This window comes from Cellulosimicrobium funkei, from assembly GCF_900155925.1.
Taxonomy (GTDB): Bacteria; Actinomycetota; Actinomycetes; order Actinomycetales; family Cellulomonadaceae; genus Cellulosimicrobium; species Cellulosimicrobium funkei.
Genome location: NZ_FTMI01000002.1, coordinates 55,720 through 113,390 on the forward strand (window position 1 = coordinate 55,720; position 57,671 = coordinate 113,390).

At 72.2% G+C, this 57,671-nt stretch carries 46 protein-coding genes, 2 tRNA genes and 1 pseudogene (2 of these 49 only partly in view); 19 read left to right on the forward strand and 30 right to left on the reverse strand.

Features of this window, described 5'->3' with window-relative positions:
- Together BXA05_RS20225 and pknB are read left to right on the forward strand one after the other, a co-directional pair.
- Positions 1–1,573, forward strand: the 3' portion of a protein-coding gene (locus BXA05_RS20225; RefSeq protein ID WP_211435823.1) for a serine/threonine-protein kinase. The gene continues 107 nt to the left of window position 1, outside the view; 1,573 of the gene's 1,680 nt are visible here — the last part of the coding sequence; its start codon lies off the left edge, out of view; its stop codon occupies positions 1,571–1,573.
- A 110-nt stretch (positions 1,574–1,683) separates the two neighbouring features.
- Positions 1,684–3,756, forward strand: a complete 2,073-nt coding sequence (gene pknB / locus BXA05_RS04575) for a Stk1 family PASTA domain-containing Ser/Thr kinase (RefSeq protein ID WP_076404156.1) — start codon at positions 1,684–1,686, stop codon at positions 3,754–3,756.
- Between the two features lie 119 nt (positions 3,757–3,875).
- Here pknB and BXA05_RS04580 read toward each other — a convergent pair whose 3' ends face one another.
- The 4 genes from BXA05_RS04580 to BXA05_RS19570 are packed head-to-tail and all read right to left on the reverse strand — an operon-like array spanning position 3,876 to position 6,302.
- A complete protein-coding gene (locus tag BXA05_RS04580) occupies positions 3,876–4,535 on the reverse strand; it encodes an aminodeoxychorismate/anthranilate synthase component II (protein WP_076404157.1) in 660 nt (219 codons plus the stop codon).
- A complete protein-coding gene (locus tag BXA05_RS04585) occupies positions 4,532–4,726 on the reverse strand; it encodes a hypothetical protein (RefSeq protein ID WP_034650515.1) in 195 nt (64 codons plus the stop codon). Before BXA05_RS04585 ends, BXA05_RS04580 begins: the two co-directional genes overlap by 4 nt.
- A complete protein-coding gene (locus tag BXA05_RS04590) occupies positions 4,726–5,505 on the reverse strand; it encodes a class E sortase (protein ID WP_061268265.1) in 780 nt (259 codons plus the stop codon). Before BXA05_RS04590 ends, BXA05_RS04585 begins: the two co-directional genes overlap by 1 nt.
- Positions 5,502–6,302 carry a DUF881 domain-containing protein gene (locus BXA05_RS19570; protein ID WP_244550381.1) on the reverse strand — a complete coding sequence of 267 codons (801 nt, stop codon included), beginning with the start codon at positions 6,300–6,302 and terminating at the stop codon, positions 5,502–5,504. The genes BXA05_RS04590 and BXA05_RS19570 overlap by 4 nt, the downstream gene beginning before the upstream one ends.
- Before the next feature lie 321 nt (positions 6,303–6,623).
- Between BXA05_RS19570 and BXA05_RS04600 the strand changes: the two genes are divergently transcribed.
- Positions 6,624–6,875: a cell division protein CrgA gene (locus tag BXA05_RS04600; protein ID WP_021483485.1), complete on the forward strand. Its 252-nt coding sequence runs from the start codon at positions 6,624–6,626 to the stop codon at positions 6,873–6,875.
- A 106-nt stretch (positions 6,876–6,981) separates the two neighbouring features.
- Here the strand turns inward: BXA05_RS04600 and BXA05_RS04605 are convergent, their stop codons facing one another.
- Positions 6,982–7,791, reverse strand: a complete 810-nt coding sequence (locus BXA05_RS04605; RefSeq protein ID WP_342065157.1) for a rhomboid family intramembrane serine protease — start codon at positions 7,789–7,791, stop codon at positions 6,982–6,984.
- A gap of 107 nt (positions 7,792–7,898) precedes the next feature.
- Positions 7,899–8,438 carry a peptidylprolyl isomerase gene (locus BXA05_RS04610; RefSeq protein ID WP_021483785.1) on the reverse strand — a complete coding sequence of 180 codons (540 nt, stop codon included), beginning with the start codon at positions 8,436–8,438 and terminating at the stop codon, positions 7,899–7,901.
- A gap of 140 nt (positions 8,439–8,578) precedes the next feature.
- On the opposite strand from BXA05_RS04610, the gene BXA05_RS04615 reads away from it, so the two are divergent.
- Positions 8,579–9,745 (forward strand): hypothetical protein, encoded by a 1,167-nt coding sequence (locus tag BXA05_RS04615; RefSeq protein WP_076404159.1) that lies wholly within the window; start codon positions 8,579–8,581, stop codon positions 9,743–9,745.
- A gap of 224 nt (positions 9,746–9,969) precedes the next feature.
- Here the strand turns inward: BXA05_RS04615 and BXA05_RS04620 are convergent.
- From BXA05_RS04620 to gyrB, 6 genes are all read right to left on the reverse strand, one after another.
- Positions 9,970–10,045, reverse strand: a tRNA-Ala gene (locus tag BXA05_RS04620).
- Positions 10,046–10,083: 38 nt separating this feature from the next.
- Positions 10,084–10,203, reverse strand: a complete 120-nt coding sequence (locus BXA05_RS20230) for a DLW-39 family protein (RefSeq protein ID WP_021483216.1) — start codon at positions 10,201–10,203, stop codon at positions 10,084–10,086.
- 27 nt (positions 10,204–10,230) lie between these two features.
- Positions 10,231–10,304 (reverse strand) — tRNA-Ile (locus tag BXA05_RS04625).
- A gap of 127 nt (positions 10,305–10,431) precedes the next feature.
- Positions 10,432–11,436: a DUF3566 domain-containing protein gene (locus BXA05_RS04630; protein WP_244550382.1), complete on the reverse strand. Its 1,005-nt coding sequence runs from the start codon at positions 11,434–11,436 to the stop codon at positions 10,432–10,434.
- Complete coding sequence (gyrA, locus tag BXA05_RS04635; protein ID WP_061268301.1) at positions 11,433–14,069, reverse strand: DNA gyrase subunit A; 2,637 nt, start codon at positions 14,067–14,069, stop codon at positions 11,433–11,435. The genes BXA05_RS04630 and gyrA overlap by 4 nt, the downstream gene beginning before the upstream one ends.
- Positions 14,070–14,255: 186 nt before the next feature.
- Entirely contained in the window at positions 14,256–16,319 is a 2,064-nt protein-coding gene (gene gyrB, locus BXA05_RS04640) for a DNA topoisomerase (ATP-hydrolyzing) subunit B (protein WP_061268302.1), read from the reverse strand.
- 561 nt (positions 16,320–16,880) lie between these two features.
- On the opposite strand from gyrB, the gene BXA05_RS04645 reads away from it, so the two are divergent.
- Positions 16,881–18,440, forward strand: coding sequence for a hypothetical protein (locus BXA05_RS04645; RefSeq protein WP_076404160.1), 1,560 nt, complete (start codon positions 16,881–16,883; stop codon positions 18,438–18,440).
- A 90-nt stretch (positions 18,441–18,530) separates the two neighbouring features.
- On the opposite strand, the gene BXA05_RS04650 is transcribed toward BXA05_RS04645, so the two are convergent.
- From BXA05_RS04650 to dnaA, 5 genes are all read right to left on the reverse strand, one after another.
- Entirely contained in the window at positions 18,531–19,031 is a 501-nt protein-coding gene (locus BXA05_RS04650) for a DciA family protein (RefSeq protein ID WP_061268303.1), read from the reverse strand.
- 106 nt (positions 19,032–19,137) lie between these two features.
- Complete coding sequence (gene recF / locus BXA05_RS04655) at positions 19,138–20,442, reverse strand: DNA replication/repair protein RecF (RefSeq protein WP_061268277.1); 1,305 nt, start codon at positions 20,440–20,442, stop codon at positions 19,138–19,140.
- Positions 20,443–20,479: 37 nt separating this feature from the next.
- A complete protein-coding gene (gnd, locus tag BXA05_RS04660; protein WP_034651935.1) occupies positions 20,480–21,418 on the reverse strand; it encodes a phosphogluconate dehydrogenase (NAD(+)-dependent, decarboxylating) in 939 nt (312 codons plus the stop codon).
- Positions 21,419–21,471: 53 nt separating this feature from the next.
- Positions 21,472–22,602, reverse strand: a complete 1,131-nt coding sequence (gene dnaN / locus BXA05_RS04665; RefSeq protein WP_034651929.1) for a DNA polymerase III subunit beta — start codon at positions 22,600–22,602, stop codon at positions 21,472–21,474.
- Positions 22,603–24,078: 1,476 nt separating this feature from the next.
- A complete protein-coding gene (gene dnaA / locus BXA05_RS04670) occupies positions 24,079–25,500 on the reverse strand; it encodes a chromosomal replication initiator protein DnaA (RefSeq protein WP_043651559.1) in 1,422 nt (473 codons plus the stop codon).
- Between the two features lie 543 nt (positions 25,501–26,043).
- Between dnaA and rpmH the strand changes: the two genes are divergently transcribed.
- The 8 genes from rpmH to BXA05_RS04710 all read left to right on the forward strand — a co-directional run bounded on the left by rpmH (position 26,044) and on the right by BXA05_RS04710 (position 32,356).
- Positions 26,044–26,181, forward strand: a complete 138-nt coding sequence (gene rpmH, locus BXA05_RS04675; RefSeq protein ID WP_034225701.1) for a 50S ribosomal protein L34 — start codon at positions 26,044–26,046, stop codon at positions 26,179–26,181.
- Positions 26,182–26,187: 6 nt separating this feature from the next.
- Entirely contained in the window at positions 26,188–26,556 is a 369-nt protein-coding gene (rnpA, locus tag BXA05_RS04680) for a ribonuclease P protein component (protein ID WP_061268278.1), read from the forward strand.
- The gene (gene yidD, locus BXA05_RS20740) at positions 26,553–26,888 is read left to right on the forward strand and encodes a membrane protein insertion efficiency factor YidD (RefSeq protein ID WP_082774590.1); all 336 of its coding nucleotides are present in this window, start codon (positions 26,553–26,555) and stop codon (positions 26,886–26,888) included. Before rnpA ends, yidD begins: the two co-directional genes overlap by 4 nt.
- A 60-nt stretch (positions 26,889–26,948) precedes the next feature.
- Complete coding sequence (gene yidC, locus BXA05_RS04690) at positions 26,949–28,034, forward strand: membrane protein insertase YidC (protein ID WP_076404161.1); 1,086 nt, start codon at positions 26,949–26,951, stop codon at positions 28,032–28,034.
- 39 nt (positions 28,035–28,073) lie between these two features.
- Positions 28,074–28,601 (forward strand): Jag family protein, encoded by a 528-nt coding sequence (locus tag BXA05_RS04695; RefSeq protein ID WP_061268280.1) that lies wholly within the window; start codon positions 28,074–28,076, stop codon positions 28,599–28,601.
- A gap of 410 nt (positions 28,602–29,011) precedes the next feature.
- The gene (gene rsmG / locus BXA05_RS04700) at positions 29,012–29,674 is read left to right on the forward strand and encodes a 16S rRNA (guanine(527)-N(7))-methyltransferase RsmG (RefSeq protein WP_061268281.1); all 663 of its coding nucleotides are present in this window, start codon (positions 29,012–29,014) and stop codon (positions 29,672–29,674) included.
- A gap of 193 nt (positions 29,675–29,867) precedes the next feature.
- Complete coding sequence (locus tag BXA05_RS04705; protein WP_143311092.1) at positions 29,868–30,962, forward strand: ParA family protein; 1,095 nt, start codon at positions 29,868–29,870, stop codon at positions 30,960–30,962.
- On the forward strand, positions 30,959–32,356 hold the full coding sequence (locus BXA05_RS04710) for a ParB/RepB/Spo0J family partition protein (protein ID WP_076404162.1): 1,398 nt from the start codon (positions 30,959–30,961) through the stop codon (positions 32,354–32,356). Before BXA05_RS04705 ends, BXA05_RS04710 begins: the two co-directional genes overlap by 4 nt.
- Positions 32,357–34,264: 1,908 nt before the next feature.
- On the opposite strand, the gene BXA05_RS04715 is transcribed toward BXA05_RS04710, so the two are convergent.
- The 8 genes and pseudogenes from BXA05_RS04715 to BXA05_RS04750 all read right to left on the reverse strand — a co-directional run.
- Positions 34,265–35,185, reverse strand: coding sequence for a D-alanine--D-alanine ligase family protein (locus BXA05_RS04715; RefSeq protein WP_076404571.1), 921 nt, complete (start codon positions 35,183–35,185; stop codon positions 34,265–34,267).
- 205 nt (positions 35,186–35,390) lie between these two features.
- Positions 35,391–36,626 carry an aminotransferase-like domain-containing protein gene (locus BXA05_RS04720; protein ID WP_108051338.1) on the reverse strand — a complete coding sequence of 412 codons (1,236 nt, stop codon included), beginning with the start codon at positions 36,624–36,626 and terminating at the stop codon, positions 35,391–35,393.
- A 241-nt stretch (positions 36,627–36,867) separates the two neighbouring features.
- Positions 36,868–37,200 carry a thioredoxin gene (trxA, locus tag BXA05_RS04725; RefSeq protein ID WP_021479912.1) on the reverse strand — a complete coding sequence of 111 codons (333 nt, stop codon included), beginning with the start codon at positions 37,198–37,200 and terminating at the stop codon, positions 36,868–36,870.
- A 39-nt stretch (positions 37,201–37,239) separates the two neighbouring features.
- Positions 37,240–38,268 carry a thioredoxin-disulfide reductase gene (trxB, locus tag BXA05_RS04730; RefSeq protein ID WP_076404163.1) on the reverse strand — a complete coding sequence of 343 codons (1,029 nt, stop codon included), beginning with the start codon at positions 38,266–38,268 and terminating at the stop codon, positions 37,240–37,242.
- Between the two features lie 354 nt (positions 38,269–38,622).
- Complete coding sequence (locus BXA05_RS04735; RefSeq protein WP_244550384.1) at positions 38,623–40,473, reverse strand: protein kinase family protein; 1,851 nt, start codon at positions 40,471–40,473, stop codon at positions 38,623–38,625.
- Between the two features lie 107 nt (positions 40,474–40,580).
- Positions 40,581–42,503, reverse strand: a complete 1,923-nt coding sequence (gene murJ / locus BXA05_RS04740) for a murein biosynthesis integral membrane protein MurJ (RefSeq protein WP_342065158.1) — start codon at positions 42,501–42,503, stop codon at positions 40,581–40,583.
- Entirely contained in the window at positions 42,500–44,785 is a 2,286-nt protein-coding gene (locus BXA05_RS04745; RefSeq protein ID WP_076404166.1) for a DUF6049 family protein, read from the reverse strand. The genes murJ and BXA05_RS04745 overlap by 4 nt, the downstream gene beginning before the upstream one ends.
- A gap of 128 nt (positions 44,786–44,913) precedes the next feature.
- Positions 44,914–45,501, reverse strand: a pseudogene (locus tag BXA05_RS04750) (NUDIX hydrolase); the annotation flags it as partial.
- Between the two features lie 173 nt (positions 45,502–45,674).
- On the opposite strand from BXA05_RS04750, the gene BXA05_RS04755 reads away from it, so the two are divergent.
- Positions 45,675–47,108 carry a CCA tRNA nucleotidyltransferase gene (locus BXA05_RS04755; protein ID WP_143311093.1) on the forward strand — a complete coding sequence of 478 codons (1,434 nt, stop codon included), beginning with the start codon at positions 45,675–45,677 and terminating at the stop codon, positions 47,106–47,108.
- A 136-nt stretch (positions 47,109–47,244) separates the two neighbouring features.
- Here the strand turns inward: BXA05_RS04755 and BXA05_RS04760 are convergent, their stop codons facing one another.
- The 4 genes from BXA05_RS04760 to BXA05_RS04775 form a co-directional block, all read right to left on the reverse strand.
- Positions 47,245–48,822 (reverse strand): MDR family MFS transporter, encoded by a 1,578-nt coding sequence (locus BXA05_RS04760; RefSeq protein ID WP_232322668.1) that lies wholly within the window; start codon positions 48,820–48,822, stop codon positions 47,245–47,247.
- A gap of 326 nt (positions 48,823–49,148) precedes the next feature.
- Positions 49,149–50,480 (reverse strand): MFS transporter, encoded by a 1,332-nt coding sequence (locus tag BXA05_RS04765; RefSeq protein ID WP_061268288.1) that lies wholly within the window; start codon positions 50,478–50,480, stop codon positions 49,149–49,151.
- Positions 50,481–50,823: 343 nt separating this feature from the next.
- The gene (locus tag BXA05_RS04770; RefSeq protein ID WP_074803974.1) at positions 50,824–51,915 is read right to left on the reverse strand and encodes an inositol-3-phosphate synthase; all 1,092 of its coding nucleotides are present in this window, start codon (positions 51,913–51,915) and stop codon (positions 50,824–50,826) included.
- The gene (locus BXA05_RS04775) at positions 51,912–52,607 is read right to left on the reverse strand and encodes a PadR family transcriptional regulator (protein ID WP_021482833.1); all 696 of its coding nucleotides are present in this window, start codon (positions 52,605–52,607) and stop codon (positions 51,912–51,914) included. The genes BXA05_RS04770 and BXA05_RS04775 overlap by 4 nt, the downstream gene beginning before the upstream one ends.
- Positions 52,608–53,021: 414 nt before the next feature.
- On the opposite strand from BXA05_RS04775, the gene BXA05_RS04780 reads away from it, so the two are divergent.
- The 5 genes from BXA05_RS04780 (at position 53,022) to rplI (ending at position 57,393) form a co-directional block, all read left to right on the forward strand.
- Positions 53,022–55,445 (forward strand): penicillin-binding protein, encoded by a 2,424-nt coding sequence (locus BXA05_RS04780; RefSeq protein WP_076404167.1) that lies wholly within the window; start codon positions 53,022–53,024, stop codon positions 55,443–55,445.
- Positions 55,446–55,598: 153 nt separating this feature from the next.
- A complete protein-coding gene (rpsF, locus tag BXA05_RS04785) occupies positions 55,599–55,889 on the forward strand; it encodes a 30S ribosomal protein S6 (protein WP_009863694.1) in 291 nt (96 codons plus the stop codon).
- Positions 55,890–56,043: 154 nt separating this feature from the next.
- Positions 56,044–56,589 (forward strand): single-stranded DNA-binding protein, encoded by a 546-nt coding sequence (locus BXA05_RS04790; RefSeq protein WP_021481583.1) that lies wholly within the window; start codon positions 56,044–56,046, stop codon positions 56,587–56,589.
- A gap of 101 nt (positions 56,590–56,690) precedes the next feature.
- Positions 56,691–56,927: a 30S ribosomal protein S18 gene (gene rpsR / locus BXA05_RS04795; protein ID WP_021481584.1), complete on the forward strand. Its 237-nt coding sequence runs from the start codon at positions 56,691–56,693 to the stop codon at positions 56,925–56,927.
- Between the two features lie 19 nt (positions 56,928–56,946).
- Complete coding sequence (gene rplI / locus BXA05_RS04800) at positions 56,947–57,393, forward strand: 50S ribosomal protein L9 (RefSeq protein WP_021481585.1); 447 nt, start codon at positions 56,947–56,949, stop codon at positions 57,391–57,393.
- Between the two features lie 99 nt (positions 57,394–57,492).
- Here the strand turns inward: rplI and BXA05_RS04805 are convergent, their stop codons facing one another.
- Positions 57,493–57,671, reverse strand: the 3' end of a protein-coding gene (locus BXA05_RS04805) for an MATE family efflux transporter (protein WP_083711485.1). The gene runs 1,252 nt beyond the window's last position; only the last 179 of its 1,431 coding nucleotides appear in the window; its start codon lies beyond the right edge, outside the window; it ends in the stop codon at positions 57,493–57,495.

Consider the following 57,671-nt stretch of genomic DNA (forward strand, 5'->3'; position numbering starts at 1 on the left):
CCGCGAGGTCGCGGTCAAGGTCCTGCGGAGCGAGTACGCGGGCAACGAGGACTTCCTCAACCGCCTGCGCACCGAGGCCCGCAACAGCGCGGCGCTCTCGCACCCCAACATCGCGCAGATGTACGACTACGGCGAGACGAACGGCTCCGGGTACCTCGTCATGGAGCTCGTCGTGGGCGAGCCCATGGCGGACCTGCTGGAGCGCGAGCCGGTGCTCCCGCCCGCGCGGCTCCTGCCGATCCTCGCGCAGACCGCCCGCGCGCTGCACGCCGCCCACCTGTCCGGCGTCGTGCACCGGGACGTCAAGCCCGGGAACATCCTCATCGACCGCTCCGGCACGGTGAAGATCACCGACTTCGGTGTCTCGCTCGCGGCCAACCAGGTCCCGATGACCGCGACGGGCATGGTCATGGGCACGGCTCAGTACCTCTCGCCCGAGCAGGCCGTCGGCCAGGCCGCCACCGGCGCCTCGGACATCTACGCGCTGGGCATCGTCGCGTACGAGTCCATCGCGGGGAACCGCCCGTTCACGGGGTCCACGCCGGTGGACATCGCGGTCGCGCACGTCAACGAGCCGGTGCCGCCGCTGCCCACGTCGGTCGACCCGGAGCTCGGCGAGCTCGTCATGGTCATGCTCGCCAAGGACCCGCTGGCGCGGCCCCACCCGGCCGACGCGCTCGCGCGCGTCTTCGAGGGCATCGCCGCGCGCCTCGCGAGCGACCCCTGGTCCGCCCGCACGGGGGCGCCCGCCCCCACGCGCCGCGCGCGCCGGGCCCGCCCCACCGCCGACGACGTCCCCGCGCCCGAGCCGGACCCGGCACCCGTCATCACGCCGCTCGTCATCCCGGCCGCGGTGCGCGACCCGCACGCGACGGACCCGGCGAACCCGTGGGTCGCCCCCGAGCCGCGTCGCGCCGCGCACGCCGCACAGGCGGACGTGTCGCCGTCGGCCGCGACGCCCCCCGGCCCGCCCGACGACGACGCCACCCGCGTCCGCCCGCTCGGGCGGCACGGCGGGACGGTCCCGGAGACCGCCGAGCCCGTCCCGGCGCCGCCCGCACCGGACGGCGCCGCCCCCGGCCCCGCCCTCCCGTGGGAGCGCCCCGTCCCCGCGGCCCCGGCGGACGACCCGGCCGCCCCGCGCTCGTACCCGCCGCGCCGCGAGATGCACGGCCCGACGCGCTCCTCACGACGGCCGCAGCCCACCCGCGCGGGTACGCGCCCGGCCGGCGCGCCCGGGGGTCCGGCGGGCTCGACGCGCGCCGAGCCCGTCGCCCCGGCGACCCGCGCCGAGGCCCGACGTCAGTCGCAGTCGGCACCCGTGCCCTCGCGCTCCGCGGGGCGCCGCACGTCGACCACGACGGGCCGCCGCCTGGGAGGTCTGCCCAACGGCCTGACCTGGCCGCTCGTCGCCCTCCTGGGCCTCCTGCTCGTGCTGGTGATCGCGACGATCGCCACGCTCGGGGACAGGGACGGCGACGGCGGCGACGCCGCCCCCGTGCGGGGCGCGGAGACCTCCGTCGAGGTCGCCGTGCCCGACGCCGAGACGCTCCCCGGACGGGTGACATCGTGACGACATCGTGGTGTTCCCCGCGTGGCCGCCGGGTCGCGGGTGGGATGATTGCGCCAGCTGTGCCGTGGGCGGACGCGCCCACGGCTCCGACGACACCGAAGGACGAATGAGTGGTGGACAACGCTCCCCGAGTGCTTGCCGGGCGCTACCAGGTCGGTGAGCTCATCGGCCGTGGTGGCATGGCCGAGGTGCACATCGGGCACGACAACCGCCTCGGTCGTACCGTCGCGATCAAGATCCTGCGCTCCGACCTCGCGCGCGACCCGACCTTCCTCGCGCGCTTCCGCCGCGAGGCCCAGGCAGCGGCGTCCCTCAACCACCCGGCCATCGTCGCGGTCTACGACACCGGCGAGGACGTCCACGCGGACGCCACCGGCAACTCGGTGCACGTCCCGTTCATCGTCATGGAGTACGTCGAGGGCCACACCGTGCGGGACATCCTGCGCGACGGCCAGGCCGTCCCGATCGACGAGGCGGTCGAGATCACGGCGGGCGTGCTCGCCGCGCTCGAGTACTCGCACCACGCCGGGATCGTGCACCGCGACATCAAGCCCGCGAACGTGATGATCACGCCCACGGGCGCGGTGAAGGTCATGGACTTCGGCATCGCCCGTGCCATGGCGGACTCGGCCGCGACGATGACGCAGACCCAGGCCGTCATCGGCACCGCGCAGTACCTCTCCCCGGAGCAGGCGCGCGGCGAGACGGTCGACGCGCGCTCCGACCTGTACTCGACCGGCTGCCTGCTCTACGAGCTGCTCACCGGCCGCCCGCCGTTCATCGGCGACTCGCCCGTCGCAGTGGCCTACCAGCACGTGCGCGAGGCGCCCGCGACGCCGAGCGCGATCGCTCCCGACGTGCCCGAGGTGCTCGACCGCATCACGCTCAAGGCGCTCGCGAAGGACCGCACGGCGCGCTACTCGAGCGCCGCCGAGTTCCGGGCCGACCTGGAGAACGCCGTGCGCGGCGGGTCGATCACGGCTCCGGCGCTCGGCGTCGCGGCCGCCGCCGCGGGCCTCGGCGCTGCCGCCGCGGCCGCCGACCTCCAGCCGACGATGGTCGAGTCCGCGACGCAGGTCATGACCCCGGCCGCCGCGGCGGCGAACCCCTGGGCGACCAGCGCGGCGCCCGCCGTCCCGCCGGGGGAGCAGCCACCGGGTGAGGACGAGGAGCAGCCCAAGAGCCGCAAGGGCCTCATGTGGACGCTCATCGCCGTCGGCGTGCTCGCGCTCGCCGCGATCATCACGATGATCGTCATCAACAGCCAGGGCGAGGACGAGCCGACGACCGGCACCGTCCCGACCCTGTCCGCGGGCGTCACGCCCGCGGAGGCCGAGCAGAGGATCACCGAGGCGGGCTTCGAGTACGCGCAGGCGATCGACCAGGACTCCACGGAGCCCGAGGGCACGTTCACCCGGACCGACCCCGCCGGCGGCACCACCCAGGAGCTGGGGGTGACCGTCACCGCCTTCTTCTCGGCCGGTCCCGACGCCGTCACCATCCAGGACCTCAAGGGCAAGACGCAGGAGGAGGCCCGGCAGTACCTCTCCGACGCCGGGCTCAACGTCGGCGACGTCAACACGGAGGACTCGCCGGACGTCCCGAAGGGCGCGGTGACGAAGACCGACCCCGGCGCCGGCCAGTCCGTGCCGGCGGGCTCGACGGTCAACCTGTTCGTGTCGAGCGGCCTCGTCGCCCTGCCGGACGTCACGGGCCAGCAGTTCGACGCTGCGAAGTCGACCGTCGAGGCGCTCGGCCTGAAGGTCGACCGCAGCGACGAGGAGTCCGACGAGCCGGAGAACCAGGTCCTCTCGCAGCAGCCCAACGCGGGCAGCGTCCCGCAGGGGTCGACCGTGACCCTCAAGGTCGCGATCCCGCGCGCGGCGGAGACGACGACGGTGCCGTCGAACCTCGTCGGGATGACCGAGGACCAGGCGAAGGACGCGCTCGGTGGTGCCGAGCTCAACGTGGGCACCCGCCAGACGCAGGAGTCCGACCAGTGGCCGGCCGGCGTCGTGATCGGGTCCGACCCGCGCGGCGGGGCGGAGGTCCCGGTCGGCACCCAGGTGTCGCTCATCGTCTCGACCGGACCCGGACCGTCGAACGGTGGGAACAACGGCGGCGGGAACAACGGCGGCGGCAACGGGAACGGCGGGGGCAACGGCGGAGACGGCGAGGGCTGACCCACCGCCCCCGGGCCCCTCCACGACGACGGGCCCTCACCTCCACGGAGGTGAGGGCCCGTCGTCGTGCGGCGCGTCCGAGTAGGCGGCAGACCGGGGCCGGTGCCGCGCGGTGCTCGCTACTGGCGCACGAGCGGGGCCATGCCCGCGGAGCGCTCGACGGCGCCCTCCAGGCCGCACGCCTCGAGCCAGTTCGCGAGCAGGCGGTGGCCACCCTCGGTGAGCACGGACTCCGGGTGGAACTGGACGCCGTGCAGCGGCAGGTCCTTGTGCTGGAGGCCCATGATGACGCCCCCGGCGGTCGTCGCCGTCACCTCGAGCTCGGCGGGCACGGTGTCGCTCACGACGGCGAGCGAGTGGTACCGCGTCGCGGTGAACGGGTGGGGGAGGCCGGCGAGCACGCCCTCGCCCTCGTGCTCCACGAGGCTCGTCTTGCCGTGCATGAGCTCGGGCGCGTGCGTGACCGTCGCGCCGTACACCTCGGCGAGGGCCTGGTGGCCCAGGCACACGCCGAGCATGGGCGTGCGCGACGCGGCGCACGTGCGGATCACGTGCTCGCTCTGCCCGGCCTCCTTCGGCGTGCCGGGCCCGGGGGAGACGAGGACGCCGTCGAACACGGTGCCGTCCGCGTCGCGGAAGCGCCCTTCGGCGTCGGGCTCCGGCACCGCGTCGTTGCGCACGACGACGGTCTGCGCGCCCAGCTGGTCGAGGTAGCCGACGATCGTGTAGACGAACGAGTCGTAGTTGTCCACGACGAGGATGCGGGTCGGGTGGGTCATCGCGGGGCCTCCACGGACGCTGCGCCGGCGGCGTCGGTCTGGATGTTGGGGTCGTTGAACGGCATGTACTCGGACACGAGCGGGAACAGCCACTCGAAGCACGCGAGCACGACGGCGGCCGCGAGGACGAGCAGGATCAGCACCCGCAGCCACGCCGGGCCGGGCAGCACGCGCCACAGCGCCCCGTACATCACGAGCCTCCTTCGGCGGCGGGAGCGGTCTGGCCGACGAGCTCCGGCGGCGTGCCGTCCTCGACGGGCATCCAGTAGTCGAACTTCGCGTTGACGATGTACCGCGCGACGAGCGAGTTGAGGCCGATCGGGTGGCACGTCGTCAGCGTGAGGTACCGCTCGGTGGGCTCGACGCCGGGCTGCCACGGGACGGGCGCGATCGCCTCGACCTGGTCGGGCTTCACGGCCTGCATGTGGTCGACGCGGTAGACGTACCACGTGCCGTCGGCCTCGACGACGATCGGGTCGCCGATCTCGAGCTCCTCGACGTCGTGGAAGATCTTGCCGTACGTCTGCCGGTGCCCGGCGAGGGAGAAGTTCCCGACGGCGCCCGGCATGACGGTCTCGGGGTAGTGCCCGGCCATCGCCTGGTCGAGGATCGACCGCTTGTCGGTGCCTTCCGCGATCGGCATCATCTTGCCGTCCCAGCGCGGCACGTAGAGCGTGCCCCACACCTCGCCGAGCGCGGGCGCGGCGGGGACGGGCGGGTCGTCACGCAGGATCGTCGTACCGACGTCCGCCGCGTCCGGCGTCGGCGCCTGGATCTCCTCGAGCACCTGCGCCTGGACGCGGTCCGCCTGGACGTCCGTCCACCAGAGCTGCCAGACGACGTACAGGCCGAGCAGGATCCCCAGCGTGATGAGCAGCTCGCCGAGCACCCCCACGACGGCGGACACCGGACCGCGACCCGAGCCGCGGTGCCCCGCGTGGCGGGCCGGTGCGGGGGTCGTCGCGGTCACGACGCCACCGCGTCGGACGGGCGCGCGTAGCGGAGCTCGAGCGCCCCCTGGTAGCCCGGCATCTCGATGTCACTCTCGTCCTCGACGGACCAGCCGAGGTTCACCGCGTCGACGTACTCCTTGTACACCTGGACGCCCGGCGAGCGGTCGAGCGCGTCGCGCAGGGCCTCGGGGTCGCCCACGGCCTCGACGACGTAGGGCGGGGAGTACACGCGGCCGTGCAGCAGCAGGATGTTGCCCGCGCAGCGGAACGCCGACGTCGCCGTGACGCGCTGCCCCTGAAGCGTCATCGCCTCGGCACCGCCCGCCCACAGCGCGTTGACGACGGACTGGATGTCCTGCTGGTGCACGACGAGGTCGTCGGGGCGGATCCCCGCCGGGTAGCTGCCCTCGGGGGGCGCGTCGTCGAGCGTCACGGAGACGCCGGCACCCTGGACGGGCGTCGTCCCCGCGGCGACGGCGGTGCGCGCCGCGAGGTCGGGGTCGACGCCGGCGGGCGCGTCCCCGGTCTGCGACAGGCCAGCGACCTCCGCCGTCAGGGCGTCGACCTGCGTCGCGAGGTCGGCCACGCGGTCGGACTCGCGGTCGACCAGCTGCGCGAGGTTCTCCGGGTGCCGGGACTCGTCGCCGCGCGCGAGGCGCGCGTTCGCCGTGAACATGACCCCGGCGAGCGCGAGGACGAGCGCGACGGTCACGGCGGACCGGACGCGACGCGCGCGCGGCGTGCCGCCCGGGGCGGACGTCGGCTCCTCGGCGGGGTCGTCCGGGCCCGTGGCGGCAGGGTCCGTGGTGCTCACGCGACCGTCTCCTTCCTGGGGCGGACGAGGTCGTCGACCGGGTCTGGGTCGTGCGTCGGCGTCGTGCTGAGGTCGTGCGGCGCACACCTCGCGGCACGTCCTCCGCGCGCGGTGTCCGTGCCTATTGTGTGCGCCCACTACGCTAGTCGACGAACGTCGTCCACGATCGTGACGGACCTGTGCTCCGGCAGAGCCTCGCGGCCCGTCGACGACCTTCGCCCGACCCATGCACGGTTCCTGCACGACGACGGCAGGCGTCCGCTCCCGCGGTGCGTCTCGGCGCCGGCGCAGCGAGCCCCACCAGGACAGGAGCCCACCCTCGTGCCCGAGTCGAAGTCGCGCAAGAAGCCCAAGCCGCAGCGTCCGCCGAGCGTGCCGAAGCCCGAGACGGGCAACCCGCGCTGGCTCGTGCCCACGATGCTCGGGCTCATGCTCGTCGGGCTCGCCTGGATCGTGCTGTTCTACCTCAGCGGTCCGAAGCAGCTCCCCGTCCCGCCGCTCGGCGCGTGGAACCTCGGGGTCGGCTTCGCCTTCATCATCGCGGGCTTCGCGCTCACGACGCGCTGGAAGTAGCCGCGCGCCGGGCGGGGCCTGGGCCCCGCCCGGTGCCGTCGGGCCTCACACCGGTGTAGTTCCACACCTGTGAGTAACCCTGGGGATAACTCCTGTGGCCGCCTCGTCAGGTGAGATGGCCGAACTGGTCCGCGGCGGCGTAGGTGAGCCAAGAGGCGGCGACCAGCGCCACCACGACGACGACCGTCGCGCCCACGGACACGAGGGTGCGACGCTCGCGCGGCGCGTAGGCGTAGGCGGCGCCGAGCGCGAGGCCCACCACGAGACCGCCCAGGTGCGCCTGCCACGCGATGCCGGGGAAGAACAGCCCGATCGCGAAGTTGATGCCGATGAGCACCACGATCTGCATCGCGTTGCGACCCGTCCGGCGCAGGACGAGCAGGATCGCCCCGAAGAGGCCGAACACCGCGCCCGAGGCGCCGACGACGGGCTGGTACCAGGCCTCCGACGTCGGCCCCCCTGCGAGGAGCAGGTAGCCGACGGAGCCGCCGAGCGCGGAGAGCAGGTAGAGCGCCGTGAAGCGCAGCCGGCCGAGCTGCTGCTCGAGGAACGGGCCCGTGATCCACAGGGCGTACATGTTGAAGAGGATGTGGACAGGGCTCGTCGAGTGCAGGAACGCCGCCGTGAGGAAGCGGTAGGGCTGCAGCTCGCCGACCCAGGGCGCGAACGCGAGCATGTTCGTCCACGTGCCGCCCGTGACGAGCTGGAGGAGCCAGCTCACGACGCACAGGCCGATGATCGTGAACGTCACGACGGGCGGCCCGCCTCGCACCTTCCCACCCAGCGCGGTGCGCTGCGTCGGCGCCTGGCGGGCGGCGTCGCGCACGCAGTCGACGCACTGGATGCCGACCGCGGCCGGTCGCTGGCACTCGGGGCACGCCGGGCGCCCGCACCGCTGGCAGCGCACGTACGACACGCGGTCCGGGTGCCGCGGGCACACCGGCGGGACGGCGGGACCGTCGTGCGGTCCGGCCGTCCCGTACGCCGGCGGGCCGGGTGGCCCGGGAGGTGTCGCCGAGATGGTCAGTCCTCGATGGTGACGGACGTGATGACGATGTCCTCCTGCGGGCGGTCGCCCGGACGCGTGGGCGTCGCGTTGATCGCGTCGACGACGGCGCGGGACTCGTCGTCCGCGACCTCGCCGAAGATCGTGTGCTTGCCGTTGAGCCACGGCGTGGGGACCGTCGAGATGAAGAACTGGGACCCGTTGGTGCCCTCGGCCTCGCCCGTCACCGGGTTGCGGCGCACGCCCGCGTTCGCCATCGCCAGCAGGTACGGGCGGTCGAACTGGAGCTCGGGGTGGATCTCGTCGTTGAACGTGTAGCCGGGGCCGCCGGTGCCGGTCCCGAGCGGGCAGCCGCCCTGGATCATGAAGTCCTGGATCACGCGGTGGAAGATCAGGCCGTCGTAGAAGGGCTCGGTGCGCTCGGCCCCGGTGCGGGGGTCGGACCACGTCGTGGTGCCCTGGGCGAGCCCGACGAAGTTCGCCACCGTCTTCGGGGCGTGGTTCGGCAGGAGCTCGATCCGGATGTCACCTGCGGTCGTGTGGAGGGTTGCGAACATGGGCACCATCTTCCCACGAGACCCGCGCCCGACCCGTCCGGGGCGATGTCTCGCGGCGTGGCCGGGGTGGTGGCAGAGTGGGCGGAAACGCATCGCATCCGCACATTCGTCCCGTCGGACGACGACCCCGGGGAGCACGCATGACCCGTACTCGCTCAGCGAGCGACTCCGTCAAGGACACGCTCGAGTCGATCGACACCGAGAAGCTGAAGGAACAGGTCGCCCAGGCCGCCGCGACCGCGCAGAGCGCCGCGACCCAGCTCGCGGACCAGGCCAAGGACGCCGCGGTGCACGCCAAGGAGTGGGGCACGCCCAAGGTGGAGGCGTTCCTCGAGTGGCTCCAGCCGCGCGTCGAGAAGGCGTGGCAGGACAGCATCCAGGCCGCCGCGCCGCGCGTCGAGAAGGCCGCGACCAAGGCCGCGCCCGCGATCGACACCGCGCACGACCGCCTCGTGGAGGACGTGCTGCCGAAGATCGTCGCGAGCTTCAACGCCGCCGCCGCCAGCGCGGCCGACTCCGCCCAGCGCGCCGCGGACAACGCGGCCGAGGCGACCGCCGCCGCCACGGCCGCGGCAGCCGCCGCGTCGGGCAAGAAGGCGCGCAAGCTCGCGAAGCAGGCCAAGAAGGCGACGGCGGAGGCCGCGAAGCAGGCGCAGAAGTCCGCGGGCAAGGCCGGCAAGAAGGCCGCCAAGCACGCCGACAAGACCGCGGAGAAGGCGGCCGCGAAGCTCGCCGCGGCCGCGGACAAGGCGGCGGCGAAGGCCGCCGAGGCGGACTCCTCGAAGGGCAAGGGCCGCACGCTCTGGTGGATCGCCGGTGGCGTGACCGCCGCGGGCGTCGGCTACGTGCTCTACCGCCGCGCGCAGCCCACGACCGACCCCTGGGCCGAGCCGTGGGAGCAGGAGCAGCAGCAGGTCCACTTCGACGACGTCGTCGGCGACGCCAAGCACGCCGTCGGGGACGCCGCCGAGTCGATCGGCGAGGCCGCGGGCGCCGCCGTCGCGAAGGGCCGCGAGGCCACGGACAAGCTGGCCGAGCGCGCTGCCGAGGTCCGTGACGACGTCACCGACCGCGTCACCGAGGCCGTCTCGGACGCCAAGGACGCGGCGAAGAAGGCGACGAGCCGGGCCCGCAGCACCACCCGTGGCGGCGCTGCCGGCGCGAAGGACGCGGTGAAGGACACGGCGGAGGACGTCAAGGACGCCGCCGCGGACGCCAAGGACGACCTGGGCGACGCCGGCAAGAAGGCGCGCGAGGCCGCCGAGTCCGCGGCGCAGGACGCCGCGAAGAAGGCCGACGACGCCTGACGCTCCACCCCGCCGTCCTCGCACGGTGACCGACGACCGAGGGGCCCGTCCCAGCAGGGACGGGCCCCTCGTCGTCCCCCAGGGGGCGGAGACCTCACGAGCACGCGGGCACGGCGGCGGCACGCGGCGGCAGCACGCAGCCTCGGCGGCGGGAACGCCGACGCCGAGGCCGGACGCACGAAGACCCCGTCCGCAGCCGGACGGGGTCTTCGTGGTCGTGACGATGGTGGAGCCAGGGGGACTCGAACCCCCAACCCCCTGCTTGCAAAGCAGGTGCGCTACCAATTGCGCCATGGCCCCGGGTGACGCGGCCGGGGCCGGTCAGCGGCGAGAGGTGCTCACTCGAAGGTGTCGGTGACCTCTGCCCAGAGGTCGCGCTCGGCGTTGTCCTCCGTGTACTTGCGCCACACGAGGTACCCGGCGCCGGCGGCGAGGAGCAGGAGCAGAAGCTTCTTCATGATGTTCCCCCTCGAGTGGGTTGGCAGTGGGCCTAAGAGGACTTGAACCTCTGACCTCTTCCTTATCAGGGAAGCGCTCTAACCGTCTGAGCTATAGGCCCGCACGCGCCTCGCCGGACAGCCCCAGGAGGGCTGCTCCGCTCGCAGGCAGCGATTGAGGTTACCCCACCGGGAGCCGCAGACCCAAACCGAGGGCCCGTGCCTCCCGGTCGGGGAGCCGGTGCGCGGTCAGTCGTCGGTGAGCGTGAGGTGCACGCCACCCACGAGCGCCGCGACGATGTTGTACAGGAACGCCATGATCGTCGAGAGCGCCGTGATGATGACGACGTTCACCACGCCGAGCAGCGTGGCGATCGAGATCACGCGGCCGAACGCGACGTACTGGCGGATGTCGACGTCCGTCTCCGTGCCGACGATCTGCGTGAACAGCTCCTCGATCTTGAAGAAGACCTGCATGCCGTCGAGCACGTACCAGACGACGGCGGTCGCGACGACGGTCATGATCCCGATGGCGACCGCGAGGAGGAAGCCGAGCTTCATCGCGGACCACGGGTCGATGCGCGAGACCGCGAGCCGCACACGGCGCGGGCCGCCGTCGGGCCGGACGGCGGGCGTCGCGCCCGTCGCGGTCCCCACGGCCGGCGTAGCGCCGGTGAGCGGGCTCGCGGTGCCCGTCACCCCGGCGGCGGAGTAGTGCATGGAGGCCCCGGCGGGAGCGCCGGCGGCACCCGCGCTCGTGGGGGCCGAGGTGGTCGTGGGCACGCGCCTCACCGTCTCGTCGTCGATCTCGTCGTGCCCGCGCTCGGGCTCCGTCTCTGCGGGTGCGGCGGGGACCGCCGCCGACACCTTCTTCGCGGCCGTCTTCGCCGCCGCGATCGCCGCGGCCGCCGCCTTCACGGCCCCGGCACGCGCGACCGCGACACGGCTCTCGCCCGACGCGCGCTCCATGCCGTCGTCGTCCACCGTGCCCGGCGCGGGCGCGGCCTGGGCGGACGGGCCCGGGGGCGGCGGAGGCGGCGGCGGGACGGCGGCCGTCGCCCCGTCACGCGGGGTCGCCGCCGCCGAGGCGCCCTTCGACGAGCCCTTCTTCGACGAGCCGTTCGACGACGTCCCGTCCGCCTCGCCGTGCCGACTCGGGGACGCGGCCCCGGGGCGTGCCGACGCGTCCGTGTCCGGCCGCGGCACGGTCAGCCGCGGCGTGATGGTCGGCGGTGCGTTGTTCTCGCTGCTCATCTGGTTTCCTCGGTGGTTCCGGGGGCCGGGTCGGTCCCGCCCGCCCCGTCGGACGAGGCGGTCGCGTCGGTGGTCGGTGCGCTGCTCGTGTCGGTGACGCCCGGGGCCGTGCCGGTCCCGTCCTCGCCCTCCACGGTATCCCGATCCTCTCCGAGACGACGCTCGACGTTCCGCGCGACCGCGATGATGCGGTCGCCCTTGTCGGGCTTCGCGAACGTCACCCCCTGCGTGTTCCGACCGGTGAGGTTCACCTCGCCGACCGCGGACCGCACGATCTTCCCGCGCTCCATGATGACCAGCACCTCGTCGTCGGCCTCCGTCACCAGAGCCCCCACGAGATCTCCACGAGCCTCCACCAGGTTGGCGACCTTGATGCCCAGACCGCCGCGGCCCTGGACGCGGTACTCGTCGATCCGCGTGCGCTTCGCGAACCCGCCCTCCGTCACGACGAAGAGGTCGGAACCCTCCTCGACCACGTCGGCCGAGAGCAGCTCGTCGCCGTCGCGGAACTTCATGCCCGTGACGCCCGACGTCGCGCGGCCCAGCGGCCGCATCGTGTCGTCGTCGGCGGGGAAGCGGATGGACTGGCCCTTGCGCGACACGAGGATGAGGTCGTCGTCGGCGTCCACGAGGAGCGCCGCGACGAGCTCGTCGGGCGTCCCGGACTCGTCCTCGCGCAGGTTGATCGCGATGAGGCCGCCCGAGCGCGGCGAGTCGTACTCCGAGAGCCGCGTCTTCTTCACGAGGCCGCGACGCGTCGCGAGCACCAGGTACTGCGCCGCGTCGTAGTCGCGCAGGTCGAGCACCTGGGCGATCTTCTCGCCCGGCTGGAACGCGAGCAGGTTCGCGACGTGCTGACCCTTGGCGTCGCGCCCGCCCTCGGGGAGCTCGTACGCCTTCGCCCGGTAGACGCGGCCGAGGTTCGTGAAGAACAGCAGCCAGTGGTGCGTCGTCGTCACGAAGAAGTGGTCGACGATGTCGTCCTCGCGCAGCTGCGTGCCGCGCACGCCCTTGCCGCCGCGCTTCTGGGCACGGTAGCTGTCGCTGCGCGTCCGCTTCACGTACCCGCCGCGCGTGATGGTGACGACCATCTCCTCCTCGGCGATGAGGTCCTCGATGGAGACCTCGCCGTCGAACGGGAGGATCGTCGTCCGACGCTCGTCGCCGTACTTCGCGACGATCTCGCCCATCTCGTCGCCCACGATCGACCGCTGCCGCTCGGGCTTGGCCAGGATGTCCTGGTAGTCGAGGATCTGGCGCTCGAGCGCGTCGTGGTCGTCGAGGATCTTCTGCCGCTCCAGGGCCGCCAGACGGCGCAGCTGGAGGTTGAGGATCGCGGTCGCCTGGACCTCGTCGACCCCCAACAGCTCCATGAGGCCCGTGCGGGCTTCCTCGACGTCGGGCGAGCGCCGGATCAGCGCGATGACCTCGTCGAGCGCGTCGAGCGCCTTGAGGTACCCGCGCAGGATGTGGATGCTGCGCTCGGCCTCCGCCAGCAGGTACCGCGTGCGGCGCACGACGACGTCGAGCTGGTGCGTCGTCCAGTGCCGGACGAACGCGTCGAGGCTCAGCGTGCGCGGCACGCCGTCGACGAGCGCCAGCATGTTCGCGCCGAACGTGTCCTGGAGCTGCGTGTGCTTGTACAGGTTGTTGAGGACGACCTTCGCCACCGCGTCGCGCTTGAGCACGACGACGAGGCGCTGGCCCGTCCGGCCCGACGTCTCGTCGCGGATGTCCGCGATCCCCTGGACGCGGCCCTCCTTGACGAGGTCCGCGATCTTCGCGGCCAGGTTGTCCGGGTTCACCTGGTAGGGGAGCTCCGTGACGACGAGGCACACGCGGCCCTGGATCTCCTCCACGTTGACCACGGCGCGCATGGTGATCGAACCGCGGCCCGTGCGGTACGCCTCCTCGATGCCCTTGTGGCCGAGGATCGTGGCGCCCGTGGGGAAGTCCGGGCCCTTGATGCGCTGCAGCAGCGCCGCGAGGAGCTCCTCGCGCGAGGCGTCCGGGTGGTCGAGGTGCCACTGCACGCCCGCCGCGACCTCGCGGAGGTTGTGCGGCGGGATGTTGGTCGCCATGCCGACGGCGATGCCCGCCGAGCCGTTGACCAGCAGGTTCGGGAACCGCGCCGGCAGGACCGACGGCTCCTGCGTGCGGCCGTCGTAGTTGTCCTGGAAGTCGACGGTGTCCTTGTCGATGTCCCGGACCATCTCCATGGCGATCGGCGCCATGCGGCACTCGGTGTACCGCGGGGCGGCCGCCGGGTCGTTGCCGGGGGAGCCGAAGTTGCCCTGGCCGGCGACGAGCGGGTAGCGCAGCGACCAGTCCTGCACGAGGCGCACGAGCGCGTCGTAGATCGCGCTGTCGCCGTGCGGGTGGAACTTGCCCATGACGTCGCCGACGACGCGCGAGCACTTCGAGTACGAGCGGTCGGGGCGGTAGCCGCCGTCGTACATCGCGTACAGCACGCGCCGGTGCACGGGCTTGAGGCCGTCGCGCACGTCCGGCAGCGCACGACCCACGATGACGCTCATCGCGTAGTCGAGGTACGACCGCTGCATCTCGAGCTGCAGGTCCACCTGCTCGATGCGCCCGTGGTGCACCGCGACCGCCGTCCCGTCGGCGTGCACGGTCTCCTCGGACCCGTCGCCGGGAGCCGTGGGCTCGTTCTCGGGGTTCTGCTCGTCGGTCACGGTCTACCTCGTTCGTTCGTCTCTTCGTGCGTCGTCGTCCTGGAAGACCTCCGGACCCGCCCGGGAGGGCGGGCCGCGCCGGGGCGTCCGGTCCTGCCGCCCCCCGGCTCCGCGAGGAGCGGCTCAGATGTCAAGGAACCGCACGTCCTTCGCGTTGCGCTGGATGAAGCTCCGGCGGGACTCCACGTCCTCGCCCATGAGGACGGAGAAGATCTCGTCGGCCGCCGCGGCGTCGTCGAGGGTCACCTGGTTGAGGGTGCGGTGCTCGGGGTCCATGGTCGTGTCCCACAGCTCCGAGTAGTCCATCTCGCCCAGACCCTTGTAGCGCTGGATCCCGTTCTCCTTGGGGATCCGCTTGCCGGCGGCCTGCCCGGCGGCGAGGAACGCGTCGCGCTCCTTGTCGGAGTACACGTAGTCGTGCGGGGCGTTCGACCACTTGAGCCGGTAGAGCGGCGGCTGCGCGAGGTAGACGTGCCCGTTCTCGATGAGCGGGCGCATGTACCGGAACAGCAGCGTGAGCAGGAGCGTCGCGATGTGCTGGCCGTCGACGTCGGCGTCGGCCATGAGGACGATCTTGTGGTACCGGAGCTTGGCGAGGTCGAAGTCCTCGCCGATGCCGGTGCCGAACGCCGTGATGATCGACTGGACCTCCTGGTTGGACAGGGCCCGGTCGAGGCGCGCGCGCTCGACGTTGAGGATCTTCCCGCGGATCGGCAGGATCGCCTGCGTCCGGGGGTTGCGCCCGCGGACGGCCGAGCCGCCCGCGGAGTCACCCTCGACGATGAAGATCTCGCACTCCTCCGCGCGGTTCGACTGGCAGTCGCGCAGCTTGCCCGGCATGCCGCCGGACTCGAGCAGGCCCTTGCGGCGGGTGGCCTCGCGCGCCTTGCGGGCGGCGAGGCGCGCCTGCGACGCCTGGATCGCCTTGCGCAGGACGTCACGGGCCTCGTTCGGGTGCGAGTCGAACCAGTCGTTGAGCCGCTCGTTGACGACGCGCTGGACGAACGTCTTCGCCTCGGTGTTGCCGAGCTTCGTCTTCGTCTGGCCCTCGAACTGCGGCTCGCCCAGCTTGACGGAGATGACCGCCGTCAGGCCCTCGCGGATGTCGTCGCCCGTGAGGTTCTCGTCCTTGTCCTTGAGGATGCCCTTGTCGCGCGCGTAGCGGTTGACCAGCGAGGTCATCGCCGCACGGAAGCCCTCTTCGTGCGTGCCGCCCTCGGTCGTGGAGATCGTGTTGGCGAACGTGTGGACGGACTCCGAGTAGGCGCTGGTCCACTGCATCGCGATCTCGACGGAGATGCGCCGCTCGGTGTCCTCCGACTCGATGTCGATGACGTCGGGGTGGACGAGCTCGACCTTCTTCGCGCCGTTGAGGTGCTTCACGTAGTCGATGAGGCCGCCGTCGTACTTGTAGCTCACCGTGCGCGCCGCGGTCGACGCGCCCGACGACGTCGCGTCGCCGCTCGCGGGCGTGCCGTCCTCGGCCTCGCCGGTGACCTCGTCCCCGGTGTCGAGGTGCGCAGGGCGCTCGTCGGTGAGCGTGATCCGCAGCCCCTTGTTGAGGAACGCGTACTGCTGGAACCGCGCACGCAGCGTCTCGAAGTCGTACTCGGTGGTCTCGAAGATCGTCGGGTCGGCCCAGAACGTCTGCGTCGTGCCCGTCGCCTGCGTCGCCTCGCCGCGGTGCAGCTCGCCCACGGGCTTGCCGCCGTCGGCGAACTCCTGGCGCCAGGCGTAGCCGTCACGCTGGACCTCGGTGACCACACGGGACGAGAGCGCGTTGACGACCGAGATGCCGACGCCGTGCAGACCCCCCGAGACGGCGTACCCGCCACCGCCGAACTTGCCGCCCGCGTGGAGGATCGTCATGACGACCTCGACCGTGGGCCGGCCCTCGGTGGGGTGGATCGCGACGGGGATGCCGCGCCCGTTGTCGACGACGCGCACGCCCCCGTCGGCGAGGAGCGTCACGTCGATCGTGTCCGCGTGCCCGGCGAGGGCCTCGTCCACAGAGTTATCCACAACCTCGTACACAAGGTGGTGGAGGCCTCGCTCACCCGTCGAGCCGATGTACATGCCCGGACGCTTGCGGACCGCCTCGAGGCCCTCCAGGACGGTGATGTTGCTCGCGTCGTAGCCGCCGCCCGCCGAGGGTGTCGCCTCCGCGGACGCCGTCGGGTCGGGGATGGCGGTGTCGGTGTGCTCTGCCACGGGCAGGACTGCTCCTCGTCGTCGTGCGCGCGGCCGCCGTGTCCGTGCCGGACCGGCCGCCGCTGCTCAAAGGTTCCGGGCCCGCACCGCCGCCTGCGCCGGCTCCGTGAGGGAGCGTCCGACCTGCCGCGGACGGCTGGTGGAGGCGCCGCGGACGGGCTGCGCGAGCGGGTGGTGACAAGACCCGGAATGACCTCCCCAGTCTACCCGCCACGAGCCGAATTCCGCGGATCTCGGCCGTCCTGAGGACATCTCGCAGGACATCCGCGACGCGATCCGCGCCGTCTCGGCGGAAGTTCTCCACACGGTTGTCCACAGGCTCTGTTCACGACGCGCAGGTGGCCGTCGACGGCCGTCGAAAAAGTGCCCGCAGCAACCGTCGCGCGCTCCTTGGTGGGAGCGCTACCGCAACCGACAAGTCGGGAATCGGTGTTTCACGCGGAAAGTGGTCTAATACCACACACCATCCTGATTCGCGCGTCGTCCGCGCAGCAGCGATCGCACGCGGGCGGCTCGACCCCGAAGGGACCCCACTCAGTGAAGAGACTCCTCGCGAGCGCTGCGGCGACAGCGCTCGCGCTCGGTGGCCTGATCGTGGCCACCGCGGCACCCGCCTCCGCCCACACGCCCGTCGTCACGGCCGACTGCACGACGCTCTCGGTGAAGCTCTGGGCCTACTCGAAGAAGAGCAACGACCTGACCGTCACCGTGGACGGCAAGGAGGTCGAGTCCACGACCTTCCAGCGCGAGCTCACGCGCTCCTACGACCTCGACCCCACGCAGGACCACACCTGGACCGTCTCCGTCGACGCGTCCGACGGCCGCCAGTACGACTACGACCAGTCCGGCTCGACCCGGGCCTGCGAGACGCCCGACGCCCCCGTCCAGGTCGGCGTCTACGTGTACCCCAAGATCGACCCCGCACAGCCCGCGGCGTGGGAGAACTCCGGCCCGCAGAAGATCGTCACGGGCACCGAGGTCGCCCTGCCCGAGAAGCCGTGGGACAGGGCCTGGGTCGTGCAGCCCCTCGACCTGGAGGACGTGAGCGAGGTCGCCCGCGCGATCCAGCCGGACGTCGACACGGCCGACCTCTGCACCGCGTGGGCAGTCCAGCAGGACCTCGTGGACCTCCCCGGCGGTCTCGACGACCTCCCCACGGACATCCGCTACTCACCCGACGGCGAGCACCTCGGCGAGTTCCCCGAGGGCACGCTCGTCGCGTGGGACCACCAGGACCTCGCCGACCTCCTCCCCGAGGACGCGTGCGACACCCCGAGGCCCGGCACTCCCGCCACGCCGGTCGCGCCGGAGGTCGACGTGGTCACGCCGGCCGTGCCGGCCGCCGTCGAGGTCTGTGGCACGGAGCTCACGAAGCAGGACCTCCCGGCCGAGTCGGAGGACGTCCGGTACGAGCTCACGGCGGAGGGCGTCGTCGCCGTCCCGAAGAGCGCCGCGGCGACCTTCTCCTCGGAGACGGCGAAGCTCGGCTACGTCGTGGCCACGAACGGCCGCAGCGCGCTGCTCCCGCTCGTCGATCTGCTGCCCTCCGACGAGACGTGCGCGCTCGTGCCCGGCGAGATCGGCGCCGTCTGCCAGGGCGACGTCCCGTACCTCGGCTACGAGATCGGCCTGCCCGAGGGCGCGACGGTCGACTCGGAGACCCCGCTGACGATCACCTTCCTGCACCCGAGCGGCGGCGAGAACTACGTCGTGCCGGACCAGCCGCTCAGCGGGACCCTTCTGTGGCCGGGAGCCTCCGCCGAGGAGCCGAAGCAGTGGCCCGGGTTCGTCCGGAACGAGGACGGCTCGTACACCCAGACCGACGGCAACTACGCCTGGACCCGCGACGGCGCCGAGGTGCTGTTCGAGGTCAACCCGTCGTACTCCACCGTGGTCGAGTACCCGCCGGCGACGAGCGCGTGCGCGAACCCGCCCGTCGCCCCCGTGGCCGTCGAGGACGTCGCCGGACCCGAGGAGCCGACCGGCCCCGCGCTCGCCACGACCGGTGCGACGGTCGCCGGCGCGGCCGCGTTCGCCGCGCTGCTCGTCGGCGGTGGGGCCCTGGTGCTCTGGCTGCGCCGCCGAGCCCAGGCCTGACCCCCTGACGTGGTGACCAACGCCCCGGTCACCACCGCGAGGCCCGCCGTGCCCCCTGCACGGCGGGCCTCGTCGTCGGTCCGGACCTTCTCAGCCCCAGGTGTCGCGGGGACCCGGACCCCGGACGGACTTCTTCCCCCGGCGGAAGCTCGGTCCCGCCGGCCCGAGGACGGTCACCGTCTCGACGACCCCCTCGCCCACCTCGCGCGCGAGACGTTCGAGCAGCTGCGGCGTGAGGAGCCGCACCTGCGTCGCCCACGCCGTCGAGTCGGCCCGCACGACGAGCACCTTGTCCTCGAACGTCTCGGGCTCGCAGTGGTCGGCGACCTGGTCGCCCACGACCTCCCGCCACCGCCCGACGACGCCCCCCACCGACACGTCCGCGACCCAGTCCCGCTCGCGCAGCAGGCGCGCGACGACGTCGCCCAGGAGCTGCGGGTCGCGACCGCCCGGGCGCGCGCCCGACGTCGGCGGGTCCGCGAGGATGCGTCGGCGAGGCTCCTGCCCGGGCCGGAGCCCCTTCGCGCGCGCCGCCGCCTTGGCGCGGTTCAGGGCCTGCCGCGCCACCTCCGCCGGTGGGGTCAGCTCCACGACGTGGCCGACGGGCAGCCCCGTCGTGCGTCGCTCCGGGAGGTCGTCGGCCGGGCCGGGGCGCGCGTCGTCGTCCTGGCGGTCCGCCCCGTCCCGGTCCGCGGGCTCAGTCCTCGACACGGTGCACCGTCCCGTCGTGCACGGCGAACCGCGCGCCGTCGAGCCGGCTCGGGACGTCGTCGGGCACGGCCGCGGTGATGATCACCTGGCCCGCGTCGGCCACGAGCTCGGCGAGCCGCTCGCGCCGCCGGACGTCGAGCTCGGCGAACACGTCGTCGAGCACGAGGATCGGCTCGCCGTCGGGCCCCCACTGGTCCGCCCAGAGGAGCGAGTCGAGGCCCGCGGGGGCGCCGTCGCGCAGCAGCCGGTACGACGCCAGCCGCAGCGCGAGCGCGAACGACCACGACTCGCCGTGGCTCGCGTAGCCCTTCGCCGGGAGGCCGCCCAGGGTGAGGACGAGGTCGTCGCGGTGGGGACCGACGAGGTTCACCCCGCGGTCGACCTCCTTCGCGCGCACGGCCTCCATGGCCTCCAGCATGCGCCTCTCGAGGGCCGCCACGTCGGGGATGCCCGACGCCGGTGCGTCGCCCGGGTCCGCGGCGTCACCCGCCGCGGGCGGCCTCACGGGACCGTCGTCCGCGTCGAGCGCCTCGTCCACGGACGAGCGGTACGCGATGCGCGCCTCGCCCTGCCCCGCGCTGACCTGCTCGTACGCCTCCGCGACGTAGGGCGTGAGCGCGGCCACGAGCTGCAGGCGCAGCGCCGTGATCTCCGCGCCGAGGCTCGCGAGGCGCGCGTCCCACACCTCGAGCGTCGCGAGCGGCGAGGCCGCGGTCTCGGGTGCGTCGTCCTCGGGCGGCGGCTCGACGGCGGACGGCCTCCGCCGGCCGCGGCCGCGCAGCGCCGTCGCCGACTTCAGCAGCGCGCCGCGCTGGCGCAGCACCCGGTCGTAGTCCGCGAGGAGCGCCGCCACGCGCGGCACCAGGAGCACCGCGAGCTGGTCGAGGAAGCGACGCCGCCCGTCCGGGTCGCCCTTGACGAGCGCGAGGTCCTCCGGCGCGAAGAGCACCGTCCGGACGATGCCGAGCACGTCGCGCGGCCGCTGGGCCGGGGACCGGTTGATCCGCGCCCGGTTGGCCCGCCCCGACGCGATCTCGAGCTCCACGGTGCTCGCCCGGTCGCCCCGCACGACGCGCGTCCGCACGACGGCGCGCGTGGCACCCGCACGGACGAGCGCGGCGTCGCCCGCGACGCGGTGGCTCGCGAGCGTCGCGACGTACCCGATCGCCTCGACGAGGTTCGTCTTGCCCTGCCCGTTCTGCCCGACGAGCGCGTTCACGCCCGGGACGAGCTCGACGTCGACGGACTCGTACGAGCGGAAGTCGACCAGGGAGAGGTGCGAGACGTACATCGGTGCGGCGAGGGTCGAGGAGGTCGGCGGGGAGCGGTCAGGCCGGGGGTTCGAGCGGCCCGGCTCCCGGGGAGGCGGGCCCGGCCGCCTTGACGGCGTGCCCGCCGAACTGCTGGCGCAGCGCGGCGACGGCCTTGAGCGCGGGCGACTGCTCCTGGCGCGAGGCGAAGCGCGCGAAGAGGGCGGCGGAGATCACCGGCAGCGGGACGGCGTTGTCGATCGCCTCGTCGACCGTCCAGCGGCCCTCGCCGGAGTCGTCGACCCAGTCGTCGATCGCGGCGAGCTGCGGGTCCTCCTCGAGCGCCTTGACGAAGAGGTCGAGGAGCCACGAGCGCACGACCGTGCCACGGGTCCACGCCTTCATCGTGCCGTGCACGTCCTTGACGAGCTCGCTCTTCGCGGCGAGGAGCTCGTAGCCCTCGGCGTACGCCTGCATGAGCCCGTACTCGATGCCGTTGTGGACCATCTTCGCGAAGTGCCCGGCGCCGACCTCGCCCGCGTGGACGAAGCCCTCCTCGCGCGGGCCGTCGGGACGCAGCGCGTCGAAGACCGGCATGGCCGCCTCGACGTACGTCCGGTCCCCGCCGACCATGAGCCCGTAGCCGTTCTCGAGGCCCCAGACGCCGCCCGAGACGCCGACGTCGAGGTAGCCGACGCCCTTCTCGGCCAGCTCCGCGGCCCGCGCCTGGTCCTCGGCGTAGTAGGAGTTCCCACCCTCGATGACGAAGTCGCCCTCGCCGAGCAGACCGCCGAGCTCGGTGACCACGCCGCGGGTCGCGTCGCCCGCCGGGACCATGACCCACACGATGCGCGGGCCGTCGTCGGGCAGGGCCGCGACGAGGTCGGCGAGCGTCGCGACGTCCGACACCTCGGGACGAGGGTCGTAGCCGACGACCTCGATACCGGCGGCGCGGACGCGCGCCCGCATGTTGTTGCCCATCTTGCCGAGGCCGACGAGGCCGATGCGCGTGACCATACGAGTCCTCCGGGGTGCGGTGGTGCGGTGCGAGCCGTCCGGCTCCGTCGGGATCAGCCGGCGAAGCGGATCGGCACCAGCAGGTAGCGGTAGTGGGACGAGTCCTCGCCGTCCAGGGAGTCCTGACCCGTGAACTCGACCGGCTTGTTCGGGTGCGTGAAGCTCAGGCGCACGAAGTCGGTGCCGAGCGCGCCCAGGCCGTCGAGCAGGAACTGCGGGTTGAACGCCACCGAGATGTCCTCGCCGACGAGCACCGCCTCCAGCGCCTCGGACGCCTGCGCGTCGTCGCCCTGTCCGGCGTCCAGGACGACCTGGCCGTCCGTGAACGACAGGCGGATCGGCGTGTTGCGCTCGGCGACCAGGGACACGCGCTTGGCGGCGTCGATGAGCGGGGCGGTGGGGACGACGGCGTGGATGGGCGTCTCGTCCGGGAAGAGCCGACGCACTGCGGGGTAGTCGCCGTCGACGAGCTGCGACGTCGTATGACGGCCCCCGGCCTCGAAGCCGATGAGGTCCACGCCGGCGCCCGTGTTGAGCCCGATGTTGACGAGGCCCGAGCCACCGAGGGACTTCGCCACGTCGTTGAGGGTGCGCGCGCGCACGAGGGCGACGGCGGAGTAGCTCGGGGTCACGGGCGTCCAGGTGAGCTCGCGCAGGGCGAGGCGGTACCGGTCCGTCGCGAGGAGCGTGATCTTCTCGCCCTCGATCTCGACGCGCACGCCCGTGAGGAGGGGGAGCGTGTCGTCGCGGCTCGCCGCCACCGTGACCTGCGCGACGGCGTTCGTCAGCTCGTCGCCCGAGACGGTGCCGGAGAGCTCGGGCATCGCGGGCAGCGCCGGGTACTCGTCCACCGGCATGGTGAGGAGCGTGAACCGGCTCGCGCCGCACGTCACCGTGACCTTGTTGCCCTCCAGGACGACGTCCACGGGCTTCGCGGGCAGCGCCCGGGAGATCTCGGCGAGCAGCCGGCCGGAGACGAGGACCGTGCCAGGCTCGCTGACCTCGGCGGGGATCTCCGAACGGGCCGAGACCTCGTAGTCGAAGCTCGACAGCCCGATGGTCCCCGACGCGTCGGCCTCGAGCCGGACCCCGGCGAGGACGGGCGCGGGCGGGCGGGTCGGCAGGGTTCGCGCCGTCCAGGTCACCGCGTCGGCCAGGACATCACGCTCAACCCGGAACTTCATCCCACACCCTCTCGTCCCCACGTCTCGGTCGGACCCGATCTTCACATGTGCCGTCCTGCTTCGCCGCGACGCCGGGCTCGCCGTCGGGGCCGCTCGTCCTCGCTCGTCCACCGGGCAGGTCTGCCGCTGTGGACACGAGGTGCCGGGTCGCAGGTCCGCGCACACGTGTCGTGCATGAACCCTACGCGAGGAGGCGGGTGGGAGGAACTGGAACGGCGGGCCTGGGGACGGAGGCCCGACGGCGGTCTCCGCCGACGTCGCGCGCTCACCACGGCTCGGCCAGGATCGGGAGCGGGCTCGTGGAGCACAGGTCGCACCGTCGGCCGCCGGGGCCTGATGAAGGCGTGTGGAATTTCCCCTCTGAGAACACTTTCGTCGTCGTCATAGGGGTTGTGGATCTCGTGGAAAACCGGTGTCCGCCCAGGTCAGAGGGCACAAATGCGTGTGGACGAACCGGTGGGCCCAGTGTGGGAAAGTCGCGGCGCCTGTGGGCGGCCGATCTGTCCCCACACGTCGTCCACTGATCGAGGGTGGCCCGTCCACACTGAGAGGGCCTTTGTCCACAGCTGTCCACAGAACTGTGCACAGAGCCCCTCCGGGTGAGCCGTCCACAGGGTGTGTACGAGGCCGCCGTCCACAGGTTTCGGGGGGAAAACCATGATGTTGTCAGGATTTGTCGCGGCGCACGAGACCCTGTGGTCCACCGTCGTCGTCTGCATTCCGCGAATGTGAATACCCACAGGAGTCCTGTGGATGACTGTGGACAACTCCACCCACAAGCTGTGTACGAGTGTCGTACCTGCCCGTGGCTGGAGAGGCGCGTCGGTGCTTGACGCCGATTTCCACAGAATAGAGCACCACGGTGGGTAACCCTGTGGACAGCGCGCGGGACAGGTGGGGAAGGGTCTTCGGGGTCGGCGACGAGCTGGTGAGACCGTCCACTGGCGGTGGACAACCCCGATGGCAGACCGCTCGGGGAGGGGCGCGTCTGGTCAGTCCCGGGGCGTCGGACGGCGTCTCGTCGCGCGACGAGAGTGGACAGCCAGAAGAAGATCGGCATGGTCGACGAGGGATCTCGGTGATCTCGGAGGCGCTCCGGCGAGGGACGACGAGAATCTCCCGGGCAGAGACCTGGAACGTGATGGACATGGATCGTCCGAGCTCGACGCAGGCCGAGGAGGGCCGCCGGGGCGCGTGACGGGGGCCACCGGTGGTGTGAGGGGCGACGCGAGAGAGCCCGGCCGAGGCGCCTGACAGCGGCTCGTGCCGAGGGCTGCGTCCGGCCCGGGTGCGAGGCAGAACGGCGGGAATGTGCGGTTGCCTCCCCGTACGGCGCACCCGCCGTGGGCTCAGGAAGCGCCGGTGCGCGGGGGCGACCCGCTTCGTCCGGGACCGGACCGCACCGTGAGGGGGAGAGCCGCGGTCAGCGCGGCGTCGAGCCGACGAGTAGCACCGTCCGGGCACGGCCTCGCCGCCTCAGCCGCGGTGCTGCTGCTTGATCCGGCTCGTGAGCTCCGTGACCTGGTTGTACGTGGAGCGACGCTCGGCCATCTGCTCGGTGATCTTGCGGTTCGCGTGCATGACCGTCGTGTGGTCGCGGCCCCCGAACTGCTGCCCGATCTTCGGGAGCGACAGGTCGGTGAGCTCTCGGCACAGGTACATCGCGATCTGGCGAGCGGTGACGAGGACGCGCGATCGCGAGCTGCCGCAGAGGTCGTCGATCGTCAGGCCGAAGTACGCGGCGGTCTGCGCGATGATCGCGGCGGGGGTGATCTCCGCGCTGTCCTCGTCGGTGATGAGGTCCTTGAGCACGATCTCCGCGAGCGGGAGGTCGACCTGCTGGCGGTTGAGGTTCGCGAACGCGGTGACACGGATCAGCGCGCCCTCGAGCTCCCGGATGTTCGTCGAGATGCGCGACCCGATGTAGGACAGCACGTCGTCCGGAGCGGCGAGGCGTTCGCTCGACGCCTTCTTGCGGAGGATCGCGATGCGCGTCTCGAGGTCCGGCGGCTGGACGTCGGTGATGAGGCCCCACTCGAACCGGGACCGCAGGCGGTCCTCGAACCCGTTGAGCTGCTTGGGGGGCAGGTCGGACGTGATGACGACCTGCTTGTTGGCGTTGTGCAGCGCGTTGAAGGTGTGGAAGAACTCCTCCATCGTCTGCTCCTTGCCCTGCAGGAACTGGATGTCGTCGATGAGGAGCACGTCGACGTCGCGGTAACGCCGCTGGAACGCTCCGGCCTTGCCCTCGCCGATGGAGTTGATGAAGTCGTTCGTGAACTCCTCCGAGTTCACGTAGCGCACGCGCACGTTGGGGTACAGGTTGTGGGCGTAGTGCCCGATCGCGTGCAGCAGGTGCGTCTTGCCGAGCCCGGAGTCCCCGTAGATGAACAGCGGGTTGTAGGCCTTGGCGGGTGCCTCGGCCACCGCGACCGCGGCGGCGTGCGCGAACCGGTTGGAGGAGCCGATGACGAACGTCTCGAAGACGTACTTGGGGTTCAGCCGGCTCGGCTCGGCCTGGGGACGGGGCGGGGGAGGCGCCGGCAGGTCCGGGAGGAGCACGTCGTCGGGCTCGATGTAGGGCCGCTCGACCGCCGGCCGCGACGCGGGCGCGAGGACGGGGTCGGAGCTGAGCTCCGGGTCGACGGTGATGCCGAACCGGACGTCGCGCCCGAGGCAGGAGGACATCGCGGTCACCAGCTCGTCACGGACCCGCGTCTCGAGGTACGTGCGGGTCTGCTCGTGGGGGACCGCGATGAAGACGGTGTCGTCGAGGATCGCGAGCGGCTTGGCCAGCCGGATGAACGCGATCTGCCGCGGAGTGATGTCCGGGCTCGCCTCGAGGATGCTCAGGGTCTGCGCCCAGACGTCGGCGATGTTCTCGTCCGGGTTGGCCACGGGCAGTTCCTCACGGGGTCGACAGCGTGCGCCGGGCAGAGCTCCGGCCGTCGAGCACGCTGACGGGCCGGGCGGGGGTGCGCCGACGAGGAGAAGGTCACGGATGGGGTGATGCTGGGGTCGATCGTGCCACGGGAACCCCTCATCCACATAGTTGTCCACAGGCTGTGGGTTGTAGGGTGAGGATGCTCTCACCGGCAGGATGCCGGGATCCGGGACGACGCCGCGCCATCGTCGCACGCGGTGAAGGTCACCCGTCGCGGTTTGACCCGGGGGGGTCGCGCAGCGTAACGTCAGACAGCCGTTCCAGGTGTTCTTGGCGCGCCCGCGTGGAGGAAACTCGACGCGAGGCCTCACGTCAGGATCTGCCTGCGAGGACCCGATGCCCCCAGCAATGGTCATCCGGTCCGCGCGCCTGAGCGGTGACCGGGCGGGCGACCGTCCGGCGCACGACCCGAACCATCGGCAGGAGCCAACCGGAGCCTGTCACTGCATCGTCGAGGACATAGACGGTGTACCTCCCCGACGTTCTTGGAGTACCTCGTGAGCAAGCGGACCTTCCAGCCGAACAACCGGCGCCGGGCGAAGACCCACGGCTTCCGGCTGCGCATGCGGACCCGCGCCGGCCGCGCCATCCTGGCTGCCCGCCGCCGCAAGGGCCGCACCGAGCTCTCTGCCTGATCGCACGTGCTCCCCGCGGCGCACCGACTGCGCCGTTCCGTCGATTTCGAGCGGGCGGTGCGCCGCGGCGTGCGTGCTGGTAGGTCGACCGTGGTCGTGCACCTCTCGGAGGATCCCGAGGGCGCTGCTCAGCCGCAGGTCGGCTTCGTCGTCTCCAAGGCAGTGGGGAACGCGGTGCACCGCAACCTCGTGAAGCGCCGACTGCGCGCCGCCACGGCGTCGCGTCTCTTCGTGCTGCCCGCGCACGGGCGCGCTGTCGTCCGCGCGCTTCCCGGCGCGGCGCTCGCCTCCTTCGAGGAGCTCAGCGCCGACCTCGACAGCGGTCTCGTGCGTGCGACCCGTCGGCTCGACGAGCGAGCGGGCGAGCGTCGATGACGACGACCCACCCGCCGCGCGTCCCGGCGCCGCCCTCGTCCGAGGAGCCGGCACCCGACGAGCGCGGCGTCGTCCGCCGCGTCGCCGACCTGCTGCGCCGGGTCCCCGCGCTCACGCTGATCGGCATGATCAGGGCCTACCAGTCGGTGATCTCCCCGATGACCGGGCCCACGTGCAAGTACTACCCGTCCTGCTCCCAGTACGCCCTCACGGCGGTGCGTCGTCACGGCGCCCTGCGCGGAACGGGCCTCGCCCTCTGGCGGCTGCTGCGCTGCAACCCCTGGAGCCTCGGTGGGGTCGACGACGTTCCGCCGGCACGACACACGCACTAGTCCGTAGCCCGATCCCGGGCGATTCACACGCTTTGTCTGAAGTTGAGGGAGCAGTCACCGATGGACTTCTTCGCGTTCCTCGCCCCGATCGAGTGGGTCGTGGCGTGGATCATGTACCTCTGCCACCAGGGTCTCGTGTTCCTCGGGTTCTCCGACGGCCCGGGCCCGGCGTGGGTCCTGTCGATCGTCGGCCTGGTCATCATCATCCGTATCCTGCTGATCCCCTTGTTCTTCAAGCAGATCAAGGCGTCGCGCGGCATGCAGATGCTGCAGCCGGAGATGCAGGCGATCCAGAAGAAGTACAAGGGCAAGACGGACCCCGCGTCCCGTGAGGCCATGAGCCGCGAGACGATGGAGCTCTATCGCAAGCACGGGACGAACCCCTTCGCCTCGTGCATGCCGATCCTGCTCCAGTCGCCGATCTTCTTCGCGCTCTTCCGGGTGCTGAACGGGCTCGTGCCGATCTCCGACGGCTCCTCGAAGCCGATCGGTCCTATCGACGCCTCCGTGGCGTCCGACATCGAGAGCTCGTCCGTGTTCGGTGCGCAGCTGTCCGACGTCTTCCTCCGCACCGATGACCTGCAGACGAAGATCGTCATCGCGGTCCTCATCGTCGCGATGTGTGCGACGACGTTCTTCACGCAGCGTCAGCTCACGATGAAGAACATGCCGAAGGCGGCTCTCGAGGGCCCGATGGCCTCGACGCAGAAGATGATGCTCTACGTCTTCCCCTTCATCTTCGCCGTCTCCGGCGTGAACTTCCCCGTCGGTGTCCTCGTCTACTGGACCACGACGAACCTCTGGTCGATGGGGCAGCAGTTCTACACGATCCGACGCATGCCGGCCCCGGGTTCGGAGGCGGAGCGCCTCCTCAAGGAGCGCCAGGCGCGCAAGCGCGCGGCGAAGGGCGTCGTCGAGGACGCGACGCCGGTCATCGAGCAGCCTCGCGGCCAGCGCCAGCAGCCCAAGCGCAAGGACCGCCAGAAGAGCGCCCCTCGTCCCGTCGGGACGGTGTCCGCGTCTACCCCGGAGGATGCCCCGGCGGAGGATGCCCCGGCGGACAAGCCGGCACCGGGCGGTGCCGCGAAGGGCGGGTCCGGGACCGGCGCATCGAAGCCCGCGCCCAAGAAGAAGAAGCAGAAGTAGACCTGCGCCCGAGCGCGCACGTGCCGTGAGGAGCAACGCATGACGCCTACCGAGACGCCCGCGTCCGACGCGACGTCCACCGAGGAATCCGCCCCGGAGACCACCCGACTCGAGGAAGAAGGGGAGATCGCGGCGGACTACCTCGAGGAACTCCTCGACATCGCGGACCTCGACGGTGACATCGACATCGACGTCGAGCACGACCGGGCCGCTGTCGAGATCGTTGCGGACGACCCCGCCGCGCTGAGCTCTCTCGTCGGCGACGACGGCGAGGTGCTCGATGCGCTGCAGGAGCTGACGCGCCTCGCCGTGCAGGCCAGGACGGGGGAGCGGAGCCGCCTCATGCTCGACGTCGCCGGTTTCCGAGCGGGCCGTCGTCGTGAGCTCACGGCGCAGGCCGCAGAGGCGATCGAGCGCGTGCGTGCCGAGGGAGCCAAGGTCTCGCTCGATCCGCTCAACGCGTTCGAGCGCAAGGTCGTCCACGACGCCGTGGCCGCAGCGGGGCTGCGGAGCGACTCGGAGGGTGTCGAGCCTCAGCGCTACGTCGTCATCTACCCGGCAGACTGACACCGCCGGAGACGAACCCCCGCTTCTTCTTCGCCCCGCGTTTCACGTGAAACGCGGGGCGAAGTGCGTTGCTGAGGGTGCTGGTACCCAGGAGTTCCGCGCGACTCTGGGTGCGGGGGTGCTGACGGGTTCGCTGGTACGGGAACCGCACGGGAGCTACGGAGTGGACGAGCGCCGGGTGGCGGGGCGCGGGCAGTCCTGTGCGCATGCCCTGCTCGACGGCGTTCGCCACGTCGTGACGACCGCCGTTCTTCGGGTCGGCGAGGAGAGGTGTGACGACGATTCCCGGAACGGTTGGCGACATGGTCGAAGCTCGTCGAACCTCGCTCGACGCTCGGTGGGCCGCGCACCCTCGACGTCGTTTCACGTGAAACGATGAGGCGTTCGCACACGAGGAGGCAGACGACCCGATGCAGCACGAGGCCGCAGGCAACGAGGAGCCGGACATCCCCCGGGAGGCGTTGATCGAGTACTTCGGTGACTCGTTCGTCGCCGTCGAGAAGTTCGCGGAACGGTTGCGGAACGAAGGCGAGCTGCGCGGTCTCATCGGACCGCGGGAGGTTCCGCGCATCTGGGATCGTCACATCCTGAACTCGGCCGCCGTCGTGCCCTTCCTGCCCAGGACCGGGCTGATCGCTGACGTGGGGTCGGGCGCTGGTCTGCCGGGCGTCGTGATCGCCGCCATGCGTCCGGAAGCGACTGTCTACCTCATCGAACCGATGGAGCGACGCTGCGCCTGGCTGACGGAGATCGCCGAGGACCTCTCCTTGCCGAACATCGAGGTCAAGCGGGGCCGAGCCGAGGAGTATCACGGTGCGTTCGAGTGCGACGCGGTGACGTCGCGTGCCGTCGCGGCACTCGACAAGCTCGCGCGCCTGTCGCTCCCGCTGGTTCGACCAGGCGGGGAGATGATCGTTCTCAAGGGTCGTAACGTGAGTCGCGAGATCGATCCGGCACGGAAGGTTTTGCGCAAGCTCAAGGGGTCGGAGCCGGAGATCATCGAGGCACCGACGCTCCCCGGTGTGGAGACCACGACGGTCGTTCGTATCGTGCGGCAGACTGGTTCACGCTGATCTAGGGAACGGGTGCCGAGGACGTGAGCGACACGCCCGCTCTCGGCCCCGAGATCCGTCGAAAGCCATGGCGCACGGCGGATGCTGAGAGGCGACGACGGAGAGGATGAGACGCGTGACGCAGAGCCCTGTGGGCCCCGACGGCTCCGAGGAGCAGGTGGCGCTCTCCCACGACGGGGAGGGCGCACGGAGCATGGGAACCGAGGACGACCGCCGGGCAGCGCTGATGGCGAGTCTTCCCGTCGCCGACGAGTCGACGCCGCTGGCGGCCCAGCTCGCGGAGGACGCCCGCCGTCGGATCGACCTTCACGGGCGACGCTTCCCTCGACCGGTGACGACCCGGATCATCACCGTCGCGAACCAGAAGGGCGGCGTCGGGAAGACCACGACGACAGTGAACCTTGCCGCCGGGCTGGCGATGGCCGGGCTCAACGTCCTGGTGATCGACAACGATCCCCAGGGCAATGCGTCGACCGCTCTCGGCGTCGAGCATCGTGCAGGGACGCCGTCGGTCTACGAGGTTCTCGTCGATGGTGACCCGTTGGCGAGCGCGGTGCAGCAGTGTCCCGACATCCCCACGCTCTGGTGCGTCCCGGCGACCATCGATCTCTCGGGTGCGGAGATCGAGCTCGTGTCGCTCGTTTCACGTGAAACACGGCTTCGTCGTGCGCTCGACGAGTATCTCGCCCAGCGTGAGCGTGAAGGGCTCGAACCCATCGACTACGTCCTGGTGGACTGCCCCCCGAGCCTTGGCCTCCTGACGGTGAATGCCTTCGTGGTCGGTCGGGAAGTGCTCATCCCGATCCAGTGCGAGTACTACGCCCTGGAAGGCTTGAGCCAGCTCCTCAAGACGATCGAGCTGATCAAGGCGCACCTCAACCCGGGGCTCCATGTCTCGACGATCCTGCTCACCATGTACGACGGCAGGACGAACCTTGCGCAGCAGGTCGCCAGCGAAGTCCGCGAGCACTTCCCGGAGCAGACGCTGCGCACGACGGTCCCGCGATCCGTGCGGATCTCGGAGGCCCCGAGCCATGGGCAGACGGTCATGACCTACGACCCAGGGTCGACGGGGGCGCTCGCGTACCTCGAAGCGGCCCGCGAACTCACGCAACGCGCGGAGAACCGTAGCGACGAGGGGACCAGCGAGGGCCTTCAGCGCAACGCCGAATCGCCGCCACCCCAGGACCCTCCAGCATCAGCACACACCGGTTCCACGTCTCACCACGATCATGAGTTCGCCGGCACCATCGGTGGTCCCGGCCTGCGGCAGGAGGAACAGCGATGAGCGAGAAGCGCCGAGGGCTCGGTCGAGGGCTAGGTGCCCTGATCCCGACGAGCTCCGAGGGCAGGCGGCCCGTCGACGTCTTCTTCCCGAGCCCCTCCACGGACGAGGCGAAGCACCACGAGACGAGCGACGCTGCAGAGAGTTCTGTCGACCAGCAGGCCGGGGAGGACGCAGCCTCGACGAGTGTGACGACCCTGGTGGCGGACGCGGACGCCGGGCCCGCTGACCTCGCGTCGCTCACGTCGCTCTCGGACGCGGACCTCGCTGAGTTGGACGCTGTGGCGGCAGGGGACACCGCCCACTCGAGCGCGAACTCCGCGCCGACTCGCGACTCGTCGACGACAGACCAGGCGAAGACAGACCGAGCGACGATCAACTCGGCGACGACCGATTCGGCGACGACTGACTCGGCGACGACGGCCGCGGTTTCACGTGAAACGACGTCGGACTCCAGCCCGAAGACGGGCACGGAGCAGATCTCCGCAACGGAGTCCGGTGGCCCTTCACCTGCGGAATCGGCCAGCGTGGAGGAGTGGACAGGCGGGGCCGCCGACGACCTGGTGCCCGTTCCGGGCGCGCGGTTCGCCGAGCTCCCGACCTCGTCCATCCGGCCCAACCCGCGGCAGCCGCGGACCGTTTTCGACGAGGGCGAGCTCGACGAGCTCATCGGTTCCATCCGTGAGATCGGCGTGCTCCAGCCGATCGTCGTGCGCCCGGTGCCAGGGGAGTCCGCCGCGTACGAGCTGATCATGGGCGAACGCCGCTGGCGGGCGACGCAGGCAGCGGGTCTTGCTGTGATCCCGGCCATCGTCCGTGAGACCGACGATGCCGACCTGCTGCGCGACGCGCTCCTGGAGAACCTGCACCGCAGTGCTCTCAATCCCCTCGAAGAGGCGGCCGCGTACCGGCAGCTTCTGGACGATTTCGGCTGCACCCACGAGGAGCTGGCGGACCGCATCTCGCGAAGCCGTCCGCAGATCTCGAACACCCTGCGCCTGCTGCGCCTGCCGCCGCTGGTACAGCGTCGGGTCGCTGCCGGAGTGCTCTCGGCAGGACACGCCCGCGCGCTCCTGGGGCTCACGGACGGTGCGGAGATCGAGCGTCTGGCGCAGCGCATCGTCGCCGAAGGGCTCTCCGTGAGGGCGACGGAGGAGATCGTCGCGATGGGCGGTCTTGACGGCGAGCGTCGCGCGCCGAGAACTCCACGGGCGGGACAGCGTTCCGCGGCGATCGACGAGCTCGCACATCGGTTGTCCGACCGCTTTGAGACGCGGGTCAAGGTCGACCTCGGCAAGAACAAGGGCCGTCTCACTGTGGAGTTTGCCTCCGTCGAGGACCTCAACCGCATCCTCGATGTCATGGCGCCCGACGACCCGGGTCTGTTGCGGAAGTAGACGACGCTCGTGCCGGTGTTGTCGGCGCATCTGCGGCGACCAGCGTCGGCTCGCGGGATCACCCAGCGGGGCGGGTGCGCACGCCATACGGCGAGTGCGCCCGCCCCGCTGGCCTGTCTGGAGGACGGACCGCACCTCGTCTCCTCCGCATTCTTACGGTGAGACGCCCGGCCGGCCTCACCGGCACGCTCTGAGTCGCATGACCAGCAACCCCGGTGTCGGCCGGTCGCCACAAGGCGCTGTGCCCATGGTGCGTGGTGCGGGAGCTGTGCATCTGCCGCAGGCCCGCCTCGAGATAGGTAGGAGGAAGACCGCCGTCTGGAGCACGAGGTTCTTCGGCGAGTGCCGGACCGCCTCGCTGCCGAGGAGGGCCGCGTCGCGATGAGCGGCTTTCGCCTACGCCATTCGAGCACTGCGCGCACCCGACTACGAAGATCGCTCCCCGGAGGGAAGGGCGGGTGTTTCACGTGAAACGGCAGGCCAGAGGCCCTCCGCAGGGAGCATGGTGTTGTCGTGCCGTGTTTCACGTGGAACACGTCAGGGACGACGTGGCCCCTGGTCAGTGAGTTCCATGACGGCAAGCGAGCAGACGGTTGGCGCCGACCTGCCCGGAAGCGCTGGGCAGATCAAGGCGGCCATTGACGTCGCCACTCTGTCACCCCGCCCCCGGGTCGATGTGCGGGGCGGCGTGTCGGCTGTTCCCTGTGGCAGAGGCCGAGCACCCCGACACCATGCGGATTCTCTGAGAACGGGATGGCCGTCGAGCGGGGCGGGCCTTCGACGATGGGCCGCAGAGCTGTCCCTCGCGGGTTGGTGGCCACGGCGTTTCGATGCCGTTGCCGTGCACCGCCGGCCGACCTCGGGTGCCGGTTGACGGTCCGGTGGAGTCGCGTTGTGCGGACACAGCGGCGTAGCGGTGGGCCCGTACGCGGAGGGGCCTGACAACGCGGCGTCGTTCGCTCACGCGCCGTGACCGGCGTTTCACGTGGAACATCGGAAGGTCGTGGCAGCGCCCGACGCGGCTGTGCCGGACGCCACGCACTCGCCGCACTGCGTCGTCGGACTCCGCATGTGAAGCGCTCGGGTGCGCGACGCGTCGGCGGGGCTTTGGGGCGACAGCCCGGCACCGGGGGAGGGGAGGGGCTCCTGCGATGCGCCGCCAGGACCACCAGGAGTGGACCTGGATACAGGGGAGGTCAGGAGTGCCGTTCGGGACGCCCGTCGCGTGAGGCTCGCTGTTCCCCCTCGCGACCATCCTGGCCCCGCGGCAGTCGTGGGCGGGCAGTGCCATCACACATCGGTACGGGCGAACCCCCGTCCACCCGAGACCTTCGCCTCCGTGGCTCTGCTGCACCGTGCGCGTCGCCGTGGGTGGAAAAGTTCTCCGCCTTTGGAGAATGAGTCAGCACGGGTGCGTCCACGCGAACCAGACGTCTACGCGCTTCGCGAGCGCGACGCCGTGCGTCGCCCAGTCCATGGGCGCGGACCCGGGACGCCGGCCGGGGACTGCGCGTTCGCGACGCGGGGCCGTTCGCCCGGAGAGTGGCCGCGCGCGAAGTCGGCCGGTCCCATCAGGCGTGTTTCACGTGAAACGACGCTCCTGTCGGCGATCCTGAGCCAACCTGTCGGTGGGGCGCGAAGGTGCACCGTTCGAGATCATGACGGGAACGTGGGTCGGGCCGGGAACGAGCATCCGCGCCACGGTCGGGATGGGTCGCATCAGTCGGTGCTATCCCGTCGGGCCACCACCCGCCAACTCCGCCGCGGCAGGCCATGGCATCGCCGTGTCTCTCGCTCACCAGTGCCACCGGAGTGGGCCGAGAACGAACCCCCCGGAGTGGGCCGAAAACGAACGGCGCCGCCGTTTCACGTGAAACAGCGACGCCGGTCAGCCAGGCGGAGGAGGGATCAGTGCCGCACGTGCGCGTTGACGAGAGACCGGTAGAGGTGCCCGAGATCGAGTCCGGCAGCGCGTGCCGCCTGGGGGAGGAGGGACGTCTCGGTCATCCCCGGCGCGACGTTGACCTCGAGGAACTGCACGACCCCGTCAGCGTCGAGGATCACGTCCGTCCGGGAGAGGTCGCGGAGACCGAGCGCGGAGTGGGCTCGAACGGCGACCTCGCGGACGACGCCGAGGACGTCGTCGTCGAGTCGCGCCGGTGCGAAGTACTCGGTGCGGCCGGGGTTGTAGCGTGCGTCGAAGTCGTACGGACCCGTCGTCACGATCTCGACCGGCGGCAGGGCCTCCGGACCGCGGCCCAGGTCGACGACGCTCACGGCCAGCTCGACACCGCGGACGGCCTGCTCGATGAGTGCGACCTCTCCGTACGCGAAGCAGTCGACCATGGCGCGAGGAAGCTGGTCGGCTCGCTCGACGAGCGTGACGCCGAGCGCGGACCCGCCGTGCGTCGGCTTCACGACGAGCGGCAGCCCGAGGCGTGCGACGACCGCGTCGAGCACGGGCTGGGCGCCGAGCTCGCGGAACAGGCTCTGGGGGAGGGTGACGTACTCCGGGGTGCACAGGCCGGCGCCGAGGACGACGTTCTTCGCGACGGGCTTGCTCCAGGCTGCACGGCTCTCACGCGGACCGGTTCCGACGTAGGGCACGCCGACGAGCTCGAGGACGTCGCGGATGGAACCGTCCTCTCCGCTGGCACCGTGGAGGAGCGGCCAGACGACGTCGGGTCGCGCGGACTCGAGGAAGGGGAGGAGGTCGGCGTCGACGTCGTGCACGGTCACCTCGAGACCGGCGGCGCGGAGGCTCTCCGCGACACGGCGCCCGGAGCGGAGCGAGACGTCGCGCTCGTGCGAGAGGCCGCCGGCGAGGATGGCGACGGGCCCGCCCGGGGGGACGTCGTCGTCGGGCCGAAGAAGGTGAAGGTGCTGGTCAGGGCGCTGCGCGTCCGTCGAGGTCGTGCTGTCGGCGACGCCGCTCGTCGTGGGGCTGCCCGTGGTCGTGTCCACTGGTGACGGACTCCTGTTCGGTGCCGCGGCCGCCCGGTGGGGCGGCCGCGGCGTCGTGTGGTGAGGGGCTTCAGGCCAGGTTCGGCGAGGGGTTCTCGACGTCCGTGACGTCGGGGTCGAGCTCGGCGTTGGTGCCGAAGATCTCGACGAGCTCCTGCTCGGCGTTCACGACGCCCGCGAGGCGACGGACACCCTCGCGGATCCGCTCCGGGGTCGGGAAGCAGTAGGAGAGGCGCACGTGGCTCGCGCCCGTGCCGTCGGCGTAGAACGCGGTCCCGGGCACGTAGGCGACGCGCGCGGTGACCGCGCGGGGGAGCATGGACCGCGCGTCGAGCCCGTCGGGGAGCTGGACCCAGGTGTAGAAGCCGCCGTCGGGCACCGTCCAGCGCGCCGAGGGGAGGTGCTCGGCGAGGGCGCCGATCATGGCGTCGCGACGCTCACGGTAGAGCTCACGGAACTGCTTGATCTGGCCCTTCCAGTCGCACGTGTCGAGATAGGCGGCGATGGCGAGCTGCGACGCGTTCGACGGGCACAGGATCGCGGACTCGCTCGCGAGAACGAGCTTCTCGCGGACGGCGTGCGGTGCGACGACCCAGCCGACGCGGTATCCCGGGGCGAAGGTCTTCGAGAACGACCCGAGGTAGAGGACGCCGTCCTCGTCGAGCGACCGCAGCGCGGGGAGCGTCTGGCCGTCGAAGCCGAGGAGCCCGTAGGGGTTGTCCTCGATGACGAGGACGCCGTACCGCTGCGCGATCTCGAGGATGCGCGGGCGGCGCTCGGCGGTGAGGGTCACGCCGGCGGGGTTGTGGAAGTTCGGGACGGTGTAGAGCAGCTTGACGCGACGCCCGTCGGCGGCGAGGCGCGCGAGCGTCTCCTCCAGCGCCTCCGGGACGAGCCCGTGCTCGTCGAGGGGCACGTGCACGACGTCGGCCTGGTACGACCGGAACACGCCCAGCGCCCCGACGTAGCTCGGCGCCTCCGCGACGACCACGTCGCCCGGGTCGACGAAGATCCGCGTGACGAGGTCGAGCGCCTGCTGCGAGCCGGTCGTCACGACGACGTCGTCGGGGTGGCACTCGATGCCTTCCATCCGCACCACGTCGAGGATCCGCTCACGCAGGGTCTCGTCGCCCTGGCCGGAGCCGTACTGCAGCGCCGTGGCACCGCGCGTCGCGACGAGGCGCTGCATGGTGTCGGCGATCTGGTCGAGAGGGAGGCCTTCGAGGTACGGCATGCCGCCGGCGAGCGACACGACCTCGGGCCGGTTCGCGACCGAGAACAGCGCTCGGATCTCCGACGCTCGCATCCCGTGCGCTCGCTCTGCGTAGGCACCGAACCACGGGTCGAGGCGGGTGCCGCTGGGAGCGGGCTGCTGCGAGGGAGTCGTCGGTCCAGTCACGATCCCCAGTGTGGCACGGAGGATCGGGGGATCGCGTGAAGACGCCGGAGGGCGGACCACCGTGCTGGTGGCCCGCCCTCCGGCGTGCATGGTCCGACGTCGCTCCCGGTCCGAGCTCCGAGTGCCGAGCGGTCGCGGAAGCGACGGCTCAGACGGTCGTGGCGAGGACCGCGTCGATCTCCTCCGTGAGCGCACGCTTGGGGCGCGCACCGATGATCGACTTCTGCAGCTCGCCGCCGACGTAGACGTTGAGCGTCGGGATCGACACGATGCCGTAGGCGGCGGTCGTCTCCGGGTTCGCGTCGGTGTCGAGCTTGGCGATCTTGATCTTGCCGTCGTACTCCTCGGCGAGCTCCTCGAGGATCGGCGCGACCTGGCGGCACGGGCCGCACCAGGTCGCCCAGAAGTCGACGAGGACGGGGACGTCGGACTCGAGGACCTCCGCGCGGAAGGTGGCGTCGGTGACGGGGACGGTCGACATGGTGAACCTCCTGGGGTCGTCGGTGGCTGCGGTGCGGGGTCAGGCCTGGAGCTCGGCGAGCGCCTCGGGCAGCTCGTCGGGGTTCGGCGTCTGCGGGGTGCCGGCGAGGTCCGCGAGGCCCGCCGCGTCCGCGAGCTCGGTGAGGTAGCGCTGCGCGTCGAGGGCGGCGGAGCACCCCGAGCCGGCGGCGGTGATGGCCTGGCGGTAGGTGTGGTCGACGGCGTCGCCGCACGCGAACACGCCCTCGAGGTTGGTCGCGGTGGTGCGCCCGACGACCTGGATGTAGCCCTCGTCGTCCAGGTCGATCTGACCCTTGACGAGCTCGGTGCGGGGCTCGTGGCCGATCGCGACGAACAGTCCCGTCGCGGGGAGCTCGCGCTCCTCGCCGGTCACGGTGTCGCGCAGCGTCACGCCCTCGACCTTCTTGTCGCCCTCGATCCCCGCGACCTCGCTGTTCCAGGCGAACTCGATCTTCGGGTCGTTGAGCGCGCGGTCGGCCATGATCTTCGACGCCCGCAGCTCGTCACGACGGTGCACCAGCGTCACCTTCTCGGCGAACCGGGTGAGGAACGTGGCCTCCTCCATCGCCGAGTCGCCACCGCCGACGACCGCGATGTGCTGGTCGCGGAAGAAGAAGCCGTCGCACGTCGCGCACCAGGACACGCCGCGGCCGGACAGGCGCTTCTCGTCGTCCAGGCCGAGCTCGCGGTAGGCGGACCCGGTCGCGAGGATGACGGCGCGGGCGCGGTAGGTGTCGCCGTTGCCCGTCACGACGGTCTTGACCGGCCCCTCGAGGTCGAGCAGCGTGGCGTCGTCCCACTCGATGCGCGCGCCGAACCGCTCGGCCTGCTTCTGCATGTGGTCCATGAGCTCGGGGCCCATGATCCCGTCGGGGAAACCGGGGAAGTTCTCGACCTCGGTCGTGTTCATCAGCGCACCGCCGGCGGTGATCGACCCCGCGAGCACCAGCGGGGACAGTCCCGCGCGCGCCGCGTAGATCGCCGCGGTGTACCCGGCGGGACCGGACCCGACGATGATCAGGTTCTGGACGGCTGACTGCTCGGTCACGTGCTGCTCCTCGGATGCTCGGTGCGTGGCGGCCGACCACGCGAGAGTGTGAACGCCGCCGGGGCGGCTTCTGTTCCACGGTACGGGGGTTCGTGGGCCGGCGGGTGCTCGGCTCACCGTGGGTGCGAACCGACCGGCACCTGGCTCGCCGCGGCCGGGGTCCCTGCGCCGGCCCACGGCCGTGCCCGCCGGCACGGTGCCGTGGGCGGGCGCTCCACGCCCCGTGGTGCCAGAGCGACGGGTGAGCGGCGACGCCGCACGTGTCCGCGACGAGCACCGCACACCGCGGGCAGGAGCACAGCGGCAGGCAACCTTGCGGGCCGTGGGGGACCCGGCGTCGGGCCCCCCACGATGTCAGGAGACGAGGATCTCGTTGATCTCCGCGCGGTACTCGCCGGCCGGGTTCTGCGGCAGCTCGGTGAACCACAGGACGATGGACTCGGCCTCGACCGGCTGCTCGAACGTGAACGTCGCACCGGGGGAGAGCGGCCCGGAGGCGAGCACCGTGCCCTCGGTGGGGGTGTCCGGGCTCGTCGCACGGATCTCGACGTTGCCGCCGTTCGTCGCGGTGTCGATGACGATCGACGAGACGGGCGCCTTCTGCTCCAGGGTGACGGCGAAACCGATCCCCGAGCGCAGCCCGGCGAAGTCCGCCGCGTTGTAGCGCCGCGAGATCCACGTCGTGTCCGGCTGCTGGTCGTAGGCCAGCGACGCCAGCTCAGGGTGCTCGCCGTCGTTGTTGCCGGCGGCGTCGCCCTCGGGATCGAGCGCGGTGCCGGACGCGATCATCGGGCGGACCTCGGGCGCGGGCGGTGCCTCCTCGCCCGCGGAGCCGGTGCCCTCACCGCCCTCGGCCGGCGCCTCCGACCCGCCCGCGGTGGGCTCGTTGGTCTGCACGGCGGGGCCGAAGCCGTCGAACGCCGTGTTGACGGCCCAGACGACACCGCCGACGACGAGGGCCAGCACGAGCACGAGGACGATGGGGGTCGCGTTGAACCGTCGCGGCCCGCGCCGCGACGGGACGGGCTCGCTCCAGGCCTGCGCGGCGTCGGGACCGGCGGGCGGAGGCGGCGGGGGTGCCGGGTCGTACGGCAGGGGAACGGTGCCCGCGTCGTAGCCGACGGGCGGCGGCGGGACCGAGTACGCCTCGGCGGTGGGCGGCGGCACGGCGGCGGTGGCCCCGGTCGCCGCCCCGGCGGCGTACGCAGCCCCCGCGCCCGCACCGGCCGACCCCGGCACCGCGCCGACACGGTGGATGCGTCCGGTCGTCGGACGGCGGACGGGCGGCGCGGGCGGTGGCGTCCCGGGCGGCGCGCTGGCCGCGCCGTCGAACGCCGTCCGCACCGACTGGCGGCTCACACCGCCGGCGGGCTGCACGAACGCGGGCAGCGCCGCGACGACGGAGACCTCGCCCCAGGGCTCGACCGCACCGACGACGTCGGCGGGGGAGCGCGGGCCCTCTCCCCGGGGTGTCGCGGTCCACTCCGCCGCGGTGCCGTGGGTGCCGGCGAAGGTCTCGGCGCACAGCTCGTCGAGCTCGGCGGGGACGTCGGGACGGACGTCCGAGAGGGCGAGCACGCTGTCGCCCGCGCGCTGCGCGGGCAGCGGGTGGATGGAGTCCGCGGCGATCCAGGGGACGTCGAGGGACGGCCCGGCCCAGCGGGCCGTCATCGCGTAGTAGAGGAGCGCGACGAGCCCGACGGCGTCCGCGCGCGAGGTCTGCTCGGCGTCGTGCTGGTCGTGGCCGGCCACGCCCGCGTCGAGCCCGAGGCCCGTGACGAGCACGCGGCCGCCGTCGACGCGCACCGCGTCCGGGCGCAGCGCGAGATGGTGGACACCGCGGCGCCGGGCGACCTCGAGCGCTGCGGCAGCCTCGCCGACGATGGCGCGCGCCTGCTGCGGGTCGACGATCCCGCCGGCGACGACCTCGCTCAGCGTGATGCCCGTGTAGCGCTCGGTCACGACGTACGCCACGCCGTCCTCGGACCCGACGTCGAGCACCCGCGTGAGGCGCGGGTCGACGACGAGCGCCGCGCGTCGTGCGGAGTCGAGCGCCTCGGCGACGTGCGCGCCGGTGACGACCGAGAGCCGCACCGGTCGGTCGAGGATCTGGTCGTGGGCCGACCATGCCGTGACGTCCGACAGGTCGGACGCGAGCTGCTCGTCGAGCCGGTAGCGCGCGACGAGCAACGTTCCTGGGGCCACGCCGTTCACCGGACCTCCTCCGTGTGGGACTCGTGGTCGAGACCCCATGGTACGCGGGCCCGGATTGCCCCCGTATCACCGGATACCCGCACGTCAGACGTGTCGCGTCACCGGCGGACGAGGCGTCTGACGCGGCCCACGAGCGGTCCCGCGAGCTGGTCGAGCTCCCGCACGCGCATGAGCTTGAGGCCGCCCGCGTAGACGAGGCCCATCACGGTGCCGCCGACCGCCACGACGACGACCGCCTGCCACCACGAGAGCCCGTAGATCCCGTCGGCGGGGTCGCCCGAGAGCACGACGAAGGCCCGCAGCACGCCCCACCCGGCGACGGCGCTCACGAGCGCGGCGAGGCCGGCCTTGACGTGCAGGCGGAGGATCCGTGCACCGTCGAGCCCGTGGAGGGTGCGCCGCAGGCCGACGGTGCGCAGCCCGACCGCCACGAGGTTGGACAGGCTCATCGCCAGGCCGATGCCCACGACCCACAGCTGGGGCGGGAGGACCTGCGTGCCGACCCACGACACGCCGACGAGCACGAGCGTGCCCGGCACCTGGATCCAGAAGACCGTGCGCCCGTCCTCGAACGCGTAGTAGACCCACTTCATGAGGACCATGCCGCCGAGCGGCACGAGCCCGAGCGCCATGGCGCGCAGCACCATGGACACGGCCTCGCCAGAGGCGGCGTCCACCGAGGGCACGAGCAGCTTGGTGACGGGCAGGGCGAGGACGACGAGGACCGCCGTCGCGAACACCGTGAACACCCCCACGGTGCGGACGCCGCGCGAGAGGTCGTGCCGCACGCGCGCGAGGTCGCCCGCGTGGGCGGCCGCGCTCATGCCCGTGAACAGCGCCGTCGCGATGGAGACGGTCACGAGGGAGTGCGGCAGGAGGTAGATCATCAGCGCCTGCGTGTAGGCCGCGTTGCCCGCGACGGCGAGCGCGTCCGAGAAGGCGTCGGGGGCGCCCGTCACGAGCCCGGTGACGGCGCCCAGGGTCCCGGGGTCGTCGCGGTAGGCCCCGAAGGTCTGCGCGAGCGCCGCACGGGGCGCCTCGCTCGCGAAGCGCGTCGTGAACAGGACGCCGACCTGCTCCAGGAGGACGGCGGCGAAGGTCCACAGTGCCACCTGGCCCGCGGACCGCAGGCCGATGCCGTGGAGGCCGAACCGCAGGTGCCAGCGGAAGCCCGCGCGCCACAGCGGCACGACGAGGATGAGCGCCTGGGCGGCGACGCCGAGCGTCGCGGTGCCTGCGAGGAGCGCGATCTTGGTCCCGTCCCACTGCGTGAGGTCGTCGACGTTCCCGGTCGCCGCGGGGCCGTACAGCGCGATGAACGCCGCGAACCCGGCGATCGACACGACGTTGTTGAGCACGGGCGCCCACATGAACGGGCCGAACTGCCCCCGCGCGTTGAGGACCTGCCCGAGCAGCGTGTACAGGCCGTAGAAGAAGAGCTGGGGCGTGCACCAGAACGCGAACGCGACGGCGAGCGACGTCTGCGGCGCCGTCCAGCCCGGCCCCGTGTACAGCGCGACGAGGATGCTCGAACCGGCCGTGAGCAGCGCGGACAGCGCCAGCAGGATCACGCCCGAGAGCGTGAGCAGCTTGTCGAGCCGTTCCTGCGTGTTGCGCGCGCGGTAGGCGCGCACGATCTGCGGGACGAGGACGGCGTTGAGCACGCCGCCCGCGAGGATCGCGAAGAGGACGTTGGGGATCTTGTTCGCGACGTCGAACGCGTCCGCCACGAGGCCCGTCGTGCCGATCGCGGCGACCAGCAGCACGTTGCGCACGAGGCCCAGGCCGCGAGAGACGAAGGTGCCGGACGCCATGAGCGCCGACGACCGGCCGAGACTCCCCGTACGGGGTGCCGGGGCCTCGGTGGCGCCCGCCTCCGCGGTCTCGTCGGGGGTGCCCGACGCCGCGGGGTCGCCCGGGAGCGCGCCTTCGATCCTGGGGACGGCGTCGCGCGTCGTCCCCGGGCGAGAACCTCGCCCGGCACCCGCGGGACGGACGTGCCGCGGCTGTCCGGGGCTCACTCGACGCGCTCCTCGTCGCGGCGGGGCGGTCCGTCGGGCCCGCTCGGCGCCGCGGCCGGCGGGTCCTGCGGCGACGGCTGGTCGAGCGTGGCGCCGGCCAGACGGCGGGGCGAGCGACCACGACGCACGGTGCGCCAGATGCCGGCGAACAGGGCGATGACGAGCAGGACGGCGACGACGACCGTGCCGACGGACTCCCAGTCGGCCCGCACCCGGACCACGAACTGCTGCGGCTCCGCGACCCGGACCTGGGGCTGCGCGGCGCTGACGAGCTCCACCTCGACGGTGACGTTGCCGCTCCCGAAGCCCTCGACCGGCACCCCGACGCTCGCCTCGGTCGGGACGAGGTCGCCGTCCGCGTCGCGCGTCGCCGCCGGGATCGTCACCGTCGTGCGCTCCGGGGCCCGCAGCCGGGGGTCGTCCGGCCGGAGGACGACCTGGACCGTCGCGTCCTGCGTGAGGGTGCTGCGCACCCGGACCGGCAGGTCCTCCTGCTCGGCGACGAAGAAGAACGACGAGCGCGTCTCCACCGAGAGCCCGCCCCGCACCGCGGCGGACCGCTGCTCGGCCTGCTGGACGGCGAGCGTGCGTGACGGCGGCGCCGCGCGGTAGGCGACGGCCGTCGGCGTGACGAACGCCGGCTCGAGCGGGCGCATGAGTGCCGTCGGGTCCGCCGCGACCGTCGCGAACGCGGCGAGCTCCGCGCGCGACCGGTCGAGGGACCGGAGCTCGGCGGCACCGATCTCGCCGTCGGCGGGCGCGTCCTCGGGCAGCGACGCGCGGTCGACGGCGGGCGGCTCGACCGCGAGGAGCTGGTCCACGGGTGCGAGGTCGACCCAGCCGGAATCGCGCAGCGCGTCGAGCCGCGCCGTGAACAGGCCGGGCTCGGGCTCCCACGACCGGGGCAGGGCCGCGAGGACGTGCCGCTGGTCGGCGGGGCGCTCGCGCGCGATCACGGCCGTCTCGGCGAGCAGGCGCTGCGTCGCGGAGACGCCGGAGCCGTCGCCGGCGGAGAGCAGCGCGGTGAGCACCGGGTCGGCGACGAGCGCCGTGGCCGGTCCCGCGGACGTCGTCACCGTCGCGACGCCCGAGGGCGTGTACGTGAGCGAGTCGGCCGGCGCGAGGCCGCCCGGACCGACGACCGTCGCGGTCGCTCCCGATGCGACGGCGAGCGTCGTGGTCGCGAGGTCGGGGACGGCGTCGGCCGGCCAGGCGAGGTCGGTGCGCCACCCGTTCGTCGGGTCCGGGGGCGCGGGGGTCCCCGTGTCAGCGGCGTCGTCGTCGCCGTCGGTCGTGCCGTCGGCCGTGTCGTCGGCCGGCGTGCCCGACGCCGGGTCGGACGAGGTGCCCGACGACGGCAGCGGCGTCCCCTCGGGCAGCGCGAGGCCCGCGTGCGCGAACGCCGCGACGTCCGGGTCGTAGGCGCGCAGCGCGAACGTGGAGCGCCCGGCGGTCGCCCCGCTCACGGCGTCCGCCCAGGCGTTCACCGCCGGGTCGGCGGCGACGGCAGCGGCCGCGAGCAGCGCCGGGTCGGCGACCCAGCCCACGTCGGACGTCCCGCCCGTCGCGGCGAGCAGGCGGCCGAGCCGTCCCTCGCTCGCCACCGCGGCCGAGAGCGCGTCGTCGTACGCGACCGGGTCGGGGTCGACCGGGGGACCCGTCAGCGCTGCGACCACGCTGAGCCGCACGGGGGAGACGTCGTCCGCCGGGGCCCGGAGCGCGAACGTGCGCTGCACGGCGAGGCGCGTGCCGCCGTCGGACACGGCGACCGCCAGGCCGCGCGGGCCCGGGTCGTTGCCCGTGCCGAGGCCGAGCTCGGCGGCCGGCGCGGAGAGCGTCACGTCGGCGCTCTCCCCGGGTGCGAGCGGCCGCCCGACGTCCTCGGTGGCGACGGTGGTGCCGACACGACCGTCGAGACCGGTCGTCGTCCAGCTCTCGAGCGCGGACCGCGTGCGCAGCGCGCGGCGGTCGACGCCGAGCGTCACCGCGGGGGAGTCGAGCGTCTGCTCCGTCCCGTTCGTCACGCGCGCGGTGACGGTGAGCGTGCTGTCCGGCGCGAGGACGGTCGGTGCGAACGACGTGAGCTCGAGCGTCACCGCGTCCTCGCCCTCCGGGACCGTGTCGGCCGCGGCGGGCGGGGCCGCCGTCGTGCCGCCGAGCAGGACGCCGGCCGCGACGACCAGCACCAGGAGCAGGGTGACGAGCAGCCGTGCGGTCGGACCGCGGAGCGAGGCCGGCGCGGCGCCGGGGGGGCGCGCACCGCTGCGGGAGGAGGGCGTCATGAGTGGTCGGTCGAGCTCCGTGGGGCGGGCGGTGCCGGGCCGCCGCGGCCGTCGTGCGGGTGGCCGTGCGGGCGGACGATCGTCCGGGTCACCCTACTCTCGACCACCCCGTGGAACCGCGTGCGACGGCCCTCAAGGACGCCCTGCGCGACGACGGCGATGCGCCGCTCGTTCGGGTACGCCAGCCGGGCCGGAAGGTCCACGACCGGGATCCAGGCGACGTCCTCGGCCTCGCCGTCCGGGTCGCCCTCGACTGTGAGGTGCCCGCCCGTCGCGCGGAGCAGGAAGTGGTGGACGACCTTGTGCACGCGCCGGTCGTCGCCCGTGAACCAGTAGTCGATGACGCCGAGGGGCTCCTGCACCGCGCCGCGGATGCCCGTCTCCTCCGCGATCTCGCGGACGGCCGCCTGCTCCGGCGTCTCGTCGCCCTCGAGGTGGCCCTTCGGCAGGCACCACTCCAGGCGGCCCCCGCGGTTGCGCCGCGCGATGATCGCCGCGCACGGGTAGCCACCGGCGACGGTGATGACGAGGCCGCCCGCGGAGACCTCGTCGACGACCGGGAGCGGCGCCGGCGCGGGGCCCGGTCGCGAGCGCGGGTCGATGCGGAGGGCGTGGCCGCCCGGCGGGGCCGGGACGGGGGCGGGCTGCCCGCGGCCGTCGCCACGCCCGCCCGCCGGATCCCTCCGGGGGTCGTCGGCGTGCGCGGGGGTGGACATGGGTTCAACTTTACCGAGTGGGCACCCACCTCCCCGGGACCGGCTCCCCGGCGCGGGCGCCGCATCTGGCAGGCTTGGGTGTCGTGCCCCAGCCTTCGTCCCCCTCGCCGTCGCCCCAGCCGACACCGCCCGCGACGCCGCACGCGCTCGAGCTGCAGCGCCGCGCCCTCGCGGTGCTCACCGAGATGGCGCCCGCGGCGATCGAGCTCGGCGAGGCGTTCCGGGCCGCGGGCCACGAGCTCGCGCTCGTCGGGGGACCGGTCCGCGACGCGTTCCTCGGGCGGGCGAGCAACGACCTCGACTTCGCCACCTCCGCGTCGCCCGACGAGACCGAGGCGATCCTCGCGCGGTGGGGCGACGCGCACTGGGACATCGGCAAGGAGTTCGGCACGATCGGCGCGAAGCGCTTCGGGCGCAGCGGCCCCGGTGACGACCTCGTCGTCGAGGTGACGACGTACCGGACGGACGAGTACGACCCGACGTCACGCAAGCCCGTCGTCGCGTTCGGCGACACGCTCGAGGGCGACCTGTCGCGCCGCGACTTCACCGTCAACGCGATGGCCGTGCGGGTGCCGGACATGACGTTCGTCGACCCGTTCGACGGCCTGGGCGACCTCGCCCGCCGCGTCCTGCGCACCCCGATCGCCCCCGAGCAGTCGTTCGACGACGACCCGCTGCGCATGATGCGCGCGGCGCGGTTCGCCGCGCAGCTCGAGTTCGACGTCGACGGCGGGACGCTCGCCGCGCTGGTCCTCATGACCGAGCGCATCGAGATCGTCTCGGCCGAGCGCGTGCGCGACGAGCTGTCGAAGCTGCTGTGCGGCGCCGCGCCGCGGCGCGGGCTCGAGGTCCTCGTGGACACGGGCCTCGCCGACCACGTGCTGCCCGAGCTGCCCGCGCTCAAGCTCGAGATCGACGAGCACCACCGGCACAAGGACGTGTACGAGCACTCGCTCACGGTCCTCGACCAGGCTATCGCGCAGGAGACCGGGCCCGACGGCGCCGTCCCCTCGCCCGACCTCGTGCTCCGCCTCGCGGCGCTCCTGCACGACGTCGGCAAGCCGCCCACGCGCCGGTTCGAGGCCGGGGGCGGCGTGAGCTTCCACCACCACGAGGTGGTCGGCGCCAAGATGGTCGCCAAGCGCCTCAAGGCGCTGCGGTACGACAAGCAGGTGGTCAAGGACGTCGCGCGCCTCGTCGAGCTGCACCTGCGGTTCCACGGCTACGGCGACGGCGCGTGGACCGACTCGGCCGTGCGCCGCTACGTGACCGACGCCGGCCCGCTGCTCGAGCGCCTGCACCGTCTCACGCGCGCCGACTGCACGACCCGCAACCGGCGCAAGGCCCAGCGGCTGCGCGAGTCGTACGACGACCTGGAGCGCCGCATCGCCGACCTCCAGGCGAAGGAGGAGCTCGACGCCGTCCGCCCCGACCTCGACGGGCAGCAGATCATGGAGATCCTCGGGATCCGCCCCGGGCCCGTGGTGGGGAAGGCGTACAAGCACCTGCTGGAGCTGCGCCTCGACCGGGGCCCCGTCGACGAGGAGACGGCGCGCGCGGACCTCCTGCGGTGGTGGGCCGAGCAGCCGGAGTCGTCGGCGTCCTGAGCATGGCGTACCTCCGGGCGCGCGGGTGAGCCCTCGGCGGTGAGAAGGAGCGAAGACACCGAAGGGGTGCCGCTCTCGGGCTGATGAGAGCGGCACCCCTCGCCGTGCTCGCGGGTGCGACGTCGTGCCGGTCGCCTCAGACGTCGTCGGTGGCCAGGGCGGCCTCGACCTTCACGTCCGCGGTACGGGCGTCCGTGGCGCGGGAGTCCCCGGTGCGGGCGTCCTCGACCGGGGCGTCCTGCGTGCCGGGCTGCGCCGGGCCGTGCCCGTGCGCCGGCGGCGCGCTGCGGCGCAGGAGGAACGACAGGCCGACGGCGACCAGCATGACCGCCGTGCCCCAGACGAACGCGTCGCCGACGCCCTCGGCCAGCGCCACCCGGGGCGACGCGCCCGCCTCGCCGTACGCGATCGAGCGCGACGTCATGACGGCGACGAACATCGCGGTCCCGGCGGCACCCGCGAGCTGCTGCACCGTGCCGATCGACGCGGAGCCGTGCGAGTACTGGTGCGGCTCGAGCGACGAGAGCGCCGACGTGAACAGCGGCGTGAACATGAACGCGAGGCCCAGGCTCAGCGTGACGTGCAGCGCCAGGACGAACCACGGCGACGAGTCGGCGTGGATCGTCGTGAAGGCCGCGAGGGCCACCGCGACGACGCTCACGCCCGGGATGACGAGCGGACGCGGTCCCACCCGGTCGTAGAGCCGGCCGACGGTCGGGCCGAGCAGACCCATGAGGAGCCCGCCCGGGAGCACGATGAGCCCGGTCGCGAGCGGCTCGAGGCCCATCGCGTCCTGGAGGAACAGCGGCAGGAGGATGAGCGAGCCGAACATCGCGACCATGCCGACGGCCATGATGCCGAGCGGCACGCTGAACCCGCGGTGCGTGAACACGCGCAGGTCGAGCAGGGCACGGTCCTCGCGCTGGAGGACGATCTGCCGCCACGCGAACGCGGCGAGCGCGAGGACGCCGAGAGCGAGCGGCACGGCCGGCGGGACGACGGGCGTGTGGCGCGCGGCCTCCCCGATGCTCGAGAGCCCGTAGACGAGCCCGCCGAACGCGAACGCCGCGAGGACGAGGGAGAACGGGTCGAGGCGCGAGTGCGTACGGTCTGCGACGTCCCGGATGTACAGGAAGCCGAGGAGGAGCGCGACGAGGCCGATGGGCAGGACGATGCCGAAGACCCACCGCCAGCTCAGGGAGTTGAGGATGAGACCCGAGAGCGACGGACCGAGCGCGGGCGCGGCGGCCATGACGATCGAGATGTTGCCCATGACCTTGCCGCGGATGGCCGGCGGCACGAGCGTCATGATCGTCGTCATGAGCAGCGGCATCATGATGGCCGTGCCCGACGCCTGGACGACGCGCCCGACGAGCAGCCACGCGAAGCCGGGGGAGAGCGCGGCGAGCAGCGTGCCCGCGCTGAACAGCGACATCGCGAGCAGGTAGGCGCCGCGCGTCCCGAGCCGCTGGAGCAGGAACCCGGTCGCCGGGATGACGACGGCCATGGTCAGCATGAACGCCGTCGTGAGCCACTGGCCCGTGCTCGCGGTGATCCCGAGGTCCGCCATGAGCGGCGCGAGCGCCACGCTCATCGTCGTCTCGTTGAGGATCACGACGAACGCCGAGCCGAGCAGCAGCGCGATGACGAGGAAGTCCGCCCGGGGGAGGCGGTCGACGGCGGCCGAGGTGTCGTGGGTGGGGGAGGCTGTCACGGTGTGTCTCCGCTCGCGTCGGTGGCGTCCCGGGCGCAGGGTCGGACCCGGTCGGGGGGCAGGGTGCGCTGCAGGGCAGCGCGACGGTCGCGTGCGGGGGCACGCGACGACGGTGTCGGTTCGGTCGGCGGGGCCACGAGCAGGGTGACCCGACCCGGGACGGCCCGCGCGGCGCTCGCCGCGAGATCCGTACCCTGTACGACCATTCACCATCCTGCGTTATTCCCGCCGACGGTGACGACCTCTTTTCCGCCCCGGACTCATCGGTACGCCGAGGGCAGAAGGAGGCCCGCGCGCGTCGCGCAGGCGGTCGAGGGGACGGCGCGTCAGGCGTGCGGCGTGCGGGGGGACGCCCCGGCGTCGGGCACGACGGCGTCGCCCGGCTCGGACGGCGTGCGAGCGCCCCGCGTCCACAGGACCAGGGCGGCGACGCAGTACGCCACCGCCAGCACGGCGAACACGCCGCGCGACCAGCCCGTGTCCGGGAGGGTGAAGGCCGCGAGAGCCGCCGCGCCCACGAACGCCGCGTTGTAGAGCACGTCGTAGAACGCGAACGCGCGGCCGCGGAACTCGTCGTCCGTGTCGCGCTGGACGATCGTGTCCACCGCGATCTTCGTGCCCTGGGCGGCCAGGCCCAGCAGCGTCGCGCCCGTGAACACCACCGCGCGCGACGGCGTCGTGACGAGCAGGAGCTGGCTCGCCGCCGCGAGCAGCAGCATGATCGCGATCCACACCTGCGGACCGGTGCGGCGCGACAGGAACGGGGTGATGACCGCCGCCGCGGCACCCCCCACGCCGGTGAGCCCCACGACGAGCCCGAACGTCACGAAGCCCGCGTCCTGGTCGCCGGGGCTCAGGAGGTTGCGCGCGATGAGGATCGACGCGATGAACACCACGCCGTAGAGGAAGCGGTGCGTCGCCATCGCGAGCAGCGCCTGCCCCGGCGTGCGGCGCGCGACGAGGTACCGGGCGCCGTCGGCCAGACCGCGCGCGACCCGCGCGATCTCCGAGCGGATCGCGGACTCCGCCGGGCGCTCCGGGCCGAGCTGCGTGCGCCCGAGGCGCAGCGCCAGGAGCGACGCGACGCCGAAGACCAGCGCCGCGCACACGAGCGCCGACGAGTCCTTGACCCGGCCCGGCTCGAACGCGAGCCCGAGCACCACGCCGATCCCGCCCCCGACGAACGCCGCACCCGCGCCGAGCGTCGGCGTGAGGGAGTTCGCCGTGAGGAGCAGCGGGCCGTCGACGACCCGCGGCAGGCCCGCCGAGAGCCCGGCGAGGAGGAAGCGGTTCACGGACAGCGCGGCCAGGCCCAGCGCGTAGATCCAGCCGCTCACCCCGCCCGTCAGCATGAGCACCGCCATGCCGAGCGTGATGACGACGCGCACCGCGTTGCCCCACGCGAGGACCTGACGCCGCTGCCAGCGGTCGAGGAACACCCCGGCGAACGGGCCGACGATCGTGAACGGCGCGAGCATCACCGCGAACGCGCCCGCGATGGCCGCCGCCGTGCCCTGCGACTCGGGGGAGAAGAACAGGAGCGACGCCAGGCCGACCTGGAACATGCCGTCCCCGGCCTGCGACACGAGCCGGACGGCGAACAGCTTGCGGAAGCCGTCCAGACGCAGCAGCGCCCGCAGCTCGGAGATCACACCCACCCGGTCACCCTACGTTCGTCGTCGTGCGGTCGGACATGCGGTTGTCCCCCGTGGGGCGTCGTGCGGCGGGTCGGGGGCCGACGGCGCTGGTCGGGGCCGACGACGCGGGTCGCCCTGGGAGGTCGGGCGGGGAAGCGCGCCGCGTCTACCATCCGCCGCTCGTCCCTCGCGGCTCCCGCCAGGCCCGCCACGACGCGGCGCGCCTCCCCCCTCCCGGTGCCGTCTCACCTCGGGCGCGGCCGCGGCCGACGACGAACCCGGCCGAGCGAGGTAGAGCCCTGGTCCTCCTGCCGGACGACCAGGGCTCTACCTCGGCGGAGCGCTCAGATTTCAGGGCTCCAGGTCAGCGCTCGACCTCACCGGCGATGAAGGCCTCGAGCTGCGCACGGCCCTTCGTGTCCTCCATCTGGACCGGCGGGGACTTCATGAAGTACGTCGAGGCCGAGAGGATCGGGCCGCCGACGCCGCGGTCCTTGGCGATCTTCGCGGCGCGGACGGCGTCGATGATGATGCCGGCGGAGTTGGGGGAGTCCCACACCTCGAGCTTGTACTCCAGGTTCAGCGGGACCTCGCCGAACGCGCGGCCCTCGAGGCGCACGTACGCCCACTTGCGGTCGTCGAGCCACGCGACGTAGTCCGACGGGCCGATGTGGACGTTGCGGTCCTCCGTCTTGCCGCCGAGCGGGCCCTCGAGGTTCGAGGTCACGGCCTGCGTCTTGGAGATCTTCTTGGACTCCAGGCGCTCGCGCTCGAGCATGTTCTTGAAGTCCATGTTGCCGCCGACGTTGAGCTGGTACGTGCGGTCCAGCACGACGCCGCGGTCCTCGAAGAGCTTCGCGAGCACGCGGTGCGTGATCGTCGCGCCGACCTGCGACTTGATGTCGTCGCCGACGATCGGGACGCCGGCCTCCTCGAACTTCGCGGCCCACTCCGGGTCGGACGCGATGAAGACGGGGAGCGCGTTGACGAACGCCACGCCGGCGTCGATCGCGGCCTGCGCGTAGAACTTCGCGGCCTGCTCCGAGCCCACGGGGAGGTAGCAGACGAGCACGTCGACCTGCGCCTCGCGCAGCGCGGCGACGACGTCGACCGGCTCCGCGTCCGACTCCTCGATCGTCTGCGCGTAGTACTTGCCGACGCCGTCGAGGGTCGGGCCGCGCTGGACGGTCACGCCGAGCGGCGGGACGTCGGCGATCTTGATCGTGTTGTTCTCGGAGGCGTTGATGGCCTCCGAGAGGTCGAAGCCGACCTTCTTCGCGTCGACGTCGAACGCCGCCACGAACTCCAGGCTCGACACGTGGTAGTCGCCGAACTGGACGTGCATGAGGCCCGGGACGGTGCTGCTCGGGTCGGCGTCACGGTAGAAGTGCACGCCCTGGACGAGGGACGATGCGCAGTTGCCTACGCCGACGATGGCGACGCGGATGGAGGTCATCCTCGCTCCTTGGTGTTCGTTGTTCCAGGGTCCTCGGGACGCCTCGCGCCGTCGGGCTCCTGCTCGGATGGTTCCGCAGGATGCGGGGTGCTGCTGGACCGCGCGCGGGCGGCGCCCCGGGCGTGCCCGGAGCTCCTGTCGCGCTCGGTGGTGATGAGACCGTCGAGCCAGCGCACCTCGCGCTCGACCTGCTCGAGTCCGTGACGTTGCAGCTCGAGCGTGTACTCGTCGAGCCGCTCGCGCGTGCGAGCCGCGGACTCCCTGACCGCCTCCAGCCTCTCGGTGAGCCGGGTGCGCCGGCCCTCGAGGATGCGGATGCGGGTCTCGGCGTCGGTCTGCGCGAAGAACGCGAACCGGACGTCGAAGCTCTCGTCCTCCCACGCCGCCGGCCCGGAGGAGGCCAGGACGGTCTGGAGGTGCTCCTTGCCCTCGGCCGTCAGCTCGTAGACGATCCGCGCGCGCTTGCCCGAGAGGGCGGGCGCGAGGGTCGACTGCGCGGCCGACTGCTCCGTGCCGGTGATGAGCCCGCGGGCCACCAGCGACTTGAGGGCGGGGTACAGCGAGCCGTAGGACAGCACGCGGAAGGAGCCGAGCATGATGTTGAGCCGCTTGCGCAGCTCGTACCCGTGCAGCGGCGCCTCCTTGAGGAGCCCCAGGATCGCGGTCTCGAGCACAGGTGTCTTGCTCCGCACGATCCCACCTCCTGACGCTCCTCGGCGTAGCCCCGGAGGGACTCGCTGGGATCTGGTTCGACCCGATGTATCGAGTCGATACATCGACAGGTTAGGTCGTCCCGATGTGTCGTGCAATCCTGACCGGACTGTGACACACGTCGCCGGGCATGTGAAGAACCCGCGGAGGCGGCGGGACGCCCGGGCGAATCAATGGCGGACGATCCCGCTCACGGTGCGCTGAACCCTTGTCGGGACAGGGTGACGCCCTATTGTTCAGGGTGGTCCGGCGTGCGCCGACCTCGTGCCCGACGGCGGCCCGCCCCCGAGGCAGGGCCCGTCCCGTCGGTCAGGTGGTCCCCGCACGGCGGCCCACGGGCAGGCCCGCGGTCGACGCGAGCCGGCTCCTCGATGCCCCCCAGAGGAAGGTAGACCGTGGCGCGATCCACGAGGACGAACGGACGGCCGACCCCGCGCGGGCGCCGTCGGTTCTTCAACTACCCACGCTCGCACGTCAAGGGCGTCCGCCGCTGGCTGCCGTCGTGGCGCGTGGTCGTCGGGACCATGCTGACGGGCATCGCGCTCGTCGCGGGCGTCGCCGTCGCCGCGTGGTTCACGACCGAGGTGCCGACGAAGCTGCCGAGCGTGGGGGCCCAGACGTCCACCGTCTACTGGGGTGACGGCACCACGGAGATGGGCAAGTACGCGGTCGAGAACCGCGAGATCGTCGACTACGCGACGTTGCCGCCGTACGTCGGCAACGCCGTCGTCGCCTCCGAGGACCGCACGTTCTGGACGAACTCCGGCGTCGACGTCAAGGGCATCGCGCGCGCCTTCTACAACAACATCAAGGGCGGCGGCCGTCAGGGCGCGTCCACGCTGACGCAGCAGTACGTCGAGCGGTACTACACGGACTCGGTCACGGACTACGCGGGCAAGGCGCGCGAGGCGATCCTCGCCGTCAAGATCACGCAGAAGCAGGACAAGTCGGAGATCCTCGGCAACTACCTCAACACCATCTACTTCGGTCGCGGCGCCTACGGCATCCAGGCGGCGGCGCAGAAGTACTACGGCGTGAACGCCGCCGACCTCACGGTCTCGCAGGCGGCCATGATCGCCGGCATCATCCCCAGCCCCAGCAACTGGGACCCGGCCGTCAACCACGCCCAGGCCGAGGAGCGGTGGAAGCGGACGCTGCGGAACATGGAGGAGGACGGCCACATCACCGCCGCGGAGCGCCAGGCGGCGGTGGACGCGGGCTTCCCCGAGGCGATCCCGTACGTCAAGTCCCAGAAGTACGAGGGGCCCACCGGCTACCTGCTCGGCATGGTCGAGGACGAGCTCGCGAAGAACGACATCTCGTTCGACGCCCTCCAGACCAAGGGCTACAAGGTCACCACGACCATCGACGCGACGATGCAGCAGGCCGCGGTCGACACCGCGAACTCCCTCCCCCAGGAGGCGCGAGGCGACGAGAACCCCGTCTCGCCCAACCTGCGCCCCGCGATCGTGTCGATCGACCCCAACGACGGGTCGATCCGAGCCCTGTACGGGGGTCCCGACTACGTCACCCAGGCGTACAACAACGCGACGCGAGGTGCAGCGCAGGGAGGCTCGACGTTCAAGCCGTTCACCCTCATCGCGGCGCTCGAGGCAGGGCACACGCTCGACGAGCGCTACGACGGCAACTCGCCCAAGACGTTCCCCGACGCCAACAACGGCGAGGACTGGAAGGTCCGGAACTTCGGGGACGTGCCCTACGGTGACATCGACCTGGTCAAGGCGACCGCCAACTCCGTGAACACCGTGTACGCGGCGCTCAACATCGAGACCGGCCCTGAGAAGACGGCGGAGGTCGCCCACCGCCTCGGCATCTCGGACCGCACGGAGGTGCTGGGCAACGCGGCCAACGTCCTCGGCACCGCGACCGTGACGCCGCTGGAGCTCACGAACGCGTACGCGACCATCGCCTCGGGCGGCCTGCGGTCCACCCCGCACATCGTCGCGTCGGTCACGGACTCGCGCGGCAACCTCGTGTACCAGGCGCCGGGTGCCGACAAGCGCACCCAGGAGTTCACCACGGAGACCATGTCGGCCACGCAGTACGCGCTCGCGGAGGTCGTCAAGCAGGGTTCGGGGAAGCCCGCGCAGGAGATCGGGCGGCCCGCCGCCGGCAAGACGGGTACGTCGAACGAGAACAAGTCGGCGTGGTTCGCGGGATTCACCCCCGGGCTCGCGACGGTCGTCGGCCTCTACCAGGTCGGACCGAACGGCGAGGAGGAGCAGATCACGCCGTTCGGGCGCTGGGCCGACATGCGCAACCCCGAGATCACCGGTGGTTCGTGGCCCGTCGAGGCTTGGGCGTCCTACATGCAGGTCGCGGCGGCGAACCTCCCGGAGGGCGAGTTCCTGCCCTACAGCCCGCCGAAGCCGAAGCCGACGGAGACCCCGACGGAGACCCCGACGGAGACCCCGACCGAGGAGGCGCCGCCCGAGGAGCCGGAGGAGCCGCAGCAGCCGGCGAACGTGGCAGTCCCGTCCGTCGTCGGCATGGAGGCTCGCGCCGCGCGCGCCCAGCTCGAGGGCGCCGGCCTCAAGGTGCGGATCACCGAGGAGTTCTCCGACCAGCAGCCCCGGGGCTACGTGATCAGCCAGTCGTCCATGAGCGAGGTCCCGCCGGGGTCGACCATCGCGCTCGTCGTCTCGAAGGGCGCCGACCCGGGCCAGCAACCGCCTCCCGATCCCACGGATCCGGAGAACCCGGACCCGTCGCCCACGGAACCCGGGAACCCGGGCGGGGGAGGGAACGCCGGCGGGGGCAACGGCAACGTCGGCGGCATCATCCCGGGCCGGGGCTGACCTGCCCGTCGGCCGCAGATTTCCTGGCGCCCGCGCCGAGCGGGTACCCTGGGGAGCTGCCGTCCGCCCGTCGGACGGCAGCAGCATGAAGCATGAACCCTCCTGTCACGGAGAGACCGTGACCGCGAAGACCAGAGGAGGTGGGTTATCCGCATGCGTCAGTACGAACTGATGATCATCCTCGACCCCGAGATCGAGGAGCGCACCGTCGCCCCGTCGCTCGACAAGTACCTGTCGGTCATCAAGACCGACGGCGGCTCCGTCGACAAGGTGGACATCTGGGGTCGTCGCCGCCTGGCGTACGACATCAACAAGAAGTCCGAGGGCATCTACGCGGTCGTCGACTTCACGTCGACCTCCGACACCGCCAAGGAGCTGGACCGTCAGCTCGGCCTCAACGAGGTCGTCCTGCGGACCAAGATCCTGCGCACGGACGCTCGCTGATCCTCCCCGTCTCCCCCGTTCGACCGTCCTGCACCGGGATGCTGCACGCCGTAGCGCGTGTGGGCGCCGCGTGGTGGGATGAGCGACGCGAGAACGTTACGAGCGAGGCGCGCGGCGCCGTCGACGACACAGACGACACACGAAGGAGCTGGCCATGGCAGGTGACACCGTCATCACGGTGATCGGGAACCTCACGGGAGACCCGGAGCTGCGTTTCACCCCCTCGGGTGCGGCGGTGGCCAACTTCACGGTGGCGTCCACGCCGCGGACCTTCGACCGCCAGTCGAACGAGTGGAAGGACGGGGACACCCTGTTCATGCGCTGCTCGATCTGGCGCGAGGCCGCGGAGAACGTCGCGGAGTCGCTGACGAAGGGCATGCGCGTCATCGTGCAGGGCCGCCTCGTCCAGCGCTCGTACGAGACCCGCGAGGGGGAGAAGCGCACCGTCGTCGAGCTGCAGGTGGACGAGATCGGTCCTTCCCTGCGCTACGCCTCTGCCAAGGTCACCCGCGCCCAGCGCTCAGGTGGCGGTGGCGGCGGCTTCGGCGGCGGTGGCGGCTACGGAGGTGGCGCCAACTCCGGCGGCGCCTCCGGCGGCGGATTCAGCTCCGGCGGCGGTCAGCAGCAGAGCGACGACCCGTGGGCCACGGCTGGCCCCGCGTCGTCCGGTGGTTCGTTCTCCGACGAGCCCCCGTTCTGATCGTCCGCCACTCCCAGAACACACACCCGTCCCCGCTGGTGCCGCGCCGCTCGTCGGCGCGGTCCACGCGCGGGGATCGCACCTTGTAGAGGAGCAACACCATGGCGAAGCCTGTGGTGCGCAAGCCCAAGAAGAAGTCCAACCCGCTGAAGTCGGCCAAGATCGAGTCGGTCGACTACAAGGACACCGCGCTGCTGCGCAAGTTCATCTCCGACCGCGGCAAGATCCGCGCGCGTCGCGTGACCGGCGTCTCCGTCCAGGAGCAGCGCCAGATCGCCCGTGCGGTGAAGAACGCGCGCGAGATGGCGCTGCTGCCGTACACGTCGACGGCTCGCTGAGCGGGAAGGGAGAGAACTCATGGCCAAGCTGATCCTGACCCACGAGGTCACCGGTCTCGGTGAGCCCGGCGACGTCGTCGAGGTGAAGGACGGGTACGCCCGTAACTTCCTCGTCCCGCGCAAGCTCGCCACGCCGTGGTCCAAGGGCGCCGAGTCGCAGGTGACTGCGATCCGCAAGGCGCGCAAGGCCCGCGAGATCGCGTCGCTCGACGACGCGAAGGCGATCCGCGACTCGCTGCAGGCGAAGCCGGTCGTCGTCGAGGCGAAGGCCGGCGCTGCCGGTCGCCTCTTCGGCGCCGTCACGACGGCGGACATCGCGTCCGCCGTGACGGCCGCCGGTGCGTCGGTCGACAAGCGCAAGATCGAGATCGGTCAGCCGATCAAGGCGACGGGGGACTACACGGTCTCCGTCCGCCTCCACCCGGAGGTCTCCGCGACCCTCGCGGTGAAGGTCGTCGCTGCCTGATCTGCTGCTGAGCAGTCCACGAAGGCCCGGTACCTCCTCGGAGGGGCCGGGCCTTCGTCGCGTCCGGCCCCGGCGTGCTCGGCTGCGCGCGCCGAGCCCTCAGGCGGTGCCGGTGACCATCCAGGCGCTCCCGCGCGCACGGAGCCCGGTGGTGACGGCGCGTGCCGCCATGAAGACCCCCGCGAAGGCGAGCCAGAGCCACGCGAGGCCCGCCGCGCCGTCGGGCGCCCAGTGCCGGACGGCGAGCGCGAACGGCGCGTAGACCACGAGCGTGAGCA

What these genes read in the sequence shown, in the direction of transcription:
- BXA05_RS04585 (WP_034650515.1), bottom strand. Translation starts at nt 4,726, where the DNA reads ATGTACGGGGCGCTGTGGCGCGTGCTGCCCGGCCCGGCGTGGCTGCGG.
- BXA05_RS04610 (WP_021483785.1), bottom strand. Translation starts at nt 8,438, where the DNA reads ATGTTCGCAACCCTCCACACGACCGCAGGTGACATCCGGATCGAGCTC.
- BXA05_RS04720 (WP_108051338.1), bottom strand. Translation starts at nt 36,626, where the DNA reads ATGCGAGCGTCGGAGATCCGAGCGCTGTTCTCGGTCGCGAACCGGCCC.
- BXA05_RS04745 (WP_076404166.1), bottom strand. Translation starts at nt 44,785, where the DNA reads ATGACGCCCTCCTCCCGCAGCGGTGCGCGCCCCCCCGGCGCCGCGCCG.
- rsmG (WP_061268281.1), top strand. Translation starts at nt 29,012, where the DNA reads ATGCAGCACGAGGCCGCAGGCAACGAGGAGCCGGACATCCCCCGGGAG.
- BXA05_RS04770 (WP_074803974.1), bottom strand. Translation starts at nt 51,915, where the DNA reads ATGACCTCCATCCGCGTCGCCATCGTCGGCGTAGGCAACTGCGCATCG.
- BXA05_RS04615 (WP_076404159.1), top strand. Translation starts at nt 8,579, where the DNA reads ATGACCCGTACTCGCTCAGCGAGCGACTCCGTCAAGGACACGCTCGAG.
- gnd (WP_034651935.1), bottom strand. Translation starts at nt 21,418, where the DNA reads ATGGTCACGCGCATCGGCCTCGTCGGCCTCGGCAAGATGGGCAACAAC.
- recF (WP_061268277.1), bottom strand. Translation starts at nt 20,442, where the DNA reads ATGTACGTCTCGCACCTCTCCCTGGTCGACTTCCGCTCGTACGAGTCC.
- yidD (WP_082774590.1), top strand. Translation starts at nt 26,553, where the DNA reads ATGACGACGACCCACCCGCCGCGCGTCCCGGCGCCGCCCTCGTCCGAG.
- rplI (WP_021481585.1), top strand. Translation starts at nt 56,947, where the DNA reads ATGGCCAAGCTGATCCTGACCCACGAGGTCACCGGTCTCGGTGAGCCC.
- BXA05_RS04710 (WP_076404162.1), top strand. Translation starts at nt 30,959, where the DNA reads ATGAGCGAGAAGCGCCGAGGGCTCGGTCGAGGGCTAGGTGCCCTGATC.
- BXA05_RS04695 (WP_061268280.1), top strand. Translation starts at nt 28,074, where the DNA reads ATGACGCCTACCGAGACGCCCGCGTCCGACGCGACGTCCACCGAGGAA.
- BXA05_RS04790 (WP_021481583.1), top strand. Translation starts at nt 56,044, where the DNA reads ATGGCAGGTGACACCGTCATCACGGTGATCGGGAACCTCACGGGAGAC.
- yidC (WP_076404161.1), top strand. Translation starts at nt 26,949, where the DNA reads ATGGACTTCTTCGCGTTCCTCGCCCCGATCGAGTGGGTCGTGGCGTGG.
- BXA05_RS04630 (WP_244550382.1), bottom strand. Translation starts at nt 11,436, where the DNA reads ATGAGCAGCGAGAACAACGCACCGCCGACCATCACGCCGCGGCTGACC.
- dnaN (WP_034651929.1), bottom strand. Translation starts at nt 22,602, where the DNA reads ATGAAGTTCCGGGTTGAGCGTGATGTCCTGGCCGACGCGGTGACCTGG.
- BXA05_RS04580 (WP_076404157.1), bottom strand. Translation starts at nt 4,535, where the DNA reads ATGACCCACCCGACCCGCATCCTCGTCGTGGACAACTACGACTCGTTC.
- rpsF (WP_009863694.1), top strand. Translation starts at nt 55,599, where the DNA reads ATGCGTCAGTACGAACTGATGATCATCCTCGACCCCGAGATCGAGGAG.
- BXA05_RS04705 (WP_143311092.1), top strand. Translation starts at nt 29,868, where the DNA reads ATGGGAACCGAGGACGACCGCCGGGCAGCGCTGATGGCGAGTCTTCCC.
- BXA05_RS20230 (WP_021483216.1), bottom strand. Translation starts at nt 10,203, where the DNA reads ATGAAGAAGCTTCTGCTCCTGCTCCTCGCCGCCGGCGCCGGGTACCTC.
- trxA (WP_021479912.1), bottom strand. Translation starts at nt 37,200, where the DNA reads ATGTCGACCGTCCCCGTCACCGACGCCACCTTCCGCGCGGAGGTCCTC.
- rpsR (WP_021481584.1), top strand. Translation starts at nt 56,691, where the DNA reads ATGGCGAAGCCTGTGGTGCGCAAGCCCAAGAAGAAGTCCAACCCGCTG.